This is a genomic window from Micromonospora sp. CPCC 205546, assembly GCF_036902715.1.
GTDB lineage: Bacteria > Actinomycetota > Actinomycetes > Mycobacteriales > Micromonosporaceae > Micromonospora.
Genome location: NZ_JBAKHL010000028.1, coordinates 1 through 57,671, shown reverse-complemented (window position 1 = coordinate 57,671; position 57,671 = coordinate 1). Strand labels below are relative to the sequence as shown.

47 protein-coding genes are annotated in these 57,671 nt (G+C 73.1%); 28 read left to right on the top strand and 19 right to left on the bottom strand.

Annotation, left to right across the window (positions count from 1 at the left end):
- Positions 1–212 precede the first annotated feature (212 nt).
- On the top strand, positions 213–1,583 hold the full coding sequence (locus tag V6U77_RS15705) for an MFS transporter (RefSeq protein WP_334607066.1): 1,371 nt from the start codon (positions 213–215) through the stop codon (positions 1,581–1,583).
- Between the two features lie 62 nt (positions 1,584–1,645).
- Here the strand turns inward: V6U77_RS15705 and helR are convergent, their stop codons facing one another.
- Together helR and V6U77_RS15695 are read right to left on the bottom strand one after the other, a co-directional pair.
- Positions 1,646–3,793 (bottom strand): RNA polymerase recycling motor ATPase HelR, encoded by a 2,148-nt coding sequence (gene helR, locus V6U77_RS15700; protein ID WP_334607092.1) that lies wholly within the window; start codon positions 3,791–3,793, stop codon positions 1,646–1,648.
- Positions 3,794–4,262: 469 nt separating this feature from the next.
- Complete coding sequence (locus tag V6U77_RS15695; protein ID WP_334607065.1) at positions 4,263–5,054, bottom strand: hypothetical protein; 792 nt, start codon at positions 5,052–5,054, stop codon at positions 4,263–4,265.
- Positions 5,055–5,476: 422 nt separating this feature from the next.
- On the opposite strand from V6U77_RS15695, the gene V6U77_RS15690 reads away from it, so the two are divergent.
- The 6 genes from V6U77_RS15690 (at position 5,477) to V6U77_RS15665 (ending at position 10,819) form a co-directional block, all read left to right on the top strand.
- Positions 5,477–6,121, top strand: coding sequence for a hypothetical protein (locus V6U77_RS15690; protein ID WP_334607064.1), 645 nt, complete (start codon positions 5,477–5,479; stop codon positions 6,119–6,121).
- 142 nt (positions 6,122–6,263) lie between these two features.
- The gene (locus tag V6U77_RS15685; protein ID WP_334607063.1) at positions 6,264–8,042 is read left to right on the top strand and encodes a hypothetical protein; all 1,779 of its coding nucleotides are present in this window, start codon (positions 6,264–6,266) and stop codon (positions 8,040–8,042) included.
- A 60-nt stretch (positions 8,043–8,102) separates the two neighbouring features.
- Positions 8,103–9,233, top strand: coding sequence for a glycosyltransferase family 2 protein (locus V6U77_RS15680; RefSeq protein WP_334607062.1), 1,131 nt, complete (start codon positions 8,103–8,105; stop codon positions 9,231–9,233).
- 91 nt (positions 9,234–9,324) lie between these two features.
- A complete protein-coding gene (locus tag V6U77_RS15675) occupies positions 9,325–9,684 on the top strand; it encodes a YciI family protein (RefSeq protein WP_334607061.1) in 360 nt (119 codons plus the stop codon).
- Between the two features lie 75 nt (positions 9,685–9,759).
- Positions 9,760–10,083 (top strand): hypothetical protein, encoded by a 324-nt coding sequence (locus V6U77_RS15670; protein ID WP_334607060.1) that lies wholly within the window; start codon positions 9,760–9,762, stop codon positions 10,081–10,083.
- Between the two features lie 58 nt (positions 10,084–10,141).
- Positions 10,142–10,819: a DUF7003 family protein gene (locus V6U77_RS15665; RefSeq protein ID WP_334607059.1), complete on the top strand. Its 678-nt coding sequence runs from the start codon at positions 10,142–10,144 to the stop codon at positions 10,817–10,819.
- Between the two features lie 134 nt (positions 10,820–10,953).
- Here the strand turns inward: V6U77_RS15665 and V6U77_RS15660 are convergent, their stop codons facing one another.
- Positions 10,954–11,394 (bottom strand): cytidine deaminase, encoded by a 441-nt coding sequence (locus V6U77_RS15660; protein ID WP_334607058.1) that lies wholly within the window; start codon positions 11,392–11,394, stop codon positions 10,954–10,956.
- Between the two features lie 168 nt (positions 11,395–11,562).
- On the opposite strand from V6U77_RS15660, the gene hrpA reads away from it, so the two are divergent.
- The gene (gene hrpA, locus V6U77_RS15655) at positions 11,563–15,597 is read left to right on the top strand and encodes an ATP-dependent RNA helicase HrpA (RefSeq protein WP_334607057.1); all 4,035 of its coding nucleotides are present in this window, start codon (positions 11,563–11,565) and stop codon (positions 15,595–15,597) included.
- Positions 15,598–15,670: 73 nt separating this feature from the next.
- On the opposite strand, the gene V6U77_RS15650 is transcribed toward hrpA, so the two are convergent.
- Positions 15,671–16,600 carry a LysR family transcriptional regulator gene (locus V6U77_RS15650; RefSeq protein ID WP_334607056.1) on the bottom strand — a complete coding sequence of 310 codons (930 nt, stop codon included), beginning with the start codon at positions 16,598–16,600 and terminating at the stop codon, positions 15,671–15,673.
- A gap of 83 nt (positions 16,601–16,683) precedes the next feature.
- On the opposite strand from V6U77_RS15650, the gene V6U77_RS15645 reads away from it, so the two are divergent.
- The 7 genes from V6U77_RS15645 (at position 16,684) to V6U77_RS15615 (ending at position 24,943) form a co-directional block, all read left to right on the top strand.
- Positions 16,684–17,367, top strand: a complete 684-nt coding sequence (locus V6U77_RS15645) for a succinate dehydrogenase cytochrome b subunit (RefSeq protein WP_334607091.1) — start codon at positions 16,684–16,686, stop codon at positions 17,365–17,367.
- Between the two features lies 1 nt (position 17,368).
- Positions 17,369–19,306, top strand: a complete 1,938-nt coding sequence (locus V6U77_RS15640; RefSeq protein ID WP_334607055.1) for a fumarate reductase/succinate dehydrogenase flavoprotein subunit — start codon at positions 17,369–17,371, stop codon at positions 19,304–19,306.
- Complete coding sequence (locus V6U77_RS15635) at positions 19,303–20,067, top strand: succinate dehydrogenase/fumarate reductase iron-sulfur subunit (protein ID WP_334607054.1); 765 nt, start codon at positions 19,303–19,305, stop codon at positions 20,065–20,067. Before V6U77_RS15640 ends, V6U77_RS15635 begins: the two co-directional genes overlap by 4 nt.
- Before the next feature lie 401 nt (positions 20,068–20,468).
- Entirely contained in the window at positions 20,469–21,653 is a 1,185-nt protein-coding gene (locus tag V6U77_RS15630) for a zinc-dependent alcohol dehydrogenase (protein ID WP_334607053.1), read from the top strand.
- A complete protein-coding gene (locus V6U77_RS15625) occupies positions 21,650–22,594 on the top strand; it encodes an SDR family NAD(P)-dependent oxidoreductase (protein WP_334607052.1) in 945 nt (314 codons plus the stop codon). Before V6U77_RS15630 ends, V6U77_RS15625 begins: the two co-directional genes overlap by 4 nt.
- Positions 22,595–22,680: 86 nt before the next feature.
- Positions 22,681–23,691, top strand: coding sequence for a serine hydrolase (locus V6U77_RS15620; RefSeq protein WP_334607051.1), 1,011 nt, complete (start codon positions 22,681–22,683; stop codon positions 23,689–23,691).
- Positions 23,692–23,797: 106 nt separating this feature from the next.
- Entirely contained in the window at positions 23,798–24,943 is a 1,146-nt protein-coding gene (locus V6U77_RS15615) for an MBL fold metallo-hydrolase (RefSeq protein WP_334607050.1), read from the top strand.
- 7 nt (positions 24,944–24,950) lie between these two features.
- Here V6U77_RS15615 and V6U77_RS15610 read toward each other — a convergent pair whose 3' ends face one another.
- Positions 24,951–26,462, bottom strand: a complete 1,512-nt coding sequence (locus V6U77_RS15610) for a deoxyguanosinetriphosphate triphosphohydrolase family protein (protein ID WP_334607049.1) — start codon at positions 26,460–26,462, stop codon at positions 24,951–24,953.
- A 177-nt stretch (positions 26,463–26,639) separates the two neighbouring features.
- Here V6U77_RS15610 and V6U77_RS15605 point away from each other — a divergent pair, with 177 nt between their 5' ends.
- The 6 genes from V6U77_RS15605 (at position 26,640) to V6U77_RS15580 (ending at position 34,554) form a co-directional block, all read left to right on the top strand.
- Positions 26,640–29,081, top strand: coding sequence for a Tex family protein (locus V6U77_RS15605; protein ID WP_334607048.1), 2,442 nt, complete (start codon positions 26,640–26,642; stop codon positions 29,079–29,081).
- Positions 29,082–29,370: 289 nt separating this feature from the next.
- Positions 29,371–29,805: a hypothetical protein gene (locus V6U77_RS15600; RefSeq protein ID WP_334607047.1), complete on the top strand. Its 435-nt coding sequence runs from the start codon at positions 29,371–29,373 to the stop codon at positions 29,803–29,805.
- A gap of 248 nt (positions 29,806–30,053) precedes the next feature.
- Positions 30,054–30,749 carry a sugar transferase gene (locus V6U77_RS15595; protein ID WP_334607046.1) on the top strand — a complete coding sequence of 232 codons (696 nt, stop codon included), beginning with the start codon at positions 30,054–30,056 and terminating at the stop codon, positions 30,747–30,749.
- On the top strand, positions 30,746–31,894 hold the full coding sequence (locus V6U77_RS15590; RefSeq protein WP_334607045.1) for a DegT/DnrJ/EryC1/StrS family aminotransferase: 1,149 nt from the start codon (positions 30,746–30,748) through the stop codon (positions 31,892–31,894). Before V6U77_RS15595 ends, V6U77_RS15590 begins: the two co-directional genes overlap by 4 nt.
- Positions 31,891–32,535: an acetyltransferase gene (locus V6U77_RS15585; protein ID WP_334607044.1), complete on the top strand. Its 645-nt coding sequence runs from the start codon at positions 31,891–31,893 to the stop codon at positions 32,533–32,535. Before V6U77_RS15590 ends, V6U77_RS15585 begins: the two co-directional genes overlap by 4 nt.
- Before the next feature lie 147 nt (positions 32,536–32,682).
- On the top strand, positions 32,683–34,554 hold the full coding sequence (locus V6U77_RS15580) for a nucleoside-diphosphate sugar epimerase/dehydratase (protein WP_334607043.1): 1,872 nt from the start codon (positions 32,683–32,685) through the stop codon (positions 34,552–34,554).
- 132 nt (positions 34,555–34,686) lie between these two features.
- On the opposite strand, the gene wecB is transcribed toward V6U77_RS15580, so the two are convergent.
- Genes wecB through V6U77_RS15560 form a run of 4 tightly spaced genes read right to left on the bottom strand, consistent with a single transcriptional unit; the run spans position 34,687 to position 39,204 of the window.
- Positions 34,687–35,811, bottom strand: coding sequence for a non-hydrolyzing UDP-N-acetylglucosamine 2-epimerase (wecB, locus tag V6U77_RS15575; protein ID WP_334607042.1), 1,125 nt, complete (start codon positions 35,809–35,811; stop codon positions 34,687–34,689).
- Positions 35,808–37,046 (bottom strand): glycosyltransferase family 4 protein, encoded by a 1,239-nt coding sequence (locus V6U77_RS15570; protein ID WP_334607041.1) that lies wholly within the window; start codon positions 37,044–37,046, stop codon positions 35,808–35,810. Before V6U77_RS15570 ends, wecB begins: the two co-directional genes overlap by 4 nt.
- Positions 37,043–38,170 (bottom strand): polysaccharide biosynthesis C-terminal domain-containing protein, encoded by a 1,128-nt coding sequence (locus tag V6U77_RS15565; RefSeq protein ID WP_334607040.1) that lies wholly within the window; start codon positions 38,168–38,170, stop codon positions 37,043–37,045. The genes V6U77_RS15570 and V6U77_RS15565 overlap by 4 nt, the downstream gene beginning before the upstream one ends.
- A complete protein-coding gene (locus tag V6U77_RS15560; RefSeq protein ID WP_334607039.1) occupies positions 38,164–39,204 on the bottom strand; it encodes an SDR family NAD(P)-dependent oxidoreductase in 1,041 nt (346 codons plus the stop codon). The genes V6U77_RS15565 and V6U77_RS15560 overlap by 7 nt, the downstream gene beginning before the upstream one ends.
- Positions 39,205–39,554: 350 nt before the next feature.
- Between V6U77_RS15560 and V6U77_RS15555 the strand changes: the two genes are divergently transcribed.
- Positions 39,555–40,955 (top strand): hypothetical protein, encoded by a 1,401-nt coding sequence (locus V6U77_RS15555; protein ID WP_334607038.1) that lies wholly within the window; start codon positions 39,555–39,557, stop codon positions 40,953–40,955.
- A gap of 152 nt (positions 40,956–41,107) precedes the next feature.
- Positions 41,108–42,445, top strand: coding sequence for an O-antigen ligase family protein (locus V6U77_RS15550; protein ID WP_334607037.1), 1,338 nt, complete (start codon positions 41,108–41,110; stop codon positions 42,443–42,445).
- A 51-nt stretch (positions 42,446–42,496) separates the two neighbouring features.
- On the opposite strand, the gene V6U77_RS15545 is transcribed toward V6U77_RS15550, so the two are convergent.
- Together V6U77_RS15545 and V6U77_RS15540 are read right to left on the bottom strand one after the other, a co-directional pair.
- Entirely contained in the window at positions 42,497–43,786 is a 1,290-nt protein-coding gene (locus V6U77_RS15545) for a glycosyltransferase family 4 protein (protein ID WP_334607036.1), read from the bottom strand.
- Positions 43,783–44,913, bottom strand: coding sequence for a glycosyltransferase (locus tag V6U77_RS15540; RefSeq protein ID WP_334607035.1), 1,131 nt, complete (start codon positions 44,911–44,913; stop codon positions 43,783–43,785). The genes V6U77_RS15545 and V6U77_RS15540 overlap by 4 nt, the downstream gene beginning before the upstream one ends.
- Positions 44,914–45,039: 126 nt before the next feature.
- On the opposite strand from V6U77_RS15540, the gene V6U77_RS15535 reads away from it, so the two are divergent.
- Positions 45,040–46,326 carry a glycosyltransferase gene (locus V6U77_RS15535; protein WP_334607034.1) on the top strand — a complete coding sequence of 429 codons (1,287 nt, stop codon included), beginning with the start codon at positions 45,040–45,042 and terminating at the stop codon, positions 46,324–46,326.
- Here the strand turns inward: V6U77_RS15535 and V6U77_RS15530 are convergent.
- From V6U77_RS15530 to V6U77_RS15520, 3 genes are all read right to left on the bottom strand, one after another.
- A complete protein-coding gene (locus V6U77_RS15530) occupies positions 46,218–46,916 on the bottom strand; it encodes an acyltransferase (RefSeq protein ID WP_334607033.1) in 699 nt (232 codons plus the stop codon). The two genes, V6U77_RS15535 and V6U77_RS15530, sit on opposite strands and share 109 nt — an antisense overlap.
- Positions 46,917–46,995: 79 nt before the next feature.
- Positions 46,996–48,372 (bottom strand): lipopolysaccharide biosynthesis protein, encoded by a 1,377-nt coding sequence (locus tag V6U77_RS15525; RefSeq protein ID WP_334607032.1) that lies wholly within the window; start codon positions 48,370–48,372, stop codon positions 46,996–46,998.
- Between the two features lie 152 nt (positions 48,373–48,524).
- Positions 48,525–49,469 (bottom strand): NAD-dependent epimerase/dehydratase family protein, encoded by a 945-nt coding sequence (locus V6U77_RS15520; RefSeq protein ID WP_334607031.1) that lies wholly within the window; start codon positions 49,467–49,469, stop codon positions 48,525–48,527.
- Between the two features lie 208 nt (positions 49,470–49,677).
- Between V6U77_RS15520 and V6U77_RS15515 the strand changes: the two genes are divergently transcribed.
- The gene (locus V6U77_RS15515; RefSeq protein ID WP_334607030.1) at positions 49,678–50,607 is read left to right on the top strand and encodes an NAD(+)/NADH kinase; all 930 of its coding nucleotides are present in this window, start codon (positions 49,678–49,680) and stop codon (positions 50,605–50,607) included.
- Between the two features lie 357 nt (positions 50,608–50,964).
- Here V6U77_RS15515 and pgm read toward each other — a convergent pair whose 3' ends face one another.
- On the bottom strand, positions 50,965–52,611 hold the full coding sequence (gene pgm, locus V6U77_RS15510; protein WP_334607029.1) for a phosphoglucomutase (alpha-D-glucose-1,6-bisphosphate-dependent): 1,647 nt from the start codon (positions 52,609–52,611) through the stop codon (positions 50,965–50,967).
- Positions 52,608–53,840, bottom strand: coding sequence for a glucose-1-phosphate adenylyltransferase (gene glgC / locus V6U77_RS15505; protein ID WP_334607028.1), 1,233 nt, complete (start codon positions 53,838–53,840; stop codon positions 52,608–52,610). The genes pgm and glgC overlap by 4 nt, the downstream gene beginning before the upstream one ends.
- Before the next feature lie 94 nt (positions 53,841–53,934).
- Between glgC and glgA the strand changes: the two genes are divergently transcribed.
- Positions 53,935–55,137: a glycogen synthase gene (gene glgA, locus V6U77_RS15500; protein WP_334607027.1), complete on the top strand. Its 1,203-nt coding sequence runs from the start codon at positions 53,935–53,937 to the stop codon at positions 55,135–55,137.
- 98 nt (positions 55,138–55,235) lie between these two features.
- Here glgA and V6U77_RS15495 read toward each other — a convergent pair whose 3' ends face one another.
- The 3 genes from V6U77_RS15495 to V6U77_RS15485 all read right to left on the bottom strand — a co-directional run bounded on the left by V6U77_RS15495 (position 55,236) and on the right by V6U77_RS15485 (position 56,963).
- The gene (locus V6U77_RS15495; protein WP_334607026.1) at positions 55,236–55,475 is read right to left on the bottom strand and encodes an AbrB/MazE/SpoVT family DNA-binding domain-containing protein; all 240 of its coding nucleotides are present in this window, start codon (positions 55,473–55,475) and stop codon (positions 55,236–55,238) included.
- A 71-nt stretch (positions 55,476–55,546) separates the two neighbouring features.
- Positions 55,547–56,749: a helix-turn-helix transcriptional regulator gene (locus V6U77_RS15490; protein ID WP_334607025.1), complete on the bottom strand. Its 1,203-nt coding sequence runs from the start codon at positions 56,747–56,749 to the stop codon at positions 55,547–55,549.
- A gap of 16 nt (positions 56,750–56,765) precedes the next feature.
- The gene (locus tag V6U77_RS15485) at positions 56,766–56,963 is read right to left on the bottom strand and encodes a hypothetical protein (protein WP_334607024.1); all 198 of its coding nucleotides are present in this window, start codon (positions 56,961–56,963) and stop codon (positions 56,766–56,768) included.
- A gap of 252 nt (positions 56,964–57,215) precedes the next feature.
- Between V6U77_RS15485 and V6U77_RS15480 the strand changes: the two genes are divergently transcribed.
- Both V6U77_RS15480 and V6U77_RS30060 read left to right on the top strand, forming a co-directional pair.
- Positions 57,216–57,443, top strand: coding sequence for a winged helix-turn-helix domain-containing protein (locus V6U77_RS15480; protein ID WP_334607023.1), 228 nt, complete (start codon positions 57,216–57,218; stop codon positions 57,441–57,443).
- Between the two features lie 126 nt (positions 57,444–57,569).
- The coding region (locus V6U77_RS30060) for a helix-turn-helix domain-containing protein (RefSeq protein ID WP_442934438.1) at positions 57,570–57,671 on the top strand (102 nt) is incomplete at its 3' end.

Here is a 57,671-nt window from a genome sequence, read left to right as displayed (position 1 = left end):
CGGCGGCGCGAAACCCCAGACTCCCGAACGCTCTGCGTTTCCGCTCCGCCGCATCAGCGACCCTTCGCCGGTGTGGCCGTCCGGGCTGCCCGGCTCCGCATGCGATGTCCGGAGCCTTTCGTGCACAGTTCTGCAACCACCTGTCCCGTCCCGTGTGACGCCCCCTTCTCTCGTCGCCGCCCGCTCGTCGCCGTCGCCGGTCGGTGGTCGCGGTGAACGCGCGCGCCCGCACCCTGACCGCGGTGCTGTTGTCGTCGCTGTCGTTCCCGCTGACCATCACCGGGGCGTCGGTCGCGCTACCCGGCATCCGGCACGACCTCGACACGTCGCTCACGACGGCGCAGTGGGTCGTCAACGGCTACAACCTCTGCTTCGCGGCGTTCCTGGCCTTCGGCGGCTCGCTCGCGGACCTGCTCGGCAGGCGCCGCCTCTTCGCTGCCGGGGTCGCGGTGTTCTTCGCCGGCAGCGTGCTGTGCGTGCTGGCCCGGGACGCCACGGTCCTGAACCTCGCCCGCGTCCTCGCCGGCACGGGGGCGGCAGCGGCGACGGCGACCGGTCAGTCGATCCTGGCGGCGACCTTCGCCGGACCCGCCCGGACCCGGGTGTTCGGCGCGCTCGGTGCGGTCCTCGGCGTCGGCCTCGCGTTCGGCCCCACGATCTCCGGCCTGCTCGTGGACGCGACCGGGTGGCGGGCCGTCTTCGCGGTCCCCGCCGCGCTGGCGGGAGTCGTGCTGCTGCTGTGTCCCTTCCTGCCCGCCCTGCCTGGCGCCGGGAGGCGGATCGACTGGGGCGGCGGCGTGCTCTTCACCGCCGCGCTCGCGCTGCTCATCTGGGTCCTCGTCGAGACACCCGCGCGCGGCGCCTCGCACCCGTCGGTGATCGCCGCGCTCCTCGCCCTCGTGGCCTGCGGGATCGGGTTCGTACGGGTCGAGAGGCGCGGCACCGCCCCGATGTTCGACCTCGACCTCCTGCGCAATCGGCGCTTCGTCGGGTACTCGCTGGTCGCCGCGACCATGATGGGACTGCTCGTTCCTCTCCTGGTCTACCTGCCCTCCTATCTCATCGACGTCGCCGGCCTCGACGCCGGGCGGGCCGGGCTGTGGATGCTCATGCTCACCCTGCCCTCGGTCGCCCTGCCCCCGCTCGGAGCGGCGATCGCGCGTCGCTCGCCCCGCCTGCTGTCGGTCGGGGCCATCGCCCTCGGTACGGCCGGCACGTTCGCCCTGGCCACCGTCGGCCCCGACAGCACACCCCGGTCCCTCCTGCTGCCGCTGCTGCTGATCGGGACCGGCGTCGGCGTCACCACGGGCGTGATCGACGGGCTCGCCATCGCCACCGCACCCGTCCGACAGTCCGGCACGGTGGCCGGGCTGTTCAACACCGGCCGACTCGTCACCGAGACCGTCGCGCTCGCGCTGGTCGGCGCCACCCTCGCCGTCGTCAGCGGCGGGCAGCTCGCCGGCGCGGGCTTCACCGCCGCGCTGCACGTCGTCGCGACGGCGCTCGGGTGCCTCGGCAGCGCCGCCGCCGTCGCCGTGGGCCTGCTCCTGCGACGACGAGATGCCGGGCGTCCGGAGTCGTGACGCCGCCGACGCCGCCCGTCCCGGCACCGGGCGTGTGCGGGAGAGGCCGCGGCGCCCGCGCCTCAGGACGTGGTGAGGACGACGAGTTGCCGGGTCGCCCGGGTCATCGCCACGTAGCGGTCCACCGCGCCTTCGACGCCGTCGCCGAACGCCTCCGGGTCGACGAGGACGACGAGGTCGAACTCGAGCCCCTTCGCCAGCTCCGGGGTCAGCGACCGGACCCGGGACGTCGCCCGGAACGTGGGGTCGCCGATGACGCAGGCGGTGCCCTCGGCGTGCGAAGCGAGCCACGTGTCGAGGATCGAGCCCAGGTCGGCAGCGGATCCGTGCACGACGGGAGCGCCGCCGTCGCGGATGGAGGTCGGCACGTTGGCGTCCGGGAGCACGGCCCGGATGACCGGCTCGGCCGCCGCCATGACCTCCTTCGGCGTGCGGTAGTTGACGCTCAGGGAGGCCAGGGTCATCCGGTCGAGCCCGATCCGCGCGAGCCGTTCCCGCCACGACTCGGTGAACCCGTGCCTGGCCTGGGCGCGGTCGCCGACGATGGTGAAGCTCCCCGACGGGCAGCGCAGCAGCAGCATCTGCCACTCGGCGTCGGTCAGTTCCTGCGCCTCGTCCACGACGATGTGGGCGAACGGGCCGGCGAGCAGGTCCGGCTCGACGCCGGGCAGTGCGGCCCGGTCGACCAGGGCGTCCTGGAGGTCCGGTTGGCGCAGGCTCGACAGCACACCCTCGCCGTCGTCGTAGGCATCGGCCTCGATCAGGTCCTCGACGACCGTGGCCATGCGCGCGCGCTCGACGGCGACGAGGGCCTCGTGCCGGCGCCTGCGCCCCGACGCCTCGGGGTCGCCGAGCCGCTGCCGTGCCGCGTCCAGGAACGGCAGGTCGGAGACCGTCCAGGCCCGGGCGTCGCTGCGCTGCAGCTTGCGGACCTCGTCGGGGGCGAGCCAGGGAGCGCACCTGCGCAGGTAGGCGGGCACCGACCACAGGTCGCCGACGAGGTCGGCCGCCTCGATCAGCGGCCAGGCACGGTCGACCGCCGTACGCAGCTCCCGGTTGCGCAGCAGCGACGCCCGGACCAGGTGGTCCGGTTCGTCGCCGTCGTACTTCTCCGTCAGGATCGTCAGCAGTTCCTCCCAGACCTCGTCGCGCGCCTCGTTGTGCGGCGTACCGGACCCCACCGCCCCGAACGCCTCGGCCCAGTCGGCGGCGCTCAGCCGGATGTCGGCCTCGTCGGTGGTGACCGTCATGGGCACGGTCGGCGGTTCCTCGTAGAACCTGACGGCCGCCTCGATCGCCTTCACCAGGTCGGCGGAGGACTTCAGCCGGGCCACCTCCGGGTCGGTCTCGACGGTCGCCGTGGCGCCCTCGGGCACGAGGTCCCGCAGGGTGCAGGTCTGCACGTCCTCCTCGCCGAGGCTGGGCAGGACGTCGGCGACGTAGGCGAGGTAGGGCTGGTGCGGCCCGACGAACAGCACGCCGCCCCGGCGGTGGCCGAGGCGCGGGTCGGCGTAGAGCAGGTACGCGGTGCGGTGCAGGGCGACGACGGTCTTGCCCGTGCCGGGGCCGCCGTCGACGACGAGCGCGCCGCTCGAGCCCGCGCGGATGATGGCGTCCTGGTCAGCCTGGATCGTGCCGAGCACGTCGCGCATCCGCGACGACCTGCTGGCGCCCAGGCTGGCGATGAAGGCGGACTGGTCGTCGAGCGCGGCGGCGTGCGCCGCGAACCCGTCGGGGGTGAACACCTCGTCCCAGTAGTCGGTGATCCGGCCGCGGGTCCAGCGGTACCTGCGGCGGCTGGCCAGCCCTCTCGGGTTGGCGTGGGTCGCCGCGAAGAACGGCTCGGCCGCCGGGGAACGCCAGTCGAGCAGCAGCCGACGGCCCGCGCCGTCGGTCAGGCCACGTCGTCCGACGTACACCGGCTCGGGGTCGTCCGCGCCGACCATGCGTCCGAGGCACAGGTCGACGCCGAAGCGACGCAGCGTACGCAGGCGGGCGGCCAACCGACGGACCTCCATGTCCCGGTCCACCGCCTGCCGGCCCTTGCCCCCGGGGGCCCTGCGCTCGGCGTCGAGTCGCTCGGACAGCTCGGCGGTCGACTGCTCGAGGCTCTCCGCGATGGCCGCGAAGTGCCGCTCGTCGCCGGCGATCAGGGCCGGGTCGGCCTTGGCGGAGAGATGGTCGGGAAGGTCGAACGCACCGGTGGTCAGAGGGTTCACGTCGTCAGCTCCGATCTCGTTCTGGGCCTGGCTCGGCGACACCGGTCAGCCGCGCCGGAACTCCTCGTCCGGGGCGCGCCCGGCCGCATTCGTGCGCCGGGTGCCGCGCTCGCCCCGCGAGTTCCACCAGCGTTTCGACGTCCCCGTTCGACGACGACACACGCGTTCAGCGAATTCCGTTTTCGCTGGTCCTGGCCTCGGCGGGTGATTCTGCGGCACGACCCGGGTCTTGCCGCAAGCCCCCCGGTGCGCTATATGTTGAGAAGGGAAAGGAGCGGATGCTCCTTTCCCTTTGTCGTTGCCGTGGGCGAAAAGCACTCACGAACCGAGGTCGCCGAAAGCGCCGCGCCGGTCAGCGGGCCGTGGGCGGGAAGAGGTATGTGGCCGACGCGTCCGCTTCAGTCGGCCGTTCCTCCGGCCGGGCGGTCGGACGAGCCGCGGGTGCGCTGACGGCGACCGGTCAGCTGAATCGCTCCGTGACCACGGGTATCAGTCCGTGCTGCCGTACCGTCTGCGTCAGGTCGTCCAGGACCGGGCCGACGGTGTCGTCCAGTTCGGTCGCGAGCAACGCGGTCACGTCGAGGCCCCAGGCGAGCCCACCGCCGATGCGGTGGAGGGTCCAGGAGAAGAGGTCGTCGCCTGCCCTCCGGTGGCCGGCCGGCATCTGTGGGATCGGCCCACGGCCGCCCTGGCCGCCGGGCGGCGGATTCCACCGTCCGCGGAGAGCCTCGACCTGCTCGACCTGCAGATCCTTGGCGAACAGGACGCGGTAGGTCCGCTTCTCCCGGAAGCCCGCCGGGGTGTCCGCCGGCCCCAGCCGGAGCAGCGGTGCCGTGGCGAGGGTCTCGTAGTCGAGAAAGCTCGACCGCAGTGCTGCCTCATCCGGCAACCGGCCACCGCCGAGCTGCTGGTATGCGATCTCGGCGCCGCTCCGGTCGCTCGGCACCACCCGGGTGAGTGACACCGGATCCGTGCGCATGACCCGGCTGAGGGACGCGCAGCTCAGCCAGCGGGGGTCGTCAGCCCGCCAGGCCGCGGCGAACAGGCCCACCGTCACGAACTCGTGGTCGCGTACGAACTCTTCGACGAGGATCCCTTCGGGTGCGGCCGGGTGTTCGCCGCGCGTCCTGGTGGGGTCGGCCGGGGCACTGCGGGCGCGAGCGAGGAGCAGGTAGTAGTCCAGCCCGCGTTGTGGGTGGCTCCTCCGGGTGACAACCGCTCCGTGTCGCGTACGACCCTCGTCGTCGATCACGCGCAGGACCCTTCCTCCGAGTCGGCCCTTGGCGCCTTCGCTCTTCGTCGGGAGGACCCGATCGGCCGGTGCGGCGCCGCGACGTGCGTCCCGTGCGCGCGGCCTGCAGGGACCCTCCGGGGACAGCGAAGACAGTCGCGGCCCACCGTATCGGAGCATCAGTCCACGGCAGCGGCGCACACACCCGCGAGTCGTGCGCTCCATCGCGCGTCGATGGTCGATCCGGAACGCACCGCTGCCGCTGCCGGGACGGGACGGTCCGTACCGGCCCGCCGATCTCGCCTCGCGCCTCAGCCCAGTTGATCAAGGACGGACGAGCCTCGGCTCCGCCGGGCGACGAGGGCCTCACAAACCCTGGGAGATGTCACACCCGTCGATTAGAATGTGTGTACTAATCGAGGTCCTGACCTGGGAGGACGCCCGTGACCACGCCCGCCTCCACCACACCCACCCCCTACGCCACCCTGCTCGGCTTCACCCGCTACGTCGACCGCAACGGCCCAACGAAGGCCACCTTCGTCGGGGGCCTGCGCAAGCAGCGGGCCAGCCGCTCCGGCTTCAACCCGCACGGCCAGTTCGTCAAGGCGCTCAAGGCCGACATCGCCTTCCACACCGGCGGCACGCATCTCGACCAGGTGGCCGACGTGGTGAAGCCGCGCTGGCGTCCGCTCTACCAGTCGCTCGTCCCGGGCGCGAAGACCTGGCTGGGCTCCCTCGGCGAGCCGAGGGCCGTCGACCTCGCCCAGACCCGCGACGCGCTCGCGATGCTCGGCGACCTGCCCGTGAAGGTCAACCCCCAGTTCGGCGTCCGCCACGCCGACGGCCGCGTCGAGGCCGTCCGACTGCACTTCGACGAGGCGCCGCCCAGCGAGGAGGCGACGCTCGCCACCCTGCACCTGATGGCCCGCCACATGGACGCGGTGCTCCCGCACGCCGAGCCGGTCCTGGTGGACGTCCGGCGGGGCGAGGCCCACCGGATGCCCGCCGACGCCCGCCCAGAGCAGATCGAACGCTGGTTGGCCGGCGAGGCGGCGGCCTTCCGGGCCATCTGGGCCACCGTCGCCTGATCCCCTGCCCCACCCGACCCGCCCGGTCCGGCCCGACGAGGGCCGGGCCGGGCGGTCCTCGACGAGGTGGACCGGCGAATGGTCGCCCACATCCCGGGCGGCGGATCGACACGACGACCAACATCGTGAATCATCTATCTTCATGACCACCGGGTCCACGGACGCCCGAACTTGCGCCGATCCCGCCGACGACGTCCCCGCCGACGGGGACCCCGGCCGACGGGAGCGGTGGTGGTGGCTGCGGCACGAATGGACGCTGGCGGTGCTCGGCGGGCTGCTGCTGGCGGTGGTGCTGACCTGGCCGACCATGCGGCATCCGGCGAGCACGATCCCCGGCGACATCGGCGACCCCACCCTGCAGGCGTGGCAGATGGCCTGGGCGGGGCATGCCGTGCTCACCAACCCGGCCGGCCTGTGGCACTCGAACACGTTCTTCCCCGAGACCCACACGTACGCCTACAGCGACACCCTGCTCGGCTACGCCCCGCTCGGGATGATCGGCTCCGGCTTCGAGGCCGCCCTGGTCCGATACAACGTGACGTACGTGCTGGTGCACGCGCTGGCCTTCGTCGGGGCGTACGCGCTGGCCCGGCAACTCGGGGCGGGCCGGCTGGGCGGGGCGGTCGCCGGGGTCGCGTGGGCGTACGCGCCGTGGCGGCTGGCGCACGCCGGGCACCTGAACATCCTCTCCAGCGGCGGGATCGCGCTGTGCCTGGCGATGCTGGCCCGCGGGCACGGCTGGTCGCTGCGGCACGGCTACCGACCGGAGCGGCGACGACCGGGCTGGGCCCTGGCGGGGTGGCTCGTCGCCGCCTGGCAGATCAGCCTGGGCTTCGGCATCGGGCTGCCACTGGTCTACTTCCTGCTGGCGGCGGTGCTGGTCGGGGCCGGCGGCTACGGCTGGTCGTGGTGGCGGCACGGGCGACGCCCTCCGTTCGGCCGGCGGCTGCTGGTCGCCGACCTGGGCGGCGGGGCCGTCTTCGGCGCGGTGACGCTGCTGCTGGGCCTGGTCTACCTGCGGGTCGTCGACCTCAACCCGCAGGCCGAGCGCTCGCTGGCCTGGACGGAGATGTTCTCGCCGCCGCTGATCGGCTTCGTCACCGCCCCGGCGGACTCGTGGTGGTGGGGCGAGCGGCACGCGGCGGCCCGGGAACAGCTGACCTGGCCGCCGGAGATGGCGTTGCTGCCCGGGATCGTGCTGCTCGCGCTGGCCGCCGCGGGGCTGTTCGTCTCGGTGTATCCGGCCCGGCGCCGGGTCGCGCTGGGGCTCGGTGTGCTCGGCACGGTCCTGCTGGGCCTGGGCGTCACCCTCGGCGGCGACGGCGACCCGGGCTACCTGACGCTGTCGAAGCACCTGCCGGGCTGGGACGCGCTGCGGACGCCGGGTCGGATGATGCACTGGACCAGCCTGCTGCTGGCGGTGCTGGCGGCGGGCGCCGTGACGGTGTTCGCCGAGGCGGTGCGACGGTGGCCGTCGCGGGGTCCGGCGAGGTTCCTGGTGCCGGTGCTCCTGCTGGTGCCGCTGGCCCTGGTCGGGCTGGAGGGGGTCAACCGGACGGCCCATCCGGTGGTGCCGCCGCCCCCGGCCGCCATGCGTACGGCGGCCGAGCCGATGCTCGTGCTGCCCGCCGGCGGCGCGCTCGACCTGATCTTCATGTCGTGGACGACGGACGGTTTCCCCCGGGTGACGAACGGTCTCGCGGGGTTCGAGCCGGTCACCCAGGCGCAGACCCGGGCCGCGACGACCTCGTTTCCCGATGCGGGCAGCGTGGCGTACCTGCGGGGCATCGGGGTGCGATCCGTGATGGCCCTGCCGGGCTGGACGGCGGGCACCCCGTGGCAGGGCATCGCGGACCGGCCGTACGCCGGGCTGGGCATCACCCGGGAGGAGATCGACGGTGTGCTCGTCTACCGCCTGTGACGGCCCCGGCGCGCGGCGGCGCGGCGCGGACCGGACGTCCCCCGGCACGGGCCGGGCGGGGTGACGGGCGTGCGTCTGTCGGTGGTGGTGCCCTGCTTCAACGAGGAGGCCTCGGTGGAGCGGCTGCACACGGCCGTGAACGCCGCTGTCGCGGAGCTCTCCGACGTCGAGATCGAGGTGGTGTACGTCGACGACGGCAGCTCCGACGGCACCCTCGTGGCGCTGCGCCGGCTCGCCGCCGCCGATCCCACCGTGCGCTACACGTCGCTGAGCCGCAACTTCGGCAAGGAGGCGGCGATGCTGGCCGGGCTGGAACGGGCCACCGGGGACGCGGTCGTGATCATGGACGCCGACCTGCAGCACCCGCCGCGCCTGCTGCCCGACATGGTGGCGCTCTACCGGCAGGGTTTCGACCAGGTGATCGCCCGCCGGGACCGGCGCGGTGACCGGTTCGTACGGATGCTGGCCTCGCGGTCCTTCTACCGGATGGTCAACTGGTGGATCGACGTGCGGTTGCTGGACGGGGCGGGCGACTTCCGGCTGCTGTCCCGGCTCGCGGTGGACGCCGTGCTGGCGATGCCGGAGTACAACCGCTTCTCGAAGGGGCTCTTCTCCTGGATCGGGTTCCGGACGGTGGTGGTCGCGCACCGCAACGAGAGCCGGCAGGCGGGCCGGAGCAGATGGACGTTCGGCAAGCTGTTCAACTACGCGTTCGACGGCCTGCTGTCGTTCAACAACCGGCCGCTGCGGCTGGCGATCTACGGCGGCCTGTTCCTCACCCTCATCGCGGTCGTCTACATGGCCTGGGTGGTGGCGGACGCCGTCAGCAAGGGCATCGACGTGCCCGGCTACACCACCATCATCGTCAGCGTGATCGGTCTCGGTGGCATCCAGATGACGATCCTGGGCGTGGTCGGGGAGTACATCGGCCGGATCTACTACGAGACCAAGCGCCGGCCCCACTACCTGGTCCAGGAGACCGAGGACCTGGTCACCGAGGGCGGGGAGGCGCCCCGCGTGCCGGACCAGCCGGCGGTGCGGCCGGCCGAGCGGATCCGCCGGGGCGGGCCGGCCCGCGAGGACCTGCGCCGGTACCGCTCGCTGCGGCGCGCCGCCGGCGAGTCCGTGACGGATGACCCGGCGGCAGCCGTGAGGTCGCCCCGCCGGGACGGGGCGACCGACCCGGCCTGACCCGCCGTCGTCGTCGGGCCGGGCGGCGCCGACCAGGGCGTACGGCGTGGATCCGGGCGGGTGGCGGCCCTGGCCGCCCTAGTGTGTGGGCATGCGATTCGACCAGCACACCGTGGTGCTCCTCGTCCGGCCGCCGGACGCGCCGGAGCTGCCGCTCGACGCGGCCGACCGGCTGCAGGACGCCCACCTGGCGCACCAGGCGGGACTGGTGGAGCAGGGGCTCGTGCTGGCCGCGGGGCCCTTCGTCGACGCCGACGACGAGCGGACGCGCGGACTGGTCGTGCTCTCCGTCTCCCCGCAGGAGGCCCGCGAGCTCTACCACAACGACCCGGCCGTGCGGGCCGGGCGGCTCAGCGTGCAGGTGATGAGCTGGATGGTGCCGGAGGGCATCGTACGGTTCGAGAGCGTGCCGATGCCCCGATCGGTCCTGGAGGCCGCCGCCGGCGACTGACGGCGGCCGGTGTCGGTCGGGCCGCCGAGCGGCACCGGGCGAGGCAGGGCCCGGCGGGGCCGCTACCGTCGGAGCATGGCGGATCGGAGCGGCAGCGGCCGGAGGTACCGGGTCGCCGCGCTGCTGGCCGGCGCGGTGGCGCTGGGACTGGTGGCGTGGGGTTGGTGGCTGCGCGACTGGGAGTACCGGGCCGACCGGGGGCGGTTCCTCGACCCGGGCTGGTGGGCCGGCGTCGCCACCAGCGGCCTGGGTCACCTCGCCTTCGGCAGGACCGGTTTCAAGATCGCCCTGGTGGCGCTCGGGCTCACGGCCGCCGCACTGGTCGGCCTGCGCCGACGGCGCGCGGCCGGGGCGGCACCGTCGGAGGACCGGCGGCCCGACCCCGGCGCCGGGGACTGACGCCATCCACGGTGTTCGTGGTCGTAGGCAGTGCCGTCAGGGGTCGTAGCATGCGAACGTGGACGCTGACGACATCCTGGCCGAACTCGACGCAGCCGCTGCGAGTTATCGATTCGCGCAGTTGGAGCACCCTTACCACTACCTGATCACCGCTCGGCTGCACGCCTACAGCGACGCCGTCCGCTGGGTGCTATTGGTTGAGACGGTCGGCTACAACGCACGGGCTGGCAACGTCGTCGACGTCCTGCATCCCGTGGGCAACTGTGTCGTCGGAGATCCTCCGGCCCGAGACAGCCACTTGGCCCGGGTCGACAACATGGCCGAGCTGTTCGACGAGGACGAGGAATGGTCCCAACAGGCGCCGATCGTGGTGCGCAACCATCAGATCCACCTCGACGCACCAGCACATGTCGAGCATGAGGATCTGTTCCGAATGCTGGTTCCTGAACATCGGGAGTTGCTGCTGGCCGATGAGTCGGAGTTGCGTCGGCTCGTCCCCGCTGACCTGCCCGAGGTGCTGCGCCTGGAAGACTGGCACCATGAGGTCCTGATACCCCTCTCGGCCCATCGCCATCCCACGGATGAGCCGCGACGCCTGATGCGGGTCGGGCCGAGCGACATCGAGGCGTATCAGCAGGTGGCGCAGGTGCTCGCCGCCGCCGACCCGACGCGTTACCGGCCGACGCTGCCACCGAACACCCACTGGAGCAACTGGCCCATGCCCGGCCAATTGTGATCCGCCGGGGAGTGCAGAAGAATCGAGTCAGCCCCAGATCTGGCGGGCCGAGTGCCGACGATCGGTGACCTCGCGCCCAAACCCACCTGGGCCAGTTCATGGCCGGTCTACGACCGGGCCGGCGGGACGGGGCGTCAGTCGGCCGGTCGCGGCGCGGGAACCGGGCCGGTCGGCCCGTCGAGCTGCTGGTCGGCCCAGACGTACGTCTCCGGCAGCAGTTCGGCGACGTGCACCACGCGCAGCGCGTCCATCGGCCCGACGATGACCCGGATGGTGGGGAAGTAGTCGCGCAGCACCTGCCGGCAGCGCCCGCAGGGCGGGATCACCCCGCGCCCCCGGTCGCCCACCGCGACGATCGTCTCCAGCTCGGTGACGCCCTGGGTGGCGGCGGCCCCGACCGCGACCACCTCGGCGCAGGGGCCGCCGGTGAAGTGGTAGACGTTCACGCCGGTGAAGACCCGACCGTCGGGGGTCCGCGCGGCGGCCGCGACCGTGTGGTTCTCGCTGCGGCAGCGCAGCTTGGCGACCGCCGTGGCGGCCTGCACCAGGGCCCGGTCGGTGTCCCGCATCGTCATCCCATCCCCCGTGGCCAAGGTCGGTCGGCGCCCCACTCTAGACCGGCGGAGCGCCGCCGCGCTGGCCCTGCCGGGCGCCGTCGGGCGGCGCGAGCGGGGCGGGCGGGCACGGGTGCGGCGGTAACCCGGGGGCGGTTCGGCCGCCGGCTGCCTATCCTTGGCGACGACATGCAGAATCCAGCCGCACCCGCCGCGACCGACCCCGTCCGCGAGCTGCACCGCCGCCTCCGTCCCCTGATGTTCCGCGACCAGCGGCGCCTGCAACGGCGCCTGGACGGGGTACGCCGGCTGCGCGATCCGCAGCGCCGGGGGTCGGCGCTCGACGAGATCGCCGCCGACGTGGCGCGGGCCGAGGCGGTGCTCGAGAACCGGCGCGCCGCCGTGCCGGTGATCACCTATCCGGCCCAGCTGCCGGTCAGCGAGCGCAAGGACGACATCGCCGCCGCGATCCGCGACCACCAGGTGGTGATCGTGGCCGGCGAGACCGGCTCCGGCAAGACCACCCAGCTGCCGAAGATCTGCCTGGAGCTGGGGCGCGGCATCACCGGCCTGATCGGGCACACCCAGCCGCGCCGGCTGGCCGCGCGTACGGTGGCGGACCGCATCGCCGAGGAACTCGGCACCGAGCTGGGCGACGTGGTCGGCTACAAGGTGCGCTTCGCCGACCAGGTGGGCGACCGCAGCCTGGTCAAGCTGATGACCGACGGCATCCTGCTCGCCGAGTTGCAGACCGACCGGATGCTGCGCCAGTACGACACGCTGATCATCGACGAGGCGCACGAGCGCAGCCTCAACATCGACTTCATCCTCGGCTACCTCCGGCAGCTCCTCCCCCGCCGCCCCGACCTCAAGGTGGTCATCACCTCGGCGACCATCGAGACCGGGCGGTTCGCCCGGCACTTCGCGGGGCCGCCCACCGACGAGCATCCCGACGGCGTACTGGCGCCGGTGGTCGAGGTCTCCGGACGCACGTACCCGGTCGAGGTGCGCTACCGGCCGCTGGTCGCCCTCGCCGAGGGCGAGGAGGACGGCGAGGACGAGGAGAACGTCCGCGACCAGGTCCAGGCCATCGGCGACGCCGTCGAGGAACTGGCCGCCGAGGGCCCCGGCGACGTCCTGGTCTTCCTCAGCGGCGAGCGGGAGATCCGCGACACCGCCGACGCGCTGGGCAAGCTGGTGGAGAAGAAGCCGGCGCTGCGCGGCACCGAGATCCTGCCGCTGTACGCCCGGCTCTCCACCGCCGAGCAGCACCGGGTCTTCGCCCCGCACGCCGGGCGCCGGGTGGTGCTCGCCACCAACGTCGCGGAGACCTCGCTCACCGTGCCCGGCATCAAGTACGTGGTGGACCCGGGCACGGCCCGCATCTCCCGCTACAGCAGCCGGCTCAAGGTGCAGCGGCTGCCGATCGAGCCGGTCTCGCAGGCGTCGGCCAACCAGCGCAAGGGGCGCTGCGGGCGCACCTCGGACGGCATCTGCATCCGCCTCTACGACGAGCAGGACTTCCTGTCCCGCCCGGAGTTCACCGACCCGGAGATCCTGCGCACCAACCTCGCCTCGGTCATCCTCCAGATGACCTCCATCGGGCTGGGCGACATCGCCGCGTTCCCGTTCATCGACCCGCCGGACCGGCGCAACGTCGCCGACGGCGTCAACCTGCTGCAGGAGCTCGGCGCGCTCGACCCGGCCGAGACCGATCCGGCGAAGCGGCTCACCCCGCTGGGCCGGCGGCTGGCGCAGCTCCCCGTCGACCCGCGGCTGGCCCGGATGGTCGTCGAGGGCGAGCGCAACGGCTGCGCCACCGAGGTGATGGTGATCGCCGCCGCGCTGTCGATCCAGGATCCCCGCGAGCGGCCCGCCGAGAAGCAGGCCCAGGCCGACCAGGCGCACGCCCGGTTCACCGACCGCGAGTCGGACTTCGTGTCGCTGCTCAACCTGTGGCGGCACCTGCGCGAGCAGCAGCGTGAGCTGTCGTCCAGCGCGTTCCGGCGGATGTGCAAGGCCGAGTACCTCAACTACCTGCGGGTGCGCGAGTGGCAGGACATCGTCAGCCAGCTGCGCCAGGTGCTGCGTACCCCCGAGGAGGGGCGACCGGCGCGCGAGGGCGACGGCGGCGGCCGGCGCCGGGGCGGCGCGGACCTGCCGGAGGAGATCGACACCCCGAAGGTGCACCAGTCGCTGCTGCCCGGCCTGCTGTCCCACGTCGGGCTCAAGGACGCGCAGAAGCACGAGTACCTGGGCGCCCGGGGCGCCAAGTTCGCGCTCTTCCCCGGCTCGGCGCTGTTCAGGAAGCCGCCGCGCTGGGTGATGGCGGCCGAGCTGGTGGAGACCTCCCGGCTCTGGGGCCGGGTCGCCGGCCGCGTCGAGCCCGAGTGGGTGGAGCCCCTCGCGGCGCACCTGGTCAAGCGCAGCTACAGCGAGCCGCACTGGGAGAAGAAGCAGGCGGCCGTGATGGCCTACGAGAAGGTGACCCTCTACGGCATCCCGCTGGTCACCTCGCGCAAGGTCAACTTCGGCCGGATCGACCCGGCGCTGTCCCGCGAGCTGTTCATCCGGCACGCCCTGGTCGAGGGCGACTGGCAGACCCACCACCGGTTCTGGGCCGACAACCAGCGGCTGCTGGCCGAGATCGAGGAGCTGGAGCACCGGGCCCGCCGCCGCGACATCCTCGTCGACGACCAGACCGTCTTCGACTTCTACGACGCCCGCATCCCGGCCGACGTGGTCTCCGGGCGGCACTTCGACGCCTGGTGGAAGAAGACCCGCCGGGAGCAGCCCGACCTGCTCACCTTCACCAGGGAACTGCTGGTCAACGCCGGCCCGGTGGGCGTCGACGAGGCCGACTACCCCGACGAGTGGTCCGCCGACGGGGTGAGCCTGCCGCTGACCTACCGGTTCGAGCCGGGCACCCCCACCGACGGCGTGACCGTCGACATCCCGCTGCCCCTGCTCAACCAGGTGCCGGCGGAGAGCTTCGACTGGCAGGTGCCCGGGCTGCGCGAGGAACTGGTGATCGCGCTGATCCGCTCGCTGCCCAAGGCGGTGCGCCGCAACTTCGTCCCGGTGCCGGACTACGCCCGCGCGGCGCTGGCGCAGATGCCCGCCGGCGAGGAGCCGCTGCTGGACGCGCTGACCCGGCAGTTGCGCCGGATGACCGGCGTCACCGTGCCCCGCGACGCGTGGGACACCGCGCGGCTTCCGGCGCACCTGCGGGTCCGCTTCCGGGTGCTCGACGAGGAGAACAAGCCGGTCGCCGAGGGCAAGGACCTGCCGGCCCTGCAACGCCAGCTCAAGGCGGAGGTACGCCAGGTCGTGGCCGCCGCCGCGCCGGACGTGGCCCGCACCGGGCTGCGCGAGTGGGGCGTCGGCACGCTGCCGCGCACCATCGAGCAGGTCCGCGCCGGCTACGCCGTGACCGCGTACCCGGCGCTGGTCGACGAGGGCGACACGGTCGGGGTGCGGGTCTTCGACTCGCCCGCCGAGCAGGAGGCCGCGCACTGGGCGGGCACCCGGCGGCTGCTGCGGCTGACCGTGCCGTCGCCGGCGAAGTTCCTGCAGGGGCGGCTCAGCAACGAGGCGAAGCTGGCGCTGAGCCGCAACCCGCACGGCGGCGTGCAGGAGCTGATCTCCGACGCGGCCGGGGCGGCGATCGACAAGCTGATCGGCGACGCGGGCGGGCCGGCCTGGAACGCCGAGGGCTTCGCCGCCCTGCGGGAGAGGGTGCGGGCCGACCTGGTGGACACCGTGGTCGAGATCATGGACCGCGTCCGCCGGGTGCTCGCCGCCGCGTACGCGGTCGAGCAGCGCCTCGGCGCCACGCGCAACCTGGCGGTCGTGGCCGCGCTGGCCGACATCCGGGCCCAGCTCAACGGCCTGGTGCACAAGGGGTTCGTCACCGAGACCGGGTACGCGCGCCTGCCTGACCTGCTGCGCTACCTCACCGCGATCGAGCGGCGGCTGGACCGGCTGCCGGGCAACCCGCAGCGCGACAAGCAGCAGCAGGACCGGGTCGCGGTGGTGCAGAAGGAGTACCAGGGGATGCTCGCCGCGCTGCCGCCGAGCCGCCGGCAGTCGGCGGCGGTCCGGCAGATCCGCTGGATGATCGAGGAGCTGCGGGTGAACGTCTTCGCCCAGGCGCTGGGCACCCCGTACCCGGTTTCGGAGCAGCGGATCTACCGGGCGATGGACGAGGCCGAGGGCAGGTAGGGCGACGGGCGGCCGTCCCGGGTGGGACCGGCGCGCCGGCGACGCGTACCTCCGGCCGGGGCGCGCGGGCGACTCAGAGCGGCTCGACGCCCGGCGGCAGGTCACCGTCGGTGGTGGCGTCGCGGACGTACTCCAGCAGTATCCGACGCAGCTCCCGGCCGGCGTGGGTGGGCACCACGTCGCGGCGCCGGGCGACCGCGATGGTCCGGCGGACGCCGGGCGGGGCCAGCCGGGTGACGCGCACGCCCGGCCGGCGGGCCACCACGATCCCGGGGACCAGCGCGACGCCGAGCCCGGCCTCGACGAAGCTCAGCACCGCGTCCATCTCGCCGCCGTCGACGGCGATGGTCGGCTCGAAGCCGGCCTCCCGGCAGGCCTGGAGGGTGGCGTCGCGCAGGTCGTAGCCCTCGCGGAACATCACCATCGGCTGGTCACGCAGGTCGGTGACGCGTAGCTGGTCGGCGCCCCCCGCCACCGACAGCTCCTCCACCGAGGCGACCACCAGGCTCTCCCGCAGGATGGGGTCGGCGCGCAGCCCGGGGTCGGTGCCCTGGGCCGGCATGATGATCAGCGCGAGGTCGAGGTCACCGCGGAGCAGGCCGCGGACCAGGTCCTGCGAGCCGCTCTCCTCCACCCGCAGGTCGATGGTGGGGTGGGCGTCGCGGAACCGGCGCAGCACCGGTGGAGCCAGCGAGGTGGCGAGGCTGGGCGTGGCGCCGAGCCGGACCCGTCCGCGCCGCAGGCCGACCAGCTCCTGCACCTCACGGGTCGCGGTGTCCACGTCGGCCAGGATCCGTTTGGCCAGTGGCAGCAGCACCTCGCCGGCCGCGGTGAGCGCGATGTTGCCCCTTACCCGCTCGAACAGGGGGGCGCCGAGGCCGTCCTCCAGGGCGTGAATTTGCTTACTCAACGAAGGCTGGGTGATGCCGACGATGTCGGCGGCTTGGGTGAAATGTCGTACTTCCGCCACCGCCACGAAGTACTTCAGCTGATGGAGCTGCATCTACATAGCCTATAGCTATCAAGACTGCGAGGTCGATGCATTGGACGACTGAATCAAGTGCTCCTAGCGTCGATCGTGTGGTAATCACGAGAACTCGGTCGCCCATCCGTTCCAGCGTCGGCCTGAAGGCCGTCATGGCGGTGACGGGCATCATCCTGGTGTCGTTCCTGATCGCGCACATGCTCGGCAACCTGAAGATCTTCACGGGGGCGACCTCGTTCGACCACTACGCGCACTGGCTGCGCGAGATCGGCACCCCGCTGCTGCCGGGCGTGTGGTTCCTGTGGATCATGCGGATCGGCCTGGTGGTGGCGGCAGTCGGCCACATCTGGGCCGCCACCGTCCTCGCCGTGCGCGCCCGCGCCGCCCGCCCGGTGCAGTACGCGCACCGCAAGAAGGTGCAGGGCAGCTACGCGGCCCGCACCATGCGCTGGGGCGGGGTGATCATCCTGCTCTTCGTGGTCTACCACATCCTGGACCTCACCACCGGCACGCTGAACCCGGTCGGCGACCCCGGCCGGCCGTACGCCAACGTGGTGGCCGACTTCGCCCCCGAGCGTTGGTACGTGACGCTCTTCTACACCCTGGCGGTCGTCACCCTCGGCTTCCACCTGCGGCACGGCCTGTTCAGCGCGCTGCGCAGCCTCGGCCAGCAGAGCCCGCGCGGCGAGCGACGGGCCCGCGCCGTGGCCCTCGGCTTCTCCGTGGCGCTCTGCGCCGGCTACCTGGTGGTTCCGTTCGCCGTACTCACCGGATTGGTGTCCTGACATGGATCTCTACATCGAGGGCGACCCGATCGCCGACACCAAGGCTCCCGACGGCCCGATCGAGACCCGCTGGGAACGCCGCCGCTTCGAGGCCAAGCTGGTCAACCCGGCCAACCGCCGCAAGATGACCGTGATCGTGGTCGGCACCGGCCTGGCCGGCGGCTCAGCCGCCGCCACGCTCGGCGAGCAGGGCTACCGGGTCAAGACCTACTGCTACCAGGACAGCCCACGCCGGGCGCACTCCATCGCCGCGCAGGGCGGCATCAACGCCGCCAAGAACTACCGCAACGACGGCGACTCGGTGCACCGCCTCTTCTACGACACCGTCAAGGGCGGCGACTTCCGTTCCCGGGAGTCGAACGTGCACCGGCTGGCCGAGGTCTCGGTCAACATCATCGACCAGTGCGTCGCGCAGGGCGTCCCGTTCGCCCGCGAGTACGGCGGCCTGCTGGACACCCGCTCCTTCGGCGGCGCGCAGGTGCAGCGCACCTTCTACGCCCGGGGCCAGACGGGTCAGCAGCTGCTGCTCGGCGCGTACCAGGCGCTGGAGCGGCAGATCGGCCTCGGCAACGTGGAGATGAACGCCCGGCACGAGATGCTGGAGCTGATCGTCGTCGACGGCAGGGCCCGCGGCATCGTGGTCCGGGACATGGTCACCGGCGAGATCACCACCGAGTTCGCGGACGCGGTCGTGCTCGCCTCCGGCGGTTACGGCAACGTCTTCTACCTCTCCACCAACGCCAAGGGCTGCAACGTCACGGCCACCTGGCGGGCCCACCGCAAGGGCGCGTACTTCGCCAACCCCTGCTACACGCAGATCCACCCGACCTGCATCCCGGTCTCCGGCGACCACCAGTCGAAGCTGACGCTGATGAGCGAGTCGCTGCGCAACGACGGCCGGGTCTGGGTGCCGAAGACCAAGGGCGACACCCGCAGCCCGAGGGACATCCCCGAGGACGAGCGGGACTACTACCTGGAGCGGATCTACCCCTCCTTCGGCAACCTGGTCCCCCGCGACATCGCCTCCCGCGCCGCCAAGAACGTCTGCGACGAGGGGCGCGGCGTCGGCCAGACGGGCCTCGGCGTCTACCTGGACTTCGCCGACGCGATCGGCCGACTCGGCCGCAAGGCCATCGAGGCCAAGTACGGCAACCTCTTCGAGATGTACGAGCGGATCACCGGCGAGGACCCGTACGAGGTGCCGATGCGCATCTACCCCGCCGTGCACTACACGATGGGCGGCCTCTGGGTCGACTACGACCTGCAGTCGTCCGTCCCGGGTCTGTTCGTGATCGGCGAGGCGAACTTCTCCGACCACGGCGCGAACCGGCTCGGCGCCTCGGCACTGATGCAGGGCCTGGCCGACGGCTACTTCGTGCTGCCCAACACCATCGCCCACTACCTGGCGTCCAACCCGCTGGAGAAGGTCGACGCCACCCACCCGGCGGCCGTGCAGGCCCGCGCCGACGTCGAGGACCGCATCCAGCGGCTGCTGGCCGTCGACGGCGACCGGACCGTGGACTCGTTCCACCGCGAGCTGGGCCAGATCATGTGGGAGCACTGCGGCATGGAGCGCAGCGAGGCCGGGCTGCGCAAGGCGATCGACGAGATCCGTGCCCTGCGCGAGCAGTTCTGGCAGCGGGTCCGGGTGCCGGGCACCGGCGAGGGCCTCAACCAGTCGCTGGAGAAGGCCGGCCGGGTGGCCGACTTCTTCGAGCTGGCGGAGCTGATGTGCATCGACGCCCTGCACCGCGAGGAGTCCTGCGGCGGCCACTTCCGGGCCGAGCACCAGACGCCCGACGGCGAGGCGGAGCGCGACGACGACCGCTTCGCGTACGTGGCGGCCTGGGAGTTCACCGCCACCGGCGAGCCCTCGGTGCTGCACAAGGAAGACCTGAACTTCGAATACGTCCACCCCACGCAGCGGAGCTACAAGTGAACCTGACCCTGCGCATCTGGCGCCAGTCCGGCCCCGAGGACAAGGGTCGGATGGTGACCTACAAGGTCGACGACGTCTCCCCGGACATGTCCTTCCTGGAGATGCTCGACGTCCTCAACGAGCGGCTGATCCTCGCCGGCGAGGAGCCGGTGGCGTTCGACCACGACTGCCGCGAGGGCATCTGCGGCATGTGCGGCCTGATGATCAACGGTGACGCGCACGGGCCGCAGCGCGGCACCACCGCCTGCCAGCTGCACATGCGGCAGTTCTCCGACGGCGACACGATCGACATCGAGCCGTGGCGGGCCCGGGCCTTCCCCGTCATCAAGGACCTGGTGGTCAACCGGGGCGCCTTCGACAAGATCATCGCGGCCGGCGGCTACATCACCGCGCCGACCGGCAGCGCCCCCGAGGCCCACTCGACCCCGGTCGCCAAGGCCAACGCGGACGCCGCCTTCGAGGCGGCGGAGTGCATCGCCTGCGGCGCGTGCGTGGCCGCCTGCCCGAACGGCTCGGCCATGCTCTTCACCGCGGCGAAGGTCACCCAGCTCTCGCTGCTGCCACAGGGCCAGCCGGAGCGCTACACCCGGGTCGTCGGCATGGTCGACGCGCACGACGAGGCCGGCTTCGGCGGCTGCACCAACGCCGGTGAGTGCACCGTGGTCTGCCCCAAGGGCATCCCCCTGAACACCATCGGCCGACTGAACCGCGACTACCTGATGGCCACCTCGAAGCGGGGCGACGACATCCCCGGTTCCTGAGCCTCCGCACGTCAGGCCGGCGAGGTCGGCGCAGGGCCGCCGCGTCCTTCCGAACGCGGCGGCCCTGGCCGTACCACCCCCCGGTCGTCGGTCCGCGGTCCCTGCTCGCCTGTCGCGTCGGCCCTGCCCGACGCGCCCCAGCCGGCCCGCCGCGCCCGCCTGCTCGCGCCTGTCGAGCTGAATCGTCTGCGACATCAGCTGAGTCGTCCACGACATCAGCTCGACAGGCGGCCGAGTCGTCGTCGTTGCCCCACGCCGGATCAGCGCGCGCGGCTGCCGGAGCCTCCTGGGCGCCGCCAGCCGGCGCGCGCACCCGGCCCGTCGGTCGGCACCCGGGCACCGGTTCAAGTGGGCAGGGGCGGGTAGCAACCCTGGGACGGCACGAGGAGGGGCGACGGGACATGAAGGCACTCACCTGGCAGGGCAAACGGGACGTACGGGTGGAGGAGGTGCCCGATCCGCGGATCGAGGAGCCGACCGACGCGGTCGTCCGGATCACCTCGACCGCGGTCTGCGGCTCCGACCTGCACCTGTACGAGGTGCTCGGGCCGTACCTGAAGCCCGGTGACGTCCTCGGCCACGAGCCGATGGGCATCGTCGAGGAGGTGGGCCCGGGGGTGACCCGGCTCAAGCCCGGTGACCGGGTGGTGGTGCCGTTCAACATCTCCTGCGGCTCCTGCTGGATGTGCGACCGGCAGCTGTACGCGCAGTGCGAGACCACCCAGGTCACCGCCGAGGGCAAGGGTGCCGCGCTGTTCGGCTACACCTCGCTCTACGGCTCGGTGCCCGGTGGGCAGGCGGAGTACCTGCGGGTGCCGCACGCCCAGTTCGGCCCGATCAAGGTGCCCGACACGGGGCCCGACGAGCGCTGGCTCTACCTGTCCGACATCCTGCCGACCGCCTGGCAGGCCGTGAAGTACGCGGACACCCCGCGCGGCGGCACCCTCGCCGTCTTCGGGCTCGGGCCGGTGGGCCAGTTCTGCGCCCGCATCGGCCGCCATCTCGGCGCGGAGCGGGTCATCGGGCTCGACCTGGTGCCGGAGCGGCTGGCGATGGCCCGCCGGCACGGCATCGAGGTGCTCGACGTCAGCGAGCTGGACAACGTGCCCGACGCGTTGATCGACCTGGTCGACGGGCGCGGCCCCGACGCCGTCATCGACGCCGTCGGCATGGAGGCCCACGGCGCGCCCCTCGGCAAGCTCGCCCAGACCGCCGCCGGGCTGCTGCCCGACAAGCTCGCGCAGACCATGACCGACAAGGCGGGCGTCGACCGGCTGGTCGTGCTCAAGGCCGCGCTCAAGGCCGTACGGCGGGGCGGCACCGTCTCCGTCTCCGGCGTCTACGGCGGCGAGGTCGACCCGATGCCCCTGATGGAGATGTTCGACCGGGGCGTGCAGCTGCGGATGGGCCAGTGCCACGTGCGCCGGTGGACCGACGAGATCATCCCGCTGCTCTCGGGCGACGACGACCCGCTGGGCGTGGAGGACCTGCGTACCCACCGGATGCCGCTCGCGCAGGCGCCGCAGGCGTACGAGATGTTCCAGAAGAAGGAGGACGGCTGCGTCAAGGTCGTGCTCGCGCCGTGACCCGGACGGTGGTCGTGACCGGCGCGACCAGCGGGATCGGCCGGGCGGCGGCCCGGTCCTTCGCCCGACGCGGGGACCGCCTCGTGCTCGCGGCCCGCTCCCCCGCCTCGCTCACCGCCGTCGGTGCGGAGTGCCGGGCCGCGGGCGCACAGGCGCTGGAGGTGCCCACCGACATCACCGCCGACGGCGCGGTGGCGGCGCTCGCCGAGGCGGCGCTCGACCGGTTCGGCGGCATCGACGTCTGGGTGCACACGGCGGCGGTGATGGCCTACGGCCGCTTCGAGGAGACCCCGGAGCGGGTCTTCGAGCAGGTGGTACGCACCGACCTGCTCGCCGCCGCCGCGGTGGCCCGGGTGGCGCTGCGCCGCTTCCGGGCCGACGGCGCAGGGACGCTGATCCTCACCGGATCGGTGCTCGGGCACATCACGGCGCCGTACATGAGCGGGTACGTGGCGAGCAAGTGGGGGTTGCAGGGGCTGACCCGCACGTTGCAGCAGGAGGCCCGGGAGACACCGGGGGTGCACGTCTGCATCGTCAACCCCGGCAGCGTGGACACCCCGGTCTACCAGCGGGCCGCCAACCACCTCGGCCGGACCGGCCGGCCCCCGCCGCCGGTCACCACGCCGGAGCGGGTGGCGCGGGCCATCGTGGACTGCGCCGACCGGCCCCGCCGGGAGGTGTCGGTGGGCCGGGTCAACGTGGTCATGCGGGTCGGCTTCACCCTGCTGCCGGGCGTCTACGACGCCCTCGTCGGGCCGTTGATGCGGCTGCTCGGGCTGACCGACCGGCCGGTCGCGCCGCACGACGGCACGGTGTTCGCGCCGGAACCCACCGCCGCCTCGGTGCGCGGCGGCTGGCTGCCTGACCTGGGCAGGGTGGCGCGGGCCGTCGGGGAACTGCCCGGCCCGGTCGTGGCGGCCGTCCGGCGCCGGCTGCCGTGAAGCCCGCGCGGGATCACCGGCGTCGATCGTTTCGCCTAGGGTGGTGGGCCGACCCACCACGACGGGAGAGACGATTGACTATCCGGGTGAACCGCAGGACCGCGCTGGGACTGGGCACGGTGGCCACGGTGGCCACGGCGGGCACGGTGCTCGGCGCCGCCGCGCCGGCGTCCGCCGCGCCCGAGGTCGCCGAGCCGGCTCCGGCGACGCCCCGGCAGGCCGCCCGCCGGGTGGCCGCGATCTACGAGCGGGAGACGGTGGCAGCGGGGGGCAACTGGCAGGCGTACGTCAGCGTCGCCGACCCGGCCGGCGCCCCGGTGGTGGCGGTGTCCGACGAGCCGGACCGGCGCATCGAGGCGTACAGCGTCAACAAGGTCGCGGTGGCCGTGGCGGTGCTCGACAAGGTCGACCGGGGGCTGCTGACGCTCGACCAGCGGGTCGAGGTGACCGAGGCGATCGTGGTGCCCGGCGGCGACGGCGTGTTCAGCCTCGACGGGGCCTACCCGAGCTTCGTGACGCTCGGCCACGTGCTGGCCAACCTGCTGACCGTCTCCGACGACACGGCCGTACGGCTCTGCGGTCTGGTCTGCCCCGCCGCCGAACTCAACGACCTCCTGCGCGGCAAGGGCTTCCCGAACACCCAGGTGCAGCCGGTGGCCAACCCCAACCGGTTCTTCCTCGGCACCAGCACGCCCCGGGAGACCCACGACCTGCTGCGCGCTCTGGTGGCCGGCACGCTGCTCTCGCCGGCCGGCACGGCGTTCGTGCTGCGGCTGCTGCGCGCCCCCGTCGCGTACACCGACGGGATCCGGCGGGTCATGTCCTCGACCGAGCGGGCCCGGGTCGCCACGAAGGCGGGCTGGTTCGCCGACGCCCGGCACGAGGCCGGGGTGATCTTCGACACGGCGGGCGCGCCCGTGCTGACGTACGCCCTCTTCGCCGACGGGCAGGCCGGGTCGGACGACTACGGCGCGACGCATCCCGCCGTCGCGGCCCGGGCCCGCATGGGCCGGCGCTTCCTCGCCGCGGTCGACCGCCTCACCGGCACCGGCCCCGCCCACCGGGCGGCCGTCCAGCGGCCCAGCAACGGCGGCTGAACGGCGCCCGACGCGCGGGGTCGCCACGGCGGCGGCCCCGCCGACCTTCCGGCGGTGCCTCGACCGTCGGGCTACCGTGGACGCGGGACACGGCGGAGGGACGGCGATGGGCGCACCAGCGGAACGCTCGGGACTCGAGGCGGCGCTCGGGCGCCGGCTGCGCGGTGCGGTCGGGCTGGCCGCGCTGGCCGGGCTCGCCTGGGTGGCCCGGGACGTGCCGGCGGCACTCGGTGGCCGGCTCACCGGCGCCCGCGCCCAGCGGGCCGCCCGCTCGCCCCGGTTCCGTGACGGCACCTTCCACAACCCGGGCGGCTCCCGCTCGATGCCCGGCGTCGCCGACCGCGGCCTGGTCCGTGAGCTGATCTTCGGCAAGCAGAAGCGCCGGCCGGGCGCCGCCGTGCCGCTGCTGCGCCCGGACGCCGCCCCGGCCGCCGACGTCGGGCGCGAGCTGAACGTCGTCTGGTACGGCCACGCCTCCGCGCTGATCGAGATCGAGGGTCGCCGGGTGCTGCTCGACCCGGTGTGGAGCGACCGGTGCTCCCCGTCGGCCCTGGTCGGCCCGCGCCGCCTGCACGCCCCGCCGGTGCGCCTCGACGAACTGCCCCCGGTGGACGCGATCCTGATCTCGCACGACCACTACGACCACCTCGACATGGCGACCGTGCAGGCGCTGCTGGGCGGCCAGTCGGCGCCGTTTCTGGTGCCCCTGGGAGTGGGCGCGCACCTCGACCGCTGGGGCGTGCCGGCGCAGCGGATCGTCGAGCTGGACTGGTCGGAGAGCCACCGGGTGGCGGGGCTGGAGATCACCGCCACCGCCGCGCAGCACTTCTCCGGCCGGGGGCTGCGCCGCGACGGCACGCTCTGGAGTTCCTGGGTGGTCGCCGGGGCGCACCGGAAGGTCTTCTACACCGGCGACTCCGGCTACTTCGACGGCTACGCCGAGATCGGCGAGCGGCACGGGCCGTTCGACGTCACGCTGATGCAGATCGGGGCGTACGACCGGGCCTGGCCGAGCATCCACATGTTCCCGGAGGAGGCCGTCGCAGCCCACCTCGACCTGCGCGGCGGGCTGCTCGTGCCGGTGCACTGGGCCACGTTCAACCTGGCCCTGCACGACTGGTCCGAGCCGGTGGACCGGATCTGGGCGGAGGCGAAGGGCCGGGACGTGCGGCTGGCCGTGCCCCGCCCCGGCCAGCGGGTGGTGGTGGACGACCCGCCGGCCGTCGACGGCTGGTGGCAGGCCGTCGCCTGAGGCGTCCTCAGAGGACGAAGGCGTCGGTCCACAGCGCCCCGGAGCGACCCGACAGGGCGTCCAGCATGGCGACCGCCTGGCCGTCGGTGAGCTGGGCGACGAAGTCGACGATCGCCCGGCCGCGGGCCTTGCCGATCCGGTCGGGCGTACGCGGGTGCAGCTCCGCCTCGGCCAGCTCCACCAGGTCGTGCAGCCGGCGCGGCAGCCGGGACGCCTCCTCGGGGTCGAGCAGCCAGTCCAGCAGCGCCTCGACCAGGGTGCCCAGCAGCCGGGCCTGCCCGCGCTGGTGCAGGGCCAGGTCGGGTCGGGCCAGCACGAAGCGGTGGTGGACGAACTTGAGCACCTGCACCTCGTGCCACTGCGCCGGAGCGAGCAGCACGTGCCCGGAGCGCACCGCCGGCTGCTCCACCACGGTGATCGCGTCGACGAAGCGGGTCGTCCACCGGGCGGAGAACCGGGCAACGTACTGCTCAGCCTCGATGGAGCCGTCGAAGGGCATGGCGAGCAGCCCCTCCACCAGCTCCTCGCGCACGTGCTCGACGGCGGCGGCGAACGCCTCGTCGTCGGCGACCCAGGCGTCCTTGCGGTGCAGTTGCCGGCGCAGCCGCTCGATCGCCGAGCCGGGCCGGCGGGCGGCGGCGGCCAGGGCCGCGTCGGTGATGGCCCGGAAGTGCCCGCTCTCGCGCTGCCAGGCCATCAGCTCGGCGGCCACCGCGCCCTGCTGGAGCACCCCGACCCGGTAGAAGTCCTCGACGTCGTGGATCGCGTACGCGATGTCGTCGGCCGTGTCCATGATCGACGCCTCGGCGGTCTGCTGCCAGTCCGGGATCCGACCCACGAAGGGCTCCCGGGCCTGCCGCAGGTCGTCGACCTCGGTCCGGTACGCCCCGAACTTCGACGAGCCGCTGCCGGGGTCGTCCGGCGGCGCGGTGGCGCCGCGCGGCGGCGGGTCGAGCAGCCGGGGGTGCGGGTCGGGATGGTCCAGCCGCGTCCACGGGTACTTCAGCAGCGCCGCCCGCACCGCCGCCGTCAGGTCCAGGCCGGTGGTCGCCGCGCCACGGATCTCGGTGCTGGTGACGATCCGGTACGACTGGGCGTTGCCCTCGAAGCCGTCGGTCAGCCCGAGCCGCTGCCGCGCCAGCCGGTCCAGCACCCGCTCCCCCAGGTGCCCGAACGGCGGGTGGCCGAGGTCGTGCGCGAGCGCCGCGGCCTCCACCACGTCCGGGTCGCAGCCGCCCAGCTTCTCCAGCAGGTCACGGTGCCGTTCGTCGGCGGTGAGCCGCTCGGCGATGGCGCGCGCCACCTGCGCCACCTTGAGGCTGTGGGTCAGCCGGTTGTGCACGAGCAGGCCGGAGCCGCCGGGGCTGACCACCTGGGTCACGCCGTTGAGCCGGGCGAAGAACGGCGAGGCCACGATGCGGTCCCGGTCGGCCCGGAAGGGGCTGGCGGCGAGGTCGCCGAGCGCCCGGGCGCTGCCGCCGAAGAGCCGCCGGGCGCGCGGGTCCGCGGGAGTTTCCATGATCGCCACGCTAGCGCAGCGGGGCCCGGCGCGCCGACGGTCACCGCCGTCACCGCGGGCCGGGATGGCGGCGGCGCCCGGGCGAGTCGCCGCCACGCCGGGCCGGGGGCGACGACGGCCGTCGGTGCGGGCCGGCACAATGCAGGGCGGAACCCACACCGAAGGCGGATCGAGATCGTGACCCTCTCTGTTCATCAGCGGATCGCCGAGGAGCTCGGCGTCGCCGAGCGTCAGGTACGGGCGGCCGTGGAGCTGCTCGACGGCGGCGCGACCGTGCCGTTCATCGCCCGCTACCGCAAGGAGGCCACCGGCCTGCTCGACGACACCCAGCTGCGCACCCTGGAGGAGCGGCTGCGCTACCTGCGCGAGCTGGACGAGCGGCGCGCGGCGGTGCTGGAGTCGATCCGCGGCCAGGGCAAGCTCGACGAGGCCCTGGAAGCGCAGATCATGGCGGCGGACTCGAAGTCCCGCCTGGAGGACATCTACCTGCCCTACAAGCCCAAGCGCCGCACCCGGGCGCAGGTCGCCCGCGAGGCCGGGCTGGAGCCGCTGGCCGAGTCGCTGCTGGCCGACCCGGGTCAGGACCCGCGCCAGGCCGCCGCCGGCTACGTGGACGCGGAGCGGGGCGTGGCCGATGCCGCCGCCGCCCTGGAGGGCGCCCGGGCCATCCTCATCGAACGCTTCGCCGAGGACGCCGACCTGATCGGCACGCTGCGCGAGCAGATGTGGTCGCGGGGCCGGCTGGTCTCGCGCGTACGCGACGGGCAGGAGGCGGCCGGCGCCAAGTTCGCCGACTACTTCGACTTCGCCGAGCCGTACCCGAAGCTGCCCTCGCACCGGATCCTGGCCATGTTCCGGGGCGAGAAGGAGGGCGTGCTCGACCTGACCATGGAGCCCGAGGAGGCCGGCGAGGCCGACGCGGCGCCAACCGGGCCGAGTCGCTACGAGGCGGTGATCGCGGGCCGGTTCGGCGTCACCGACAAGGGCCGGCCGGCGGACCGGTGGCTGGCCGACACGGTGCGCTGGGCCTGGCGTACCCGGATCCTCATCCACCTGGGGGCGGATCTGCGGATGCGCCTGTGGCAGGCGGCCGAGGAGGAGGCGGTGCGGGTCTTCGCCACCAACCTGCGGGACCTGCTGCTCGCCGCCCCGGCCGGCAGCCGGGCCACGATGGGGCTGGACCCGGGCCTGCGTACCGGCGTGAAGGTCGCCGTCGTGGACGCCACCGGGAAGGTGGTCGCCACCGACACGATCTATCCACACGAGCCGCGCCGGCAGTGGGACGCCTCGATCGAGACCCTCGCCCGGCTGGCCGGGGCGCACGGCGTCGAGCTGGTCGCCATCGGCAACGGCACCGCCAGCCGGGAGACCGACAAGCTCGCCGGTGAGCTGATCAAGCGCTACCCGCAGCTCAACCTGACCAAGGTGGTGGTCTCCGAGGCCGGCGCGTCGGTCTACTCCGCCTCCGCGTACGCCTCCCAGGAGCTGCCCGGGCTGGACGTCTCGCTGCGCGGCGCGGTCTCCATCGCCCGCCGCCTGCAGGATCCGCTCGCCGAGCTGGTCAAGATCGATCCGCGCTCGATCGGAGTCGGCCAGTACCAGCACGACCTGTCGGAGGTGAAGCTGTCCCGGTCGCTGGACGCGGTGGTCGAGGACTGCGTCAATGCCGTCGGCGTCGACGTCAACACCGCCTCCGCGCCGCTGCTGACCCGGGTCTCGGGCATCGGCGCCGGGCTGGCGGAGAACATCGTGCTGCACCGCGACGCCAACGGGCCGTTCCGCACCCGCTCGGAGCTCAAGAAGGTCGCCCGGCTCGGGCCGAAGGCCTTCGAGCAGTGCGCGGGCTTCCTGCGCATCCCCGGCGGCGACGACCCCCTGGACTCCTCCAGCGTGCACCCCGAGGCGTACCCGGTGGTGCGCCGGATCCTGTCCACCACCGGCCAGGACCTGCGCTCGTTGATCGGCAGGAGCACGATCCTGCGGGGGCTGCGGGCCACCGACTTCGTCGACGACACCTTCGGCCTGCCCACCGTCACCGACATCCTCGCCGAGCTGGAGAAGCCGGGCCGCGACCCGCGGCCGGAGTTCCGCACCGCCACCTTCGTCGAGGGGGTGGAGAAGATCGGCGACCTGGTGCCCGGCATGGTGCTGGAGGGCGTGGTGACCAACGTGGCCGCGTTCGGCGCGTTCGTGGACGTCGGGGTGCACCAGGACGGGCTCGTGCACGTCTCGGCCATGTCCCGGACGTTCGTCAAGGACCCGCGCGAGGTGGTCAAGTCCGGCGACGTGGTGCGGGTCAAGGTGCTCGACGTCGACGTGCCCCGCAAGCGGATCTCGCTCACCCTCCGGTTGGAGGACGACGCCGAGGCGGGCGCCGGGCGCGGAGGCCCGGACGGCGGGCGCCGCGAACGCGGCGGGCAGGCCGGACCGCGCGGCGACCGGGGTGACTCGCGGGGCGGCCGGGGTGCCCAGGGCGGCGGCGGGCGCGGCGGTCAGGGCGGTCAGCCCGGGCAGGGTGGCGGGCGCGGCGGGGCGCAGCGGCAGGGGCGTGGCGCAGCGGGGCCCGCGCCGGCCAACGACGCCATGGCGGACGCGCTGCGCCGGGCCGGGCTGGCCTGACGTACGCCGCTGCGCGAGCGGACCAGATCGCTCCCATCCCCTCAGGCACGGGCTCGCTCGCCCGTGAGGGGGTGGGAGCGATCTTCGCCGGCGGGGCCGAGGGATGCACCCGCGGGACGCTGTCGAGCTGATGTCGTGGACGACTCAGGCAACGACGATCCGGGCAACCGCCTGATGTCGCAAACGACTCAGCTCGACAGCGTCGTGCCGGTCCTTCCGTCCGCCGACCAACTGTGGCGACCCGGAGCGGGCTGTCCGGTGGCGGGCGGCGGAGCGTACCGTCGCGGTCGTGGACGGGGGCGACGGCCTGGACTGGCGGGAGCGGCAGCGGCGGGCGGTGCGGGCGCACGCGGCGGCCGACGAGCGGCGGCGGGCGGCGGAGCACGCCGAGGCGGCGGAGCTCGTCGCCTGGTTCGTCGCCGAGGCGACCCGGCGCGGGCTGCCCACGGAACGGCTCACGGCCCGGGGGCTCGACGGGCGGGGAAGCTACCGGACGCGGCTGCGCGGCTGGTACGTCGACCGGGCGCGCACCCGGGCCGTCGACGTCGACGGCCGCTTCCACCTGCTGACCGTGACGGGCGGCCCGCGCGCCCTGTTGTTCGGGGCCGAGCCGCAGCCCAGCCCGCCGCCGCTCGTGGTCGGCGCGGGCGGCCGGGACGGCGAGTCGATTCCGCTGCGCACCCTTCTGGAGCGCCGGTTGGAGACGGGCGGCGGGACGCCCTGAGGGTCAGTCGGCGCTGGAGCCCCTCCCGCGCCGGCCCGGCTGGCACCACCAGGACCGGCGAAACGCCAGGTCGAGGGGCACCTCTTCGGCTCCGGGCCGCGTCCTGACGGGCCATTACGCGGTTGACCTGTCGGGATCCGCGTCGAGTGTCGCGATTCCGCGCCGTCAGCACGTTCATCCCTGTTAGAACGTGTTTGTCGGTTGCTGCCCCCTGACTCTGCCTGGAGGTCGAGACCTTGCCTGGTTCCGTGAACACGCCGGAGAACCTCGAGCAGCAGCGCCGACCGGAGGCCCTCAAGCGCGGGCTCGACATGCTGGTGGCCGCGGTGCTTCTCGTGCTTACCGCGCCGTTGATCATCGTCGTGGCGGTGCTGGTGGCGGCGGGACTCGGCCGGCCGGTGCTGTTCCGGCAGCCGCGCGCGGGACGGCACGGCGAGGTGTTCGAGCTGGTCAAGTTCCGCACCATGCTCCCGCCGGATCCGCGGCGGGGCCGGGTGTCCGACGGGGACCGGCTGACGGCACTGGGGCGGTTCCTGCGCTCCACCAGCCTGGACGAGCTGCCGACGCTGTGGAACGTGCTGCGCGGCGACATGAGCCTGGTCGGCCCCCGCCCCCTGCTGACCGAGTACCTGCCGCGCTACTCCCCCGTCCAGGCCCGCCGGCACGAGGTCAGGCCGGGCGTCACCGGGCTGGCCCAGGTGCGTGGCCGCAACAGCCTGGGCTGGGAGGAGAAGCTGGAGCTGGACGTCTGGTACGTCGACCACCGCAGCCTGCGGCTGGACCTGTCGATCCTCGCCGCGACCGTCCGCACCGTGCTGCGCCGCGAGGGGATCTCCGCGGCGGGCTCCGCCACCGCGCCCGAGTTCCTCGGCACGCCCTCGCTCGTCACCGCCGCGGCGGGATCCGAGGCCACCCTGACCGTCCCCGCCGGGGGCAGCCGATGAGCCGGACCATACACCTGTCCCCGCCCGACGTCGGGCCGCTCGAGGAGTCGTACGTCGTCGCGGCCCTGCGGTCCGGCTGGGTCGCACCCGTCGGGCCGGACCTCGACGCGTTCGAGCGCGAGGTCGCCGCGCGGGTGGGCACCCGAGGGGCCGTCGCCGTGAGTTCCGGCACCGCAGCGCTGCACCTGGCACTGCTCGGCGTCGGGGTCGGGCCCGGCGACGCCGTCATCGTGCCGACGCTGACCTTCGTGGCGACCGCGAACGCGGTCCGCTACGTGGGCGCACGACCGGTCTTCGTCGACTGCGACCCGCATTCCGGAAACGTCGACGTGGGCCTCGTGGACGAGTTGATCCGGACCCTCACCCTGCGCGGGCAGCGCGTCGGGGCGGTCGTCCCCGTGGACCTCTTCGGCAGCTGCGCCGACCACACCGCGCTGGCCCCGGTCTGCGCGGCGGCGGGCGTACCGGTCGTCGAGGACGCCGCCGAGGCCCTCGGCGCGACGCACCACGGCAGGCCGGCCGGTTCGTTCGGTCGGGCCGGCGTCCTCTCCTTCAACGGCAACAAGATCATGACCACGTCGGGCGGCGGGATGCTCGTCTCCGACGACACCGCTCTGCTCGCGCGGGCCCGGTTCCTGTCGACCCAGGCCCGCGAGCCGACGCCGCACTACGAGCACCGCGAGACGGGCTACAACTACCGGTTGAGCAACCTGCTCGCCGCGCTGGGCCGCGCCCAGCTCGTCCGGCTGGACGGGATGATCGCCCGGCGCCGGCACCTGCGCGACCAGTACGCCAAGCTCTTCGCCCCGATCCCGGGTGTGCGACTGCTCGGGGTGGAGGATCCCGGCTCCAACTGCTGGCTGACCACCATCGCCGTCGACCCGCAGCGGGCCGGCTGGCGGGCCGAGGACCTGGCCGCCCATCTGGCGGGGCGGGACATCGAGACCCGCCCGGTCTGGAAGCCGATGCACCTGCAACCGGCGTACGCCGACGCGGAGCGCCTCGTCACCGGGGTGGCCGAGCGGCTGTTCGCCGACGGGCTGGCCCTGCCCAGCGGCAGCGCCCTGAACGAGCGGCAGGTCGGCCTCGTCCTCACCGCCGTCGACGAGTTCCTGGCGGCACGGACGGGAGCGTCGCCGGCGTGACGATCCCCCTGGTGGTCGTCGGCTGCGGCGGGCACGGCCGGGAGGTCCTCACGATCGCCCGGGCGATGGACGCCGCAGCCGGCCGACCGCGCTGGCACCTGCTCGGGTTCGTCGACGACCGGCCCGCCGAGGAGAACCTGAAGCGGGTGCAGCGGCTCGACGTGCCCTACCTCGGCGGCGTCGCCTGGCTGCGCGACGCGCCCCCGGGCGCGCACCACGTCATCGGCATCGGCGATCCGCGTGTCCGACGGGCGGTCGCCGCCCGGGTCGACGCGTACGGCACGCCGGCGGCGAGCCTCGTGCATCCGGCGGCGACGATCGGGCCGGACACGGTGCACGGCCCGGGCTTCGTCGCCTTCGCCGGCGCCCGGGTCACCACCAACGTGACGCTCGGCCGGCACGTGCATGTCAACCAGAACGCCACGGTCGGGCACGACTGCGTCCTCGCCGACTTCGTGTCGGTCAACCCGCTGGCCGCCGTGTCCGGCGACTGCCACCTGGCGGAGGGGGTGCTCGTCGGCACGACGGCGGCGGTGCTGCAGGGCCTGCGGGTGGGACGGGACAGCACCGTCGGGGCGGGCGCCTGCGTCGTCCGGGACGTGCCGGACGGTGCCGTCGTCAAGGGCGTACCCGCCCGTTGAACCGGACGGCCCCTCGGTCCGACGGCGAATATCCGGTCATCAAACCTGAAAAACCCAAACACACGTGTTCCGGCATGTATCAACTAAAGGAGCACAAAGCTCCTTCCGCCCTCAGCGGAAGCGGTCGGAGAAGGACAGGGAGCACAGATGCCGCCGGAAACAGAGACCACCCGCCTCGGTGAGCAGGGGTCACCCCGGGCCAGGGCGCGCCGCCGCACCGTCGGATTCCTCGCCACCGACAGCACCGCCTGGATCGGCGGGTTCATCGCCGCGGTCTGGTTCCGCTACGAGCTCGACCTGGCGTCCGGGCTGCTCGCGCGCGCCGCCGCCTGCGGCGCCCTCGCCGCCGTCGTGCACGTGGCCGTCGCGGCGGTCCGCCGGATCTACTCCGGACGCCACCCGCTGGGCAGCCTCCAGGAAGTGCAGGGGGTCGCGGGCACGGCGGCCACCACGGCCGCGATCATGCTGATCGGGCTGCTGCCCGCCGGCGAACGGCCGGTGCCGGCGAGCACGCCGCTGGTCGGGGGTGCCCTGGCGCTGCTGTTCATGCTGACCGCCCGGTTCACCTACCGGCACCGCCGCGACCTCGCCATGCGGCCGGACGCCCGGTCCTCCAACCCCGTGCTGCTGTTCGGGCTCGGCGACGCCGGGCAGGGGCTGCTCCGCGCCATGCTCGGTGACCCACGCGGGCGCTACCGTCCGGTGGGCGCCCTCGACGACGACCCCGACAAGCGGGACCTGCGCATCGGCGGCGTACGCGTGCTCGGCGGCCGGCAGGACGTGGCGGCCGCCGTACGGCGCACCGGCGCGACGACCGTGATCTTCTCCGTCGCCAATGCCGACGCCGCGCTGATCCGGCAGATCCGCGAGGCCACCCTCCGGACCGGGGCGGCGTTCAAGGTGCTGCCTCCGGTCCGGGACCTCGTCGACCACCGGATCACCGTCACCGACGTCCGCGACGTGCAGATCGGCGACCTGCTCGGCCGCCGTCAGGTGGTCGCCGACATGGCGTTGAGCGGCGACGGGCTCAGCGGTCGACGGATCCTCGTCACCGGTGCCGGCGGTTCCATCGGCTCCGAGCTGTGCCGGCAGCTGGCGAAGGCCGACCCGGGCGAGCTGATGATGCTCGACCGCGACGAGACGGCCCTGCACGGCCTGCAGATGTCGCTGGCCGGCCGGGCACTGCTGGACGGCCCCGAGCTGATCCTCGCCGATCTCCGCGACGACGAGGGCATCCGGCGGATCATCCGGGAGCGCCGGCCGGACGTCATCTTCCACGCCGCCGCGCTCAAGCACCTCACGCTGCTCCAGCGGCACCCCGGCGAGGCGGTGAAGACGAACGTCTGGGGCACCCTCTCCGTGCTCGACGCCTGCCGCGACGTGGCCCGGTTCGTCAACATCTCCACCGACAAGGCGGCCGACCCGATCAGCGTCCTCGGCTACTCGAAGCGCATCACCGAACGGCTGACCGCACACGCCGCCTCCCGGTTCCCCGGCACCTTCCTCAGCGTCCGCTTCGGCAACGTGCTGAGCAGCCGCGGTTCCGTGGTGACCGCGTTCCAGCGGCAGATCGAGCTGGGCAACCCGCTCACCGTCACCCACCCCGAGGTGACGCGCTACCTGATGACGGTGCAGGAGGCGGTGCACCTGGTGCTGCAGGCGGCCGAGATCGGCCGCGACGGGGAGGCGCTGGTGCTGGACATGGGCGAACCGGTGCGCATCGCCGATCTCGCCCGGCAGATGGCCGAGCAGGCCGACAGCAGCGTGCCGATCGTCTACACCGGGCTGCGCCCCGGCGAGAAGCTGCACGAGGACCTGTTCGGCACCGGCGAGACCGACACCCGGCCGCTGCACCCGCTCGTCTCGCACGTGACGGTGCCGGCCCTGGATCCGATGGACGTAGGCGGGCTCGATCCGTACGACGATCCGGAGAAGGTGATCGCGCAGCTCGCCCTGCTCTGCGACCACCCGGTCGGGTCGGTCCCCCACACCTGCGTGCAGGTGCCGTTGTCCCGCTGACTCCCGGCCCAGGTGGACGGACGCCGCGGACCCGTCGGGTCTGCGGCGTCCGTCCTCTACGGCGCCCCTCGGCGGCGCGCAGTGAGGGGCGGCGACCGGGAAGCTCCGGTCGCCGGCCCTCGCGGGTACGGCTCAGCGGCGGATGCCCGCCCAGTCGTGGTGCCGGCGGACGGTGGAGAGGATGAAGTCGGCCACGCGGCGGGAGGTGTCCGGGACCCGGTAGTCGACGGGGCACGGTACGCCCTGGGCGGCGACCTGGGCCACGGTGACCTCGACCGCCTCGACGACGCCCTGCGGGTCGAGCCCGGTCATGATGATGCCGCCGGCGTCCAGCGCCTCAGGCCGCTCGATCGACTCGCGCAGGGTCACGGCGGGGAAGCCGAGGATCGCGGCCTCCTCGCTGATCGTGCCGCTGTCGGAGAGCGTGCAGAATGCCCGCGACTGCAGGTGCACGTAGTCGAAGAGGCCGAACGGCTCGTGGAACGCGATGCCGTCGAGGGCGGCCGCGTCGGGCGCCAACGCCTCCAGCCGCTTGCGGGTACGCGGGTGCGTGGAGACCAGCACCGGGTGCCCCCACCGGTCGTGCACGGCCCTGAGGCAGTCGAGCAGACGCTGGAGGCGTGCCGGCTGGTCCACGTTCTCCTCGCGGTGCGCGCTGACCACGAAGTACCGGCCGGGTGCGAGGTCGAGCTGGCGCAGAACGCCCGAGGCGGCGACGTCGGCCCGGTAGTGCTCCAGCACCTCGCGCATGGGCGAGCCGGTGTGCAGGATCCGGCGCGGGTGCAGCCCTTCGGCCAGCAGGTTGCGCCGGGCGTGCTCGGTGTAGACCAGGTTGAAGTCCGCGACGTGGTCGACCAGTCGCCGGTTGGTCTCCTCGGGGACGTTGAGGTCGAAGCAACGGTTGCCGGCCTCCATGTGGTAGACCGGCACCCGCATCCGTCGGGCCATCAGCGCGGCGATGCAGCTGTTGGTGTCGCCGAGCACGAGCAGCGCGTCGGGGCGGGTCTCGGCGATCGCCGCCTCCATGCCGACCAGCACGCCGCCCAGTACCCGGCCGAGCGACGAGGTGTCCACCCGGAGGAACCGGTCCGGCTCGCGCAGCCGCAGCTCCTTGAAGAAGACGTCGGAGAGGGTGCTGTCCCAGTTCTGCCCGGTGTGCACCAGCAGGTGCTCCACCGTGTCGTCGAGCCGGGCGATCACCCGGGACAGTCGGATGATCTCCGGTCGGGTGCCGACCACCGTCATGATCCGGGTCATGCCCGCCCTCTCTCTGCTGCCAGCTTGGTCATGATGTCCTCGAACTGGTCCACGCCCACCCGTAGCGACATGCGCTCCTGGTAGATCCGTCGGGCCCGCTGGCCGAACTCCGCCCGGACCGCCGCGGACTCGGCCGCCGCGACGGAGAAGCGCGCGGCGAGCGCACGCCAGTCCCCCGGCGGTGACACCAGGCCGACGCCGGCCGAGCGGACCAGAGCCGCGGCGTCGCCGCCCACGGAGGCGATCACCGGGCTGCCGCAGGCCAGCGCTGCCTGCAGCTTCGACGGGATGCTGCCGCGCAGCGCCGGCAGGTCGCGCAGGCAGACCAGCTGCCAGTCGGCGGCGGCGTACAGCGCGGCCATCCGTTCGGCGGGCTGCCGGCCGACGAACCGCACGTTGTCGGCACCGAGCTCGGCGGCGAGCCGGCGTGCGGCCTCCTCGCCGGCGCCCGAGCCGACCAGCACCAGGTCGATCCGGTCGCGCACGGCGGCCGCCGCCCGGATGGCGGTCTCGATCCCCTGCAACAGGCCGATGTTGCCGGCGAACATCACGGTGCAGCGCCCGCGGTGGCCGAGCACCGCGCGGGCCTCGTCGGTGGCCGGCACCGGCCGGAACAGCGCGTCGTCGGTCCAGTTCCACACCACCCGGACCCGGTCCGGGTCCGCGCCGCGGGCCACGACCAGGTCGGCCATCGCCGGCGAGATCACCACGACGGCGCCGGCCAGGCGGTACGTCGTGCGCATCAGTGCGGCGACGCCGCGCTCCAGGGCCCGGCCCGCCCGTCCCGTGGGCGCCATGCCCGATCCGAGTACCGACTCCGGCCACAGGTCCTGCACGTGCAGCACGATCGGCGTACGCCGGGCCAGGCGGGCCAGCGCCGCCGCGGCGGCGGAGGTGGGTGGCGGGTGGTAGACGTAGGTGACGTCGACGCCCGCGAACCAGCGGACACCGCCCAGCGCGCTGCTGGCCCCGAAGGACAGGTGGCTCAGCGCGCGCCGGGCGGCGGACGTGTCGTGGCTGGGGTAGGCGGGCACCCGCCGGACGGCGACCGGTCCGTCGGACTCGGTGTGCCGCCAGCGCTGCCGCCAGCCGGGAAAGATCCGGCCGTGCGGATAGCTCGGAAAGGTGGTGAGCACCCGCACGTCGTGGCCGCGCTCGGCCAGCTGGCGCGCCAGGTTACCGGGGATGAACACCCCTTCGGGCGGGTACCACTGGCTGACCAGGCCGATCCTCACGCGGCGGCCACCGCGGGCTCCGGCCGGGCCGGCTCGACCGGCTCGGGCCAGGTGTCCGGCCGTCCCGGGTCGAACAGCTCGTTGGTCCAGAACATGGTGAGCAGGTCGTCGCCGCCGGTGTTGACCAGCTTGTGCGCCCACATGGTGGGCATGTCCACCAGCACCGGCTCGTCGCCGGAGACTCCGAACCGCACCACCCCGGTGTCGCCGACGCGGCGCAGGCTGATCTCCGCCGAGCCCCGCAGCACGACGAAGCGTTCCACCTTGGCCAGGTGGAAGTGCTCGCCGCGGGTGATGCCGGGCCGGGTGGTGGAGCAGAAGGTCTGGCCGCCTCCCCCGTGCGCCTTGACCGTCTCGACCAACTCGCCCCGGGCGTCCGCCCGGCGGGGCAGCGCCAGCGGGTAGTGCGTCGGGAAGCAGTGCGAGCGGTAGGTGTTGAACAGCCGCACGTCGTGCCGGTCCACGAGGGCCGGGAGCTCACCCGTCCGGTAGGTGGCGGCGACGTCGGCGAGCCGGTCGGCGAGGGCCCGTACGCCGGTCCGCAGCGCCGGCATGGCCGGGTCCCACGAGCCAGCGGCCGGGGCGCCGACGAGCCGGGCCGCCGCGTCGGTGACGTGCACCAGGCTCAGCTCGCGGTCGCCGTGCACCTCCGGCTGCCCGCCCTCGGCGAGCAGCCGACAGAACGTCGCGACCGCGGAGTTGTAGTACGGCCGGCCGTGCTCGCCGTACAGGTTCGGCAGCAGGACGTCGTCGACGGGCAGGCCCGTGTCGGCCAGGATGCCGGCGGCGGCGGCCTTGGCGTCGCCGTAGGGCGTGCCGTTGCCGGCCTGCACCGAGTTGGCGAAGACCACCGCGGCGGGCGGGGTCGGGCAGTGCTTGAGGCCCTGCGCGAGCTGGGCGGCGAGCTGCACGTTGCCGGCGGCCACGTCGGCCGGCTCCCCCCGGTTGACCCCGGCCAGGTGCAGCACCCGGTCGGCGCCGTCGAGCTTCGCCGCGACCCGGTCCGGCTCGGTTAGGTCGGTACGGGTGACGACGACGGGCTCCGGCCAGCCGAGGACGCGCAGCAGCACCCGCACGTGCCAGCCGAGGAAGCCGCCGGCGCCGGTGACGGCCAGCCTCAGCACGCCAGCACCGGGTCCCGCAGGGCCAGCTCGGCGCGGACCTCCGGCAGCGTCTTCAGCAGCTCGACGATCTCCGGTACGCCCAGCCGCGGCGCGTTGGCGGAGTTGAATTCCTCCGGTGGCCCCTGGCCGAGATCGCCCTCGGAGACGTAGAGCGCGTAGTTGAGGTCGCGGGCGTCCAGCGGCACCCGGAGGAAGTCGCCGAAGTCGTCCGCCTGGGCGAGTTCCTCCCGGCTGGCCAGCGTCTCGTCCTGCTTCTCGCCGTGCCGTACGCCGATCACGTCGAGCTTCGCGGGCACGTCGAACAGTTCGCAGACCGCCTCGGCCAGGTCGCCGATGGTGCAGGCGGCGGCCTTGCGGATGAAGATGTCACCGGGCCGGGCGTGCTGGAAGGCGTGCTCGACCAGCTCCACCGAGTCGGCCAGCGACATCAGGAAGCGGGTCATCCCCGGGTCGGTCACCGTGGGCGCCCGGCCGGCCTTGATCTGCTCGATGAACAGCGGGATCACCGAGCCGCGCGAGTACATGACGTTGCCGTACCGGACGCAGGAGACCGTGGTCGCGCTGTTCGGGTTGTTCCGGGCGTGTGCCTGGGCGACCTTCTCCATCATGGCCTTGCTCATCCCCATCGCGTTGACGGGATGGACGGCCTTGTCGGTGCTCAGCACGACCACGGAGCCGACCCCGTTGCGCTCGGCGGCCTCGACGACGTTGGCGCTGCCCAGGACGTTGGTGCGCACCGCCTCCAGCGGGAAGAACTCGCACGAGGGCACCTGCTTGAGCGCGGCCGCGTGGAAGATGTAGTCGATACCCCGGCTGGCACTCAGCACCGAGTCGTAGTCGCGTACGTCCCCGACGTGGTAGCGGACCCGGTCGTCGCCGAGCAGTCGGCGCATGTCGTCCTGTTTGGCCTCGTCCCGGCTGAGCACCCGGACCTCGCCGACGCCGCGCTCGAGCAGCCGCCGCACCATGGTCTTGCCGAAGGAACCCGTACCGCCGGTGATGAGGACCCGGCGGCCGGTGGTCGAATACGTCACTGGTTGCTCCCCGTCTCGGTTCTGGGATCGCGAGGGCCGCGCCGCAGGTCACAGGGCGGCGATCACACCTCGCGCAACGAGCCGGGCCACGAGTGGGAAACGGTTAAACAGGACGAACGGGCAGCACCACGGGTCGCTGCGACGCAGATTGTCCCGCTCAGGCGGCACCATTTCGAAAACGGGCAAAACCCGCTATTCAGGACTGCTATAACACCAGTCAACGACCGACGACACCACCACGCCGCGCACCCTGCGGGCGGTGGACCAGTGAGCGGAACGACCGGAGCCAGTGCGACCACCCGTCGGGAGGCACCCGACGGACCAGGTACCGATGCGGGGGCAGCAGCCGGATGACGACGACCACAGCGCTCCGGGACGGGCGCCTCCCGCCTAGGGCGCACGCCACGGCACCGTCCCCGGGACCGCAGGCCGCCCACGGGCGCCACCGGCCGGGCCACGCCTGGCTGCCGTTGCTGATCGCCATGGCCTGGATGCTCGGCACGTTCGGACTGTTCTGGACGGGCGCGCTGGCCGAGCAGGTGACGAGTCCCGCCCGGCTCTGCCTCTTCGTGTTCGCGGTAACCGGCGCCTTCGCCGCCGGCTACGCCCTACGCGTGCGGCGCCGGCAGACAGGCGCGACCGGTGCCGTGAGTCCACCTCAGGACGAGCGGCGGGTCCGGCAGCTGGTCGTGGCGAGCGCCCTCTACCACCTCGCCCTCGGCGCGGCTCTCCTCCTCGAGTACGGCGCCAACGGGCCGGGCGACATCCTGGCCAGCCTTCAGGACCCGGCGCAGGCGTACGCCAACAAGTTCGTGGTCTACCAGCATCAGCAGGACAGCGGACGGGTCAACCCGGCGATCCAGGCGCTGACCCTGCTCGGGGTCCTCGGCGCTGCGCTGATCCCGCTGCTCGTCATCCACTGGCGGCGCCTGTCGGGCGGCCTCCGGCTGCTCGGGCTCGCCGGGATGAGCGTCTATGCGCTCTTCTTCCTCTACATCGGCACCCTCAAGGGCCTGGGCGACTTCGTCGTGATGATCGCAGCCGGCCTGCTCGTCTGGGGCGCCCGGGACCGCGACCGGGCGCGGCCGAGGGCACGACGGGCGATCCGGCGGCGCTCCCTGGCGATCGTCGCCGTCGTCGCGGCCCTGTTCTGCGCCTACATGGTGAAGAGCCAGGCGGACCGGGTGGACCAGTTCGGCACCCAGGACCGGGTCCGTCCGAACGCCACCGTCGAGCGGGTGGTCGGACCGCATCTGGCCACCGGGGTGGCCGCACTCGTCATCTACCCGACGCACGGCTACCTGGGGTTGGCCCACAACCTGGAGACGCCGTTCGTCTGGTCGCGCGGGCTCGGCAGCACCCCGGTGGTCGCCTCGTACGCGGAGCAGTACCTCGGCGTCGACACCGACCGCCACCCCTCGTACCCCGTCCGGACGGAGGCCCGGACCGGATGGCCGTCGGGCATGTACTGGTCGACCATCTATCCCTGGCTGGCCTCGGACCTGACCTACCCGGGGACGCTGCTGTTCATGGCGTTCCTGGGCTGGCTCTTCGCCGCCATGTGGCTCGGCGCCGTCCGGTCCCGCCGGATCCTGCCGACGCTGCTCTTCGTCCAACTCTGCCTGCTCGTGGCCTACATCCCGGCCAACAACCAGCTGGGCCTGTCCCGGCCCACGGTGATCGGCCTGATCACGCTGCTGGCCGCAATGGGCTGGACGGCGCTCCGACGGCGGGTACGCGCGGCGTGGTGAGCACCACCTCGAATCGCCTGCCTCGTTGACCCTCCCGAGACCCGCAGGCCGGCTCCGGCCCACCGGTCGAAGCGGATGGCGGGCCGCCGCCGAGCCCTCGCCGGGGAGCGGGCGGGCGCCGGCCGGCCACCGCCGGCGGGAGGAGGAGAGCCGTGAGCCGACGGTACGAGGCGCCCGCATCGGTGCCGGACCGGACGGTGCAGTGGCCGTCCGCCGTCCCGGCGCCCCGGGTCCCCCTGCGCCCGGCCCGCACGACGGGGCCCGCGCACGCCGCATCCGACGAGCGAGGACGGGGGTTGACCTGGCTCGGCGTCCCGCCGCTCGGCCTCGCGGCCGCACTCGCACCGGTCGATCCCGGCATGGTGTTCGGATTCGGGCTGTGGCTGGCCGGGCTCGCGCTGCTCGGTAGCGGTCGGGTTCCCCGGCTCGGCCCCCTGGACTACGTGGCGCTTCTGCTCTGCGGCTGGACCACCGCGTCGTTGATGTGGACCCGTGACGTGGCCGCCAGTCAGACGGCGGTGCAGGCCTGGTGGACCGTGACGCTTCTACTGATCGGCGCTCGACACGTGCTGACCACTCGGCGACGGCTGCTGGCCGTGGCCGCCGCCCTGCTCGGCGGCACGGTCTGGGCAGCGGTCCGCCTCATCCTGGCGGGAGACACCGGGGAGCCGACGCTGCGCGTCGGCCTCGACGGCGTGGGTGTCAACTACACCGCCTACGCGCTGACCAGCGGCGTTCTCGTATGCGTCATGCTGCTGGTCGCCCGGGCCGGCAACCGTCCCGTCCGGGTGGGTCTCTGGGCGCTCTTTCCGCTGCTCGCCCACGCGATCGTGCTGACCGGGACCAGAGCCAGCCTCGTCGCCCTCACCGCCGTGGCCGGCTACCTGCTCTTCGCGCGCGTGTACCGGCAGGCCTGGGCGTGGTGCCTGGCGGTCGCGGCCCTGCTGTTGGTGGTCGTGCCGTTCGGTCACCTGACGCGGTACCGTCCCGAGTGGCTGGACGCCGCCTTCAGCAGACCGTTGGACGACCTCTCCGGGCGGCTGCTCGTCTGGCCGATCGCCGAGGCGTCCTTCTGGGAGTCGCCGCTGGTGGGCATCGGGGTGGGCGCGTTCCCGAGCACCAACCCCTACTTCGAGATCGGCGCCCATTCGCTGCTGCTCACCCTCGGCAACGACGTGGGCCTGGTGGGGATAGCCATCTTCGTCGCCCTGCTCACCCACGTTATGCGGGGCGCCGCACCGACCGCGGGACGCCGCAACGCCGCCCTCGTCGGGGTCCTGCTCGCCGGCTGGACGCCCATCTGGCTCAGCGGGCACTGGGAGATCTCACCGTTCGCGTGGCTGGTGCTCGCGCTCTGGTCCCGACTGCCCGTGGCGCTGGCCCTGCCGCGCGCCGGCCGGCGTCGGCGTCGGCGCACGTACCCGCCCGCACCGAGGCGACCTGCCCCTGGCCGGGCGTACGGTCGGACGGGGTCGTCCCTGACCGGCTGATCCGTCGCACGATCCCCGGTTGGATGCCGGGCCGGTGCCATCGGGTCGCGGTCAGCGCGATCGGCTGGGTTCGGTCGGGACCGCGGTCACCCGGCGGGCCGGCACTTCCGCGCGAGGCCCGAGCCGGGCCGCCAGGAAGTCCCGCATCCGTCGCCCCTGTGCCGCCGCGCCACGCGTCTCCCGGACGAAGTCGGCACCACCCAGCCCGATCCGGACGCGCTCCTCGGAGGGCAGCCGAAGCGCCCGGTCCACGGCCTCCCGCAGCCCTTCGGCCGTGTCGGTGTCGGCGAGGACCAGCCACGGCGCGTAGTCCCCGGGGATACCCGGAAGCCGGGTCGTCACGACCGGGACCCCGGTGGACAGGTACTCGATGAGCTTCGACGGGAAGGACCAGCGCACGAAGTCCTGCCCGACGGGCCGGGGGTTCACCAGCACGGCGGCCCGGGCCAACCGCGGCAGCAACGTCTCTCGCGGTAGCAGTTCGGGCGGCGCGATGCGGGGGTCGACGGCGGCCTGTTCGCGCAGCCATTGTTCGAGTTCACCTCGGCCGTACACCCGCAACCGCAGGTCAGGGGCCGGTAGCCCACGGAACGCCTCGACCAGCCGGTCGACGCCGTACGCCCGGCTGAGGCCGCCGGCGTACACGACCTCGCGCGTCGCGGGTGCGGGCGTTGCCCGGTCGGTGGCGCCGGACCCGGTGCCGACGGGATCGAAGATGCCCTCCATCACGAGCCGGGGCAGGTCCGGGGCGAAGTCCTCGGCGAGCGCCTCGGTCAGCGCGATCACGCCGGAGCAGCGGGCCAGCGCGGCGCGGACCAGGACCCGGTCCAGCCGACGCAACGACCGGACCAACCGACCGTCGGTGGGCAGGACGACGCTCGGCGGGTCGGTCAACACCGGGACCACCCGTACGCCGAGACGACGGCCGCGCAAGGCGCCGAACCAGAGGAAGGGCGAGTGCACCCCGTGCACCAGCAGTACGTCCGCCTTCTGTTCCCGCAGCACCCGGGTGCCCTGCCGCCACACGTTGCCGAAGCGGGTGACGTGCTTCAGTCCGAGCGCGTTGACGAACCCGAGCAACTGACCGTCCACCCCGCCCTGGCGGAACGTCCCGGAGCGGAAGCGGAGCTGACGGTTGCCCGGCCAGCTGGTGACGGGAGCCGTCGAGAGCAGGTGCACCGGACAGTTGGCGGCACGCAGGCTGCGGACCAGCGCCCAGGCGAAGGTGTGCGTCTGGACCGGCATCATCGCGTCCTGACCCAGGATCTGGTCGAAGAGATCGTCCGGCACGGTGAAGCCGAGCAGGACCACCCGGACCTGGCTGTTCTGCCCGGCGGTCATCGTTGCAGCATCCGTTCGTAGACACCGTCGAGCGTCCGGAGCATCACCTCGAGGCTGTAGCTCTCGCTGACGACCTTGCGACCGAGTCGCCCCAGATGGTCCCGCTCCGCCGCGTCGTCGAGCAGTCCCGCCAGGGCCTCCGCCAGCGCGTCCGGATCACCTGCCGGCACCAGCCGGCCGCCGCCGCGTCGCAGCACCTCCACGTTGCCGCCCACCGCCGAGGCGACCACCGGCAGGCGGTGCGCCATCGCCTCCAGCAGCGCGTTGGAGAGGTTCTCGTGCAGCGTGGGGAAGACGAAGACGTCCGCGGCCGAAAGCAGCTCCGGCACGTCCAACCGGTTGCCCAGCATCCGCACCTCGGTTCCGCCCGCCCCGACCAGCGCCGCCGCGATCCCGACCCGGTCCGGGCCGTCCCCGGCAACGAGCAGGATCCGCCGGTCTCCGGTCGCCGGCAACCGGTGCAGCGCGTCGGCAAGGACGCCGTAACCCTTGTCCCACGTCAGCCGGGCCACCGCGATCATGACCACGTCGTCGGGTCGGAGACACAGCTCGGCGCGGACCCGGTCGCGGGCCGCCACGGGGTCGGGAGGCACCGGCACTCCGTTGGGCACGACACCGACGAACTTCCCCGCGTACGGACGCAGGAAGTCGCGCCCGGCGGCGTACTCGCAGACGGTGGCGACGTGACTGGCCAGGCGCAGCGTCACCGGCTCGGCGCCGTGCACCAGCAGGCGACGCCGCCAGTTCCGGCCGCCCTGGCGCAGGTCCCGGACCGTGCCGTGCACGGTGACCAGGATCCTGGGGCAGCCGGCCAGCCGGGCGGCGAGTACACCGTGGAAGCCCTCGTTCTGCAGCCCGCGCACGTGCACCAGATCCGGCCGGACGCGTCGGAGCAGCCGCACCCACTCGCGCAGCAGGGACGCGTCGACGGCCCCGTTGCCCACGCCCTGGTGCATGCGGACGAACTCGTAGCGCTCGGCCAGCGGCGAGGCGAGCACCCGCTGTACGGCCGTCAACGGGCCGTTCGCGCCGGGCCGGCCGGCCGAGTGCTGCACGACCACCGGACGAGGCCGGACGCGCAGCGGGGACGGTCGGTCCAGGCCGGTCGGCGGGGCGGACGACTCCACGACAACTCCACTTCGGCCTGGGGCGGCACCGACCGCCTGCGCAGTCGTTGGTCACAGTGAGAGTGCGTAGAGTAACACCGGCAATACCCTCGAATGCGGAGCAAACCGCCAATCCGGAAGGATGACATGGAAGGTCAGGATCCGCGCTTCTCCCCAACCCGGTCGGGAGGGGACCGGAGCGAGAAGCTCATGGTCCTCGGGGCGTACCGGTTCCCGCACGGGGACGCCATGTCGAACCGCCTGCTCCACCTGGCGCGCTCCGCCACGCCGGAGGGCGCCACCACACTGGTCGTCAACGACTGGCCGGCCGACGGCAGCCGGCCCGACCCCACACCGGACCTGCCGCCCGACGTACGACTGATCACACTGGTCGGCGGCGGTGGCGGCCGATTCGGTCGCTGGCTGCATCAGCGCACCCGCCCCCTGCGGGTGCTGGCGGCACTGCGGCGGGCGGGGATACGAAGTGACCAGCTCGCCGGGGCCTACCTGCCCCTCGGCTTGTGGACCCTCACCACCTGGGCCGTCCTGAGGGTGGCACTGCGCTGTCCACTGACCGTCGACGTGGTGGAGCGGCACGATCCCGAGCAGTTTCCCCGGGGCCGGCTGGCACCGTACTTCATCCGGCACCGGTGGTCCGCCTTCATCGCCGGCCGCACCGCGGACCGGGTCATCGTCATCTCCGAGACCCTGGAGCGGCACTTCCTCCGGCGCGGCCGGCGGACCATGGTGGTTCCGCCGCAGGTCGACTGCGCCGCCTATGACGATCCCGCGCCCCCGTCACTACGCGGCGGCGTGCGACTGCTCTACGCCGGCTCCCCAGGGCCGAAGGACCTGCTGGGTGTCGTACTCGCCGGAATCCGGCTGCTCCCCCCCGCCGACCGTGGACGGGTGCGGCTGGTGATCGCCGGCATCAGCCGGAACCAGGCCACGGACGTCTCCGACCTGGCCGAGGACGACCTGGCCGAGCTCGGCGACCAGGTCACCTTCCTCGGCCGGCTACCACGTCGGCGGGTGCTCGAAGAGCTGGCCCGCGCGCACTTCTCGGTGCTGGTGCGGCCGTCCGCCCCGTACGCCCAGGCCGGGTTCCCCTCGAAGGTGCCGGAGAGCCTGGCCGCCGGCTGCCCCGTCCTGCTCAACCACAGCAGTGACCTGGCCCGACACATCGTCCACCGTCGGGAGGGGATCGTCCTCGCGGGTCCGGGCGCCGAGGACGTCAGGGACGGGCTGGCCCATGCCCTCACCCTCGACGACGCACAATGGCAGCGGATGAGCCGGTACGCCCGGGATCGGGCCCGGTCCTTCGACTACCGGTCATGGAGGTCGGCGGTCAGCGGATTCGTGACCGGCGCCGACCGTGGAGCCGGGGCCACGAACTCCGCCAACCCGGTCAGCTCGGCGTCGTCCAAGCGTTGATCGGGCGGGTACAGCTCTCGCTCGTGCCTCGCGATCGTCTCGACGGGCCAACGGAGCCGGATCACCCGGGCCGGGTTACCCGCGACGATCGCGTACGGCGGGACCGGACGGGTGACCACGGCGCCCGCGCCGATCACCGCGCCGCGTCCCACGGTGACGCCCTGCAGGATGATCGCTCGGGTGCCCACCCAGACGTCGTCACCGATCGTGACGCCCCGGTCGTGCTCCTCGTCCCCGGCCTGTTTACGCACCGCGATCATCGGCACGCCCACCCGGTCGACGCGGTGGTTGCCACCCCGGATGGTGACCTCCGGCCCGAACATGACGTTGCTGCCGATCCGGATGCGGCTGAGGGCGGCCATCAGCACGGGTCGGTAGCCCAGGTCCACGTCGGAGCCCAGTTCGATGTTCTCGTAGGTGTAGACGCCGTCCGGGTCGAACACGACGCGGTCCCCACGGACGGCGAAGCGTCGCGCCGTGGCCCAGCCACGCACCGCGCGGCGCAGCCGGGTGCCGGTGGTGAGAACACCTTCCGCCATGCCTGCGAGGCGGCCGACGAGCAGCCCCGGCTGACGGGAATCGACACGCATCGCTCAACCCTCCCCGCGCGACAGGCGGCCTTGCGCCGCCGGCAGGCCAGTGCCCCGTGAGCGGGCGGGCCACTCCCGGTCACGGTCCGCCGTCCGGCGGTCCCGCGGTGCGGTGACGATGCCGGGCACTGTACGCAACACCATGCTTCTCCTCGTGGTCGTCGGGGGTCTCGTGCACAGGGATGGCGGAGAGCGCGCGGCGATAGCCGACGAGGGCCGCAGGCAGGACGGTGGTCCCGTACGCCACGGCCGACGCGACCGCCACGCCGGTCAGCCCCGCACGGTGCGCCAGCGCGACCTTGAGCGGAACGGCGACCAGCAGGCAGGCCGTCCAGCCCAGGAACTGCGTGCGGAGCGACCCGACGCTGTTCTGCACCATGAACGCCGGTGAGGCGACGGCGACCAGAACCGACCAGACGGCGAGGGCGACGAGCAACGGCACCGGAGCGGGCGCCGCGGCGGGTACCCAGAGCCGGAGCACGTCGTTGCCGAGGGCGACCAGCCCCAGTCCGGGCAACAGCACCGCCCCGGCGGACAGCCATCCCATCCGCCACGTGGTGCGCCTGACCCAGGCGACGTCGCCACGGGCCAACGCCTCGCCGTTGGCGGGCCACAACGGCAGGTTGACCAGGGTGACGAAGAGTGCCAGCAGGCTGAACATCCGCAGCACCACCGCATACTTCGCCGCCGCCTCCAAGCCGAGCACCTGGCCGACGAGGAAGCCGTCGACGTTGAGCACGACGGAACTGAGCACGGAGAGCACGAAGAACCTCGCGCCCAGCCGGAGCAGGCCACGCGCCACGCCGGCGCGTACCTCCCGACGACGGGGGCGCAGGGCGCGTTCCTGGAAGCCGAAGTAGCAGATCGAGTTGCCGAGGTTCACCAGGGGAACGGCGAGGACGGCGGCGGCGACCACCAGCACGGAGGCGGCGTCGACCGCCACCGCGGCGAGGACCAGACCGACCGAGACGAGACTCCCCCCCGCCTGCCAGAGGTTGCTCTGGGCGACCTGCTGGTGCGCGTACTGCACACGCTGGATCAGGCCCAGCGGAATGTTGACCAGGAACGCGCCGAAGCAGAGCAGCACCACCGCCCGGGTGTCCCGGGCTACCGCCGGGTCGGTGACGTTCAACAGCGCGGGCCACGGCACCACCCGTACCGTGCCCACCAGGACCGCCAGCAAGGCCGCGGCCAGCGCGCCGAGCAGCGCGTACGCGCCGGCGACCTCCCGGGCCGCCGCCCGCCGGTCCCCGGTCGCGTGCAGCCGGGCGAGCCGGGTCAGCAGGCCGTTGCCGAGTCCGAAATCCGCGAAGAGCGCCATGCTCGTCAGCGACATGACGGCCATCCACAAGCCGTACCGCTGAGGCCCTAGGTGCTCGAAGGCGACCGGGGTGATCAGCAGCGGTGCCACGAGGCCCACCGCCTTGCCGCCGAGGGACGAGGCGATACCGGTCAACAGAACGCGGTCGCGGGACCGCCCGGCCGGCCGCGACGACTCTGCCGTCCCGGCGGCCACCGGCGGCGCGAATCCCATCTCCGGCATCGGGGCCGGGACGGCGTCGGCCACGGCCGCCGGAGCGCGGCCGGCGACCGGTGGCCGGTCGGCCATCAGGCCGGCTGCTCCGCGTGCGCCTCGTACCACTGCACTGTCGCCCGCAGGGCCTGCGCGCGTGGCGCCGGCGCCACGTCGGGAAAGAGCGCACGCAGTACCCCGTTGTCCGCGTCGGAGTGGCGCACGTCGCCGGCGCGTGGCGGGCCGTGCACCACCTCGAGGCGGCGACCGAGCACCTCCTCCAGTTCCGCGATCAACTCCAGCAGCGAGACCCGCGCGCCGAAGGCGAGATTCACCACGTCCGGCGCGCAGACACGGCGCAGGACCGCGTCGACGATCACCTCCGTGACGCTGCCGACGTAGGTGAAGTCGCGGGTCTGGGTGCCGTCGCCGTGCACCTGGAGCGGCCGCCCCTCCAGCGCCGCCGAGACGAACCTCGGCACCACGGCCGCGTACGCGTGGTTGGCGGCTTGGCGGGGCCCGAAGACGTTGAAGAAGCGGAACGGCAGCACCCCGATGCCGTAACAGGAGGCGTACGCGAGCGTGTACGCCTCGGTGGCCAGCTTGGAGACCGCGTACGGGCTGACCGGCATGGGTCGCAGCGTCTCCTGACGGGGCAGGACCGGGTTGGCGCCGTAGACGGAGGACGACGAGGCGACCACGACGTGCGGGACCCCGTGGCGACGGACCGCTTCCAACACAGTCAGGGTGCCGGTGGCGTTGGCGTGGTGGCTGCGCAGCGGCTCGTCGATGGAGCGGGGCACCGACCCGAGGGCGCCGAGGTGGACGACGCTGGACGCCCCACTGACCGCCTCGTCGAGCAGCTCGGGGTCGAGGATCGTCCCGGTGAACAGCCGGACGGGCAGGTCGAGGAGGTTGTCCAATGACCCGGTGGAAAGGTCGTCCACCGCCACGATCTCGCTGACGGCCGGCACCTCGGCCAGGGCACGTACCAGGTTGGCACCGATGAAACCGGCACCACCGGTGACGACGATCTTCAAGGGTCCTCCTCGTGGGTCCCGGCCCGGTACGCCACCTGCGCGTGGGCACGAACATCGGGCCCTTCGGACCCGTGCCCGTCTGAACCAACGACCGGCGCACCGGCGCGTCACGCCGAATGCGCGGACTGTGACGGAGAGTTGTCCCACGGTCACGGCGCACCTCGCGGTACGCCCGTGGGGGGGCCACCGGATGTGGTGAGCTGTAGACATGGACCGGAGCCGGCTCGGGCTGGTGCTGCACCCCACCCGGGACGTCTCGGCGGTGGTCGACACGATCGTGACCTGGGCCGCCCGGCACCACATCTCCCTGGCCGTACGCGCCGAGGACCGGCACCGCGTGCCGGGCTCGGTCGAGTCGCTGCCCGTGGACGAGGTAGCCGCCCGTTCCGACGCGCTGATCGCCATCGGCGGGGACGGGACGATGCTCGGCGCACTGCGCTCGGCCGTCCACGACCCGAAGCCGGTGCTCGGCGTGCACGTCGGCAAGCTCGGCTTCCTGGTCGAGGTGGAGCCGCCGGAGCTGCCGTCGGCGCTGGACCGGCTGGTGGCGCGGGACTTCACGGTGGAGAGCCACAGTTGCCTGGCCTGCGACGTCTGCGGCGACGACCTCGTCGCGTTCAACGACATCGCGTTGATCCGCCAGCCGGGTGCCGGCTTCGTCAGCGCCTCCCTGGCGGTCGACGGGCAGCAGTACGGCTACTACCGCTGCGACGCGCTGGTGGTCAGCACCCCGACGGGCTCGACCGCCTACAGCTACGCTGCCGGCGGCCCGCTCGTCTCGCCGGCCACCGAGGCGGTGGTGGTGACCCCGTCCGCCCCGATGGCCGGCATCTCCCGTGCGCTGGTGCTCTCCCCCCACGAGACGGTACGGCTGCAACTGCGCGAGGGCTCCGGACCCGTGGCCGTGGAGGTGGACGGCGTGGTCATCCGGGACGCCGCGAGGGAGGGCGTGGTGCAGATCCGCTACCGGCGGGACGCCGGCCTGGTCGTCCGCCTGGATCCGCGCCGCTACCAGGAACGCAACCAGTTGAAGCTGAGCCTGCTGGACCTGCCGCTGCTTCCCGAGCAGCTCCGTGAACTGCTGCCGGAGGGCATGCGGGAGAAGCTCAACCGCCGCGAGCTGCCCCCGCCCCGCTGACCCGCCCACCTGCACCCCACGCCGGCCCGGCATCGCAACTCGGCCTGCGCGGACCGCCCTCACCGATGCCTGGACCCGCCACGCCCCCGCACCTGGCATGCCCCGGGCCCGGCACACGCTGAGCCCGGCACACGCTGTCGAGCTGATGTCGTAGACGACTCAGCTCGACAGCGAGGCAGGCACGACAGGCCTGGCAGGAGCGCTCCCGTCAGCGGGCGTCCGCGTCGGAGTCCGCCCCGACCGGCCCTCAGGCATGGGGCGGCTCGACAGCCGAGCACGGCCTTCTGACGCCGGCACCGGCGCTGCTCGGTCCGGCGCACACCGGTGTCGGCTGCGGTGGGAGGCGAGCCAGGGTACTCAGGCCCGCTCGAGGACCTCCGAGACCAGGTCCTTCGCCTCCTGCTGGATCCGGGCCAGGTGCTCCGGGCCCTGGAAGGACTCGGCGTAGATCTTGTAGACGTCCTCGGTGCCCGACGGCCGGGCGGCGAACCAGCCCGACTCCGTGGTCACCTTGAGCCCGCCGATCGGCGCGTCGTTGCCCGGCGCGGTGGTGAGGGTCGCGGTGATCGGCTCGCCGGCCAACTCGGTGGCGGTCACCTGCTTCGGCGAGAGCTTGCCGAGCACGGCCTTCTCCTCGCGGGTCGCCGGCGCGTCGATGCGGGCGTACGCGGGCGCGCCGAAGCGCTCGGCCAGCTCCGCCCAGTGCTGGCTGGGGGTGCGGCCGGTGGTCGCGATGATCTCGGCGGCGAGCAGGCAGAGCAGGAGGCCGTCCTTGTCGGTGGTCCAGGTGCCCCCGTCGCGGCGCAGGAAGGACGCGCCGGCGCTCTCCTCCCCGCCGAAGCCCACCGCGCCGTCGAGCAGCCCCGGCACGAACCACTTGAAGCCGACCGGCACCTCCAGCAGCGGGCGCCCCAGGTCGGCGGCGACCCGGTCGATCATCGAGGAGGAGACCAGGGTCTTGCCGACCGCGGCGGCCGGCCCCCACTGCGTCCGGGTGCGGAACAGGTGGGCGATCGCCACCGCGAGGTAGTGGTTGGGGTTCATCAGGCCGCCGTCGGGGGTGACGATGCCGTGCCGGTCGGCGTCGGCGTCGTTGCCGGTGGAGACCTGGTAGTCGGCGCGGGCGGCGATCAGGGAGGCCATCGCGTTCGGCGAGGAGCAGTCCATCCGGATCTTGCCGTCGCCGTCCAGGGTCATGAACCGCCAGGTCGGGTCGACCGTCGGGTTGACCACGGTCAGGTCCAGGCGGTGCCGCTCGGCGATCTCGCCCCAGTAGGCCACGCTCGCGCCGCCGAGCGGGTCGGCGCCGATGCGCACCCCGGCGTCGCGGATCGCGTCGACGTCGATCGCCGCCGGCAGGTCGTCGACGTAGCGGGCCAGGAAGTCGTACGAGCCGGTGGTGTCGGCGGCGCGGGCCCGGGCGTACGGGATCCGCCGGACCTCCTTCAGGCCGTCGGCGAGGATGGCGTTGGCGCGGTCCTGGATCCACCTCGTGACGTCGCTGTCCGCTGGGCCGCCGTGGGTGGGGTTGTACTTGAAGCCGCCGTCGTCGGGCGGGTTGTGCGACGGGGTGATGACGATGCCGTCGGCGAGCCCGCGGGTGCGTCCCCGGTTGTGGGCGAGGATGGCGTGCGACACCGCCGGGGTGGGCGTGTAGCCGTCGCGGCTGTCCAGCAGCACGGTGACCTCGTTGGCGGCGAGCACCTCGAGCGCGTCCACCGCGGCCGGGGCGGAGAGCGCGTGGGTGTCCCGGCCGAGGAAGAGCGGCCCGTCCAGGCCCTGTTCGCGCCGGTAGTCGCAGAGCGCCTGGGTGACCGCGAGGATGTGGTCGGAGTTGAACGCGTTGCGCAGGCTCGACCCGCGGTGCCCGGACGTGCCGAAGGAGACCTGCTGCGCCGGGTCCTGCGGGTCCGGGTGCTCGGCGTAGTAGGCGGTCACCAGCCGCGGCACGTCGACGAGGTCGGCGGGCTGGGCGGGCTTGCCGGCCCGGGGATGACTGCTCACGGTTCCACCTTCTGTCCCTTGCCGATCACCACGATGCCGTTGTCGGAGACGGTGTAGCGCTGCCGGTCCTTCTCCAGGTCGACGCCGATCTCGGCGCCCTCGGGCACGACCACGTTCTTGTCGAGGATGGCCCGGCGCACGACCGCGTGCCGGCCGATGTCGACCCCCTCCATGAGCACCGCGCCGTCCACGTGCGCCCAGGAGTGCACCTTCACCTTGGGCGAGACGATCGAGTTCTCCACCAGCGAGCCGGAGATCACCGCGCCGGGCGAGACCATCGAGGCGACCGCCCGGCCGACCCGCTCGCCCCACTGGTGCACGAACTTGGCGGGTGGGTAGGTCAGCTGCCCGGTGTAGATGGGCCACTCGAAGTTGTAGAGGTTGAACACCGGGTGCACGTTGATCAGGTCCATGTGGGCGTCGTAGAAGGAGTCCAGCGTTCCCACGTCCCGCCAGTAGCCGCGGTCCCGGTCGGTGCTGCCGGGCACCTCGTTGTCGCGGAAGTCGTAGACGTTGGCCTCGCCGCGCTCCACCAGCATCGGGATGATGCTGCCGCCCATGTCGTGCTTGCTGGTCCTGTCCTCCGCGTCGCGCTCGACCGCCTCGCACAGCGCCTTGGTGCTGAACACGTAGTTGCCCATCGAGGCGTAGATCTCGTCGGGGGCGTCGGGCAGGCCGACCGCGTCGGTGGGCTTCTCGCGGAACGCCCGGATCCGCCGGCCGTCCTCGCCGACCTCGATCACGCCGAACTGGTCGGCCATCGACAGCGGCTGCCGGATGCCGGCCACGGTGACCCCGGCGCCGGAGGCGATGTGGTCCTCCACCATCTGCCGCGGGTCCATGCGGTAGATGTGGTCGGCGCCGAAGACGATCACGTAGTCCGGCTGCTCGTCGTGGATCAGGTTGAAGCTCTGGTAGATCGCGTCGGCGGAGCCGGCGAACCACCACGGGCCTCGGCGCTGCTGCGCCGGCACCGGTGTGACGTAGTTGCCGAGCAGCGTCGACATCCGCCACGTCTTGGTGATGTGCCGGTCCAGGGAGTGGGACTTGTACTGGGTCAGCACGACGATCTTCAGATAGCCGGCGTTCGCCAGGTTGGACAGGACGAAGTCGACCATGCGGTACATCCCGCCGAACGGGACGGCCGGCTTGGCCCGGTCCGTGGTGAGCGGCATCAGGCGCTTGCCTTCTCCGCCGGCCAGGACGATCGCGAGCACCTTGGCAGCCATGTCCAGACGCTATCTACCCCGCCGTCACTTCACCACTCGTACGGCACAGTTCCACAGCCGGTGCGGCGGCGCGTTCTGCACTAGGGTGCCGTTCATGAACGACTCTGTCGGGCTGCGCGTCGACCTGCTGACCCGTGAGTACCCGCCCGAGGTGTATGGCGGCGCCGGTGTGCACGTGGAGTACCTGGCCCGTGAGCTGCGCCGGCTCGCCGACGTACGGGTGCACTGCTTCGGCGCGCCGCGCACCGAGGCGGGTGTCACCGCGTACGCCGAACCGGCGGGCCTGACCGGCGCGAACGCCGCGCTGCGGACGATGGGCGTGGACCTGGAGATGGCCGCGGCGTGCGCCGGCACCGACGTGGTGCACAGCCACACCTGGTACGCCAACTTCGCCGGGCACACCGCGAAGCTGCTGCACGGCGTGCCGCACGTGGTGACCGCGCACAGCCTGGAGCCGCTGCGGCCGTGGAAGGCCGAGCAGCTCGGCGGTGGCTACGCACTCTCCTCCTGGTGCGAGCGCACGGCGTTCGAGGCGGCCGACGCGGTCATCGCGGTCAGCGAGGGGATGCGGCGCGACGTGCTGACCGCCTACCCGGCGGTGCATCCGGACAGGGTCCGGGTGGTGCACAACGGCATCGACACGGCGCAGTACGCCCCGGACCACGGCACGGACGTGGTGGACCGGCTCGGCATCGACCCGGCTCTGCCCAGCGTGGTGTACGTGGGGCGGATCACCAGGCAGAAGGGCCTGCCCTACCTGCTGCGCGCGGCGGCCGACCTGCCGGCGGACACCCAGCTCGTGCTGCTCGCCGGGGCGCCGGACACCCCGGAGATCGCCGCCGAGGTGGAGGGCCTGGTGGCGGAGCTGCGGGCGAAGCGCTCCGGCGTGGTGTGGGTCGCGGAGATGCTGCCGAAGCACGAGGTGATCCAGGTGCTCACCCACGCCACGGTCTTCGTCTGCCCCTCCGTCTACGAGCCGATGGGCATCGTCAACCTGGAGGCGATGGCCTGCGAGACGGCGGTGGTGGCCACCGCCACCGGCGGCATCCCCGAGGTGGTCGCCGACGGCGAGACCGGGCTGCTGGTCGGAATCGAGCAGGCCACCGACGGTTCCGGCCGGCCGCTGGACCCGGACCGCTTCGTGGCCGACCTGGCGGCGGCGATGAACGAGCTGCTCGCCGACCCGGCTCGCACCGCCGACCTCGGCCGGGCCGGGCGGCGGCGCGCCGTCGAACACTTCTCCTGGGACGCCATCGCCGCCCGCACTCTCGAGCTCTACCGCTCGCTGCTGGTGTAAGGAAGGGCGCACCGGTTGCGTGCCCAGGTCAGGTGACGTGGAAGGTGGTTCGTGCAAGGCGTCGGCCGACGGGCCGCGGTGCCAGCGCGCGGAGACGCTCACTCCCCACGTAGCAGCTCCATCAGCACGTCGGTGGACATACCGCTGGTCTGCTTCGCACCGCCGCGACCGCGCATGTGCCGGACCAGGCGCTGGCCCCTGGTCTCCGCGCCACTCACCCGGACGATCCGCAGCACACCGCCCTCCTCCACGACGTCGACCTCCTCGCCCTCGTGCAGCCCGTGTCGAGCCCGCAACGCGGCCGGGATCGTGACCTGGCCCTTGCTGTTGAGTTTCATGACGTCCCCTCTACCACGTAGTACAACCGGTACGTGTCGGGGAATGGGTTCGGGCAGGCCACGAGGCAGCCTCAGGTGACGTGCAGGGCGGCGGCGAGGCGGGCCAGGCCGGCGGGAGCGGCGGCGTGCCGGGCCACGATGGCGACCAGGTCGCGCACCGCCGGCCGGTGGTGCACCTCGCTGTGCGCGGTGCGTTCGGCGTCCAGCAGCGCCCGCCCCGCCCGGACCATGTCGCCGGCGAGAGCGTGTACGCGGGCCACGTCGAGCAGGTACGCCGCCCGGTGCTCGGGCGGCAGCCACCGCCACTGCTCACCGCGGACCAGCCGCTCGTGCCGTACCGTCGCCGCCTGCACGTCTCCGACGGCGGCCTCGGCCACCACCCGCGCCGCCTCGACCGACGCCCGGCCGAAGCTGCCGCCGACGGTGCCGACCGCTGCAGCGGCCTGGTCGAGCAGGCCGGCCACCCGGCGCTCGTCTCCCCGGCCGGCAGCGGCGAGGGCGGCCTGGAGCAGCAACGTCACGCGCAGCGACGGGGCACCGTCACCGCCCAACGACGGGGCACCCTCGGCCGACTCGCGCGGCGGGGCACCCTCGGCCTGCTTGCGCGGCGGGAGACGGCGGGCGGCCACGAGCGCTGTCTCCATCGCGGAGCGCCGCCGGCCGACGGCCCGCAACGCCTGACTCAGCGGTACAGTGGCGACGGCGGCCAGCCGCGCGTCGTCCGTGGCCAGCGCCACGGCCATCCCCCGGTCGGCGGCCAGCCACGCCAACTCCCCCTGACCGACCTTGACCAGCACCAGTGCGACGAGCCCGTACGCGGACACCAGCAACTCGTCGGCAGCCCGGCCGGGGTGGGCGACCCGCGCCTCGCGGGCGGCGTCGAGCAGCCCGGGCAGCAGGCCGAGCAGGATCGGGTACCGGGCGTGCCGGTAGCTCTGCTCGGCATGGTCGAGGCGGGCCCGCACCTTCGCGACGTCGGGCGGCCGGAACGACGCCTCGACGTGGTAGCGGGCCAGGGCGGCCCGGACCCGCGCCACACCGGCAACGGCGACGTCCGGTTGCCCGATCCGCTCCGCGAGCAGCACCTCCAGGTCGATCCGCAGCGCCTCGGCGACCTCCCGCAGGTTGGACATCCGTTCCAGCGGGCGTACCCCGCGCTCGACCTTGTCCACCCAGCTCTTCGACTTGCCGAGGCGGTCGGCGAACTGCTGCTGGGTCATGTTGCGCCGCACCCGCCACTGGGCGACCCGCCGGCCCACCGGCAGGCCGGTCACCGCCGGCCCGTCCCGCTCACCGCAGGATCCCGGCCGCGACGAGCACGAGTACGAGCAGCGCCACCGTGATGCCGTAGGCGTACTGGCGACGGGTGAGCGGCGCGCGCTGCGGGCGGGGCGGACAGGGCACCTGATCCCCGTCGGGGTGCCGAGCGCGGGCACCCGGGACCGGGTGTGCCGCCGGCAGCGGCCCGTCGGGCGGACGCTCCTGCATGGTGAGCCTCCTTGCGGGTGAGTACGAAGCGTGCGGTCAGAACGAGGTGCGCGAAGCATGCGGTGTGGATCAGGGCGGGTCGGCGGAGAGGACGGTCCGCGTTCCCTCGCCTGGCCCCGGGGGCGCTCCGCTGCTGACGAGAGAACCCCTGCCACTCGCAACTTAGGACCCTTAGTAGCCAGAGTCAACACAGGGTCCACACCGTGTCGCGCGCAGTGAGACGCTGGACGGGCTGACGAGAGGTGGTCCCCCATGCCCCGCAAGCCTGTCTACGAGCAGGTGGTCGATGACATCACCACTTCGATCCGAAGCGGCACACTCAAGCCCGGCGACAAGCTGCCCACGATCGCCGAACTCGCCCGCCAGTACAACTCGTCCGACAACCCGATCAAACGAGCCCTCTGGATCCTGGATGAGCGGGGCTGGATCGAGGTACACCAGGGCAAGGGCTCGTTCGTGGCGCCCGAACCGCCCGCCTGAGCCCCGATCTCCCACCGGCTGGGCAAAACGCTCCGAATCTCGGGACAGCAGTAGATCTTGGCAGGAAACGGCCCCTCAGGCGGACTCAACCGGTGGTTGCAACACCCTTCCGGGATCTTCGTTGGGGTGGTCGTGGCATCAAGGTTGAGTTCGCTGGAGCGGGAGCAGATCGGGTTGGGTCGGGCTGAGGGTGAGTCGATGCGGTCGATCGCGCGGAGGTTGGGTCGG

What these genes read in the sequence shown, in the direction of transcription:
- V6U77_RS15685 (WP_334607063.1), top strand. Translation starts at nt 6,264, where the DNA reads ATGACCACCGGGTCCACGGACGCCCGAACTTGCGCCGATCCCGCCGAC.
- V6U77_RS15675 (WP_334607061.1), top strand. Translation starts at nt 9,325, where the DNA reads ATGCGATTCGACCAGCACACCGTGGTGCTCCTCGTCCGGCCGCCGGAC.
- V6U77_RS15670 (WP_334607060.1), top strand. Translation starts at nt 9,760, where the DNA reads ATGGCGGATCGGAGCGGCAGCGGCCGGAGGTACCGGGTCGCCGCGCTG.
- V6U77_RS15660 (WP_334607058.1), bottom strand. Translation starts at nt 11,394, where the DNA reads ATGACGATGCGGGACACCGACCGGGCCCTGGTGCAGGCCGCCACGGCG.
- hrpA (WP_334607057.1), top strand. Translation starts at nt 11,563, where the DNA reads ATGCAGAATCCAGCCGCACCCGCCGCGACCGACCCCGTCCGCGAGCTG.
- V6U77_RS15650 (WP_334607056.1), bottom strand. Translation starts at nt 16,600, where the DNA reads ATGCAGCTCCATCAGCTGAAGTACTTCGTGGCGGTGGCGGAAGTACGA.
- V6U77_RS15640 (WP_334607055.1), top strand. Translation starts at nt 17,369, where the DNA reads ATGGATCTCTACATCGAGGGCGACCCGATCGCCGACACCAAGGCTCCC.
- V6U77_RS15630 (WP_334607053.1), top strand. Translation starts at nt 20,469, where the DNA reads ATGAAGGCACTCACCTGGCAGGGCAAACGGGACGTACGGGTGGAGGAG.
- V6U77_RS15615 (WP_334607050.1), top strand. Translation starts at nt 23,798, where the DNA reads ATGGGCGCACCAGCGGAACGCTCGGGACTCGAGGCGGCGCTCGGGCGC.
- V6U77_RS15610 (WP_334607049.1), bottom strand. Translation starts at nt 26,462, where the DNA reads ATGGAAACTCCCGCGGACCCGCGCGCCCGGCGGCTCTTCGGCGGCAGC.
- V6U77_RS15590 (WP_334607045.1), top strand. Translation starts at nt 30,746, where the DNA reads ATGAGCCGGACCATACACCTGTCCCCGCCCGACGTCGGGCCGCTCGAG.
- V6U77_RS15580 (WP_334607043.1), top strand. Translation starts at nt 32,683, where the DNA reads ATGCCGCCGGAAACAGAGACCACCCGCCTCGGTGAGCAGGGGTCACCC.
- wecB (WP_334607042.1), bottom strand. Translation starts at nt 35,811, where the DNA reads ATGACCCGGATCATGACGGTGGTCGGCACCCGACCGGAGATCATCCGA.
- V6U77_RS15555 (WP_334607038.1), top strand. Translation starts at nt 39,555, where the DNA reads ATGACGACGACCACAGCGCTCCGGGACGGGCGCCTCCCGCCTAGGGCG.
- V6U77_RS15545 (WP_334607036.1), bottom strand. Translation starts at nt 43,786, where the DNA reads ATGACCGCCGGGCAGAACAGCCAGGTCCGGGTGGTCCTGCTCGGCTTC.
- V6U77_RS15535 (WP_334607034.1), top strand. Translation starts at nt 45,040, where the DNA reads ATGGAAGGTCAGGATCCGCGCTTCTCCCCAACCCGGTCGGGAGGGGAC.
- V6U77_RS15530 (WP_334607033.1), bottom strand. Translation starts at nt 46,916, where the DNA reads ATGCGTGTCGATTCCCGTCAGCCGGGGCTGCTCGTCGGCCGCCTCGCA.
- V6U77_RS15515 (WP_334607030.1), top strand. Translation starts at nt 49,678, where the DNA reads ATGGACCGGAGCCGGCTCGGGCTGGTGCTGCACCCCACCCGGGACGTC.
- glgC (WP_334607028.1), bottom strand. Translation starts at nt 53,840, where the DNA reads ATGGCTGCCAAGGTGCTCGCGATCGTCCTGGCCGGCGGAGAAGGCAAG.
- glgA (WP_334607027.1), top strand. Translation starts at nt 53,935, where the DNA reads ATGAACGACTCTGTCGGGCTGCGCGTCGACCTGCTGACCCGTGAGTAC.
- V6U77_RS15495 (WP_334607026.1), bottom strand. Translation starts at nt 55,475, where the DNA reads ATGAAACTCAACAGCAAGGGCCAGGTCACGATCCCGGCCGCGTTGCGG.
- V6U77_RS15485 (WP_334607024.1), bottom strand. Translation starts at nt 56,963, where the DNA reads ATGCAGGAGCGTCCGCCCGACGGGCCGCTGCCGGCGGCACACCCGGTC.
- V6U77_RS15480 (WP_334607023.1), top strand. Translation starts at nt 57,216, where the DNA reads ATGCCCCGCAAGCCTGTCTACGAGCAGGTGGTCGATGACATCACCACT.